This is a genomic window from Sulfuricurvum sp. (assembly GCF_028712165.1).
Taxonomy (GTDB): domain Bacteria; phylum Campylobacterota; class Campylobacteria; order Campylobacterales; family Sulfurimonadaceae; genus Sulfuricurvum.
On record NZ_JAQTQR010000014.1, the window covers coordinates 1 to 42,940 of the forward strand.

Annotated in this window: 62 protein-coding genes and 1 other RNA gene; 38 read left to right on the forward strand and 25 right to left on the reverse strand. The window is 42.3% G+C overall.

All coding sequences use genetic code 11. From position 1 onward, the window contains the following. From PHP90_RS03720 to fliD, 7 genes are all read right to left on the reverse strand, one after another. A partial coding sequence (locus PHP90_RS03720; protein WP_299925443.1) for an N-acetylneuraminate synthase family protein occupies positions 1–431 on the reverse strand: 431 nt, incomplete at its 3' end. Then, a complete protein-coding gene (gene pseH / locus PHP90_RS03725) occupies positions 418–891 on the reverse strand; it encodes a UDP-4-amino-4,6-dideoxy-N-acetyl-beta-L-altrosamine N-acetyltransferase (protein ID WP_299925446.1) in 474 nt (157 codons plus the stop codon). The genes pseH and PHP90_RS03720, both read right to left, overlap by 14 nt. Next, a complete protein-coding gene (gene pseG / locus PHP90_RS03730; protein WP_299925449.1) occupies positions 888–1,751 on the reverse strand; it encodes a UDP-2,4-diacetamido-2,4,6-trideoxy-beta-L-altropyranose hydrolase in 864 nt (287 codons plus the stop codon). Before pseG ends, pseH begins: the two co-directional genes overlap by 4 nt. Continuing rightward, a complete protein-coding gene (pseF, locus tag PHP90_RS03735) occupies positions 1,748–2,437 on the reverse strand; it encodes a pseudaminic acid cytidylyltransferase (RefSeq protein WP_299925452.1) in 690 nt (229 codons plus the stop codon). The genes pseG and pseF overlap by 4 nt, the downstream gene beginning before the upstream one ends. Positions 2,438–2,447: 10 nt before the next feature. Then, complete coding sequence (gene pseC, locus PHP90_RS03740) at positions 2,448–3,575, reverse strand: UDP-4-amino-4,6-dideoxy-N-acetyl-beta-L-altrosamine transaminase (RefSeq protein ID WP_299925455.1); 1,128 nt, start codon at positions 3,573–3,575, stop codon at positions 2,448–2,450. 2 nt (positions 3,576–3,577) lie between these two features. Beyond that, the gene (gene pseB / locus PHP90_RS03745) at positions 3,578–4,585 is read right to left on the reverse strand and encodes a UDP-N-acetylglucosamine 4,6-dehydratase (inverting) (protein ID WP_299925459.1); all 1,008 of its coding nucleotides are present in this window, start codon (positions 4,583–4,585) and stop codon (positions 3,578–3,580) included. A 61-nt stretch (positions 4,586–4,646) separates the two neighbouring features. Next, positions 4,647–6,044 carry a flagellar filament capping protein FliD gene (gene fliD / locus PHP90_RS03750; protein WP_299925462.1) on the reverse strand — a complete coding sequence of 466 codons (1,398 nt, stop codon included), beginning with the start codon at positions 6,042–6,044 and terminating at the stop codon, positions 4,647–4,649. A 142-nt stretch (positions 6,045–6,186) separates the two neighbouring features. On the opposite strand from fliD, the gene ffs reads away from it, so the two are divergent. Together ffs and PHP90_RS03760 are read left to right on the forward strand one after the other, a co-directional pair. After that, positions 6,187–6,284: signal recognition particle sRNA small type (gene ffs, locus PHP90_RS03755), an RNA gene on the forward strand. Positions 6,285–6,410: 126 nt separating this feature from the next. After that, positions 6,411–7,223: an HDOD domain-containing protein gene (locus PHP90_RS03760; RefSeq protein ID WP_299925465.1), complete on the forward strand. Its 813-nt coding sequence runs from the start codon at positions 6,411–6,413 to the stop codon at positions 7,221–7,223. A 3-nt stretch (positions 7,224–7,226) separates the two neighbouring features. On the opposite strand, the gene PHP90_RS03765 is transcribed toward PHP90_RS03760, so the two are convergent. Both PHP90_RS03765 and PHP90_RS03770 read right to left on the reverse strand, forming a co-directional pair. Continuing rightward, positions 7,227–7,454, reverse strand: coding sequence for a hypothetical protein (locus tag PHP90_RS03765; RefSeq protein WP_299925468.1), 228 nt, complete (start codon positions 7,452–7,454; stop codon positions 7,227–7,229). Between the two features lie 38 nt (positions 7,455–7,492). Continuing rightward, positions 7,493–8,041, reverse strand: coding sequence for a ribonuclease HII (locus tag PHP90_RS03770; RefSeq protein ID WP_299925471.1), 549 nt, complete (start codon positions 8,039–8,041; stop codon positions 7,493–7,495). A gap of 89 nt (positions 8,042–8,130) precedes the next feature. Between PHP90_RS03770 and PHP90_RS03775 the strand changes: the two genes are divergently transcribed. Next, positions 8,131–8,793 carry a TIGR04219 family outer membrane beta-barrel protein gene (locus PHP90_RS03775; RefSeq protein ID WP_299925474.1) on the forward strand — a complete coding sequence of 221 codons (663 nt, stop codon included), beginning with the start codon at positions 8,131–8,133 and terminating at the stop codon, positions 8,791–8,793. On the opposite strand, the gene PHP90_RS03780 is transcribed toward PHP90_RS03775, so the two are convergent. Then, positions 8,790–9,857 (reverse strand): ATP-binding protein, encoded by a 1,068-nt coding sequence (locus tag PHP90_RS03780; RefSeq protein ID WP_299925477.1) that lies wholly within the window; start codon positions 9,855–9,857, stop codon positions 8,790–8,792. The two genes, PHP90_RS03775 and PHP90_RS03780, sit on opposite strands and share 4 nt — an antisense overlap. Positions 9,858–10,030: 173 nt before the next feature. On the opposite strand from PHP90_RS03780, the gene rpsJ reads away from it, so the two are divergent. From rpsJ to PHP90_RS03905, 25 genes are all read left to right on the forward strand, one after another. Beyond that, positions 10,031–10,342, forward strand: a complete 312-nt coding sequence (rpsJ, locus tag PHP90_RS03785; protein WP_013459053.1) for a 30S ribosomal protein S10 — start codon at positions 10,031–10,033, stop codon at positions 10,340–10,342. A gap of 10 nt (positions 10,343–10,352) precedes the next feature. Beyond that, complete coding sequence (rplC, locus tag PHP90_RS03790) at positions 10,353–10,928, forward strand: 50S ribosomal protein L3 (RefSeq protein ID WP_299925480.1); 576 nt, start codon at positions 10,353–10,355, stop codon at positions 10,926–10,928. Then, positions 10,928–11,539: a 50S ribosomal protein L4 gene (gene rplD / locus PHP90_RS03795; protein WP_299925483.1), complete on the forward strand. Its 612-nt coding sequence runs from the start codon at positions 10,928–10,930 to the stop codon at positions 11,537–11,539. The genes rplC and rplD overlap by 1 nt, the downstream gene beginning before the upstream one ends. Before the next feature lies 1 nt (position 11,540). Next, complete coding sequence (locus PHP90_RS03800; protein WP_015652595.1) at positions 11,541–11,822, forward strand: 50S ribosomal protein L23; 282 nt, start codon at positions 11,541–11,543, stop codon at positions 11,820–11,822. Position 11,823: 1 nt separating this feature from the next. Beyond that, complete coding sequence (gene rplB, locus PHP90_RS03805) at positions 11,824–12,663, forward strand: 50S ribosomal protein L2 (protein ID WP_299925486.1); 840 nt, start codon at positions 11,824–11,826, stop codon at positions 12,661–12,663. 3 nt (positions 12,664–12,666) lie between these two features. Further along, entirely contained in the window at positions 12,667–12,948 is a 282-nt protein-coding gene (gene rpsS / locus PHP90_RS03810) for a 30S ribosomal protein S19 (protein WP_295062901.1), read from the forward strand. A 9-nt stretch (positions 12,949–12,957) separates the two neighbouring features. After that, the gene (gene rplV / locus PHP90_RS03815) at positions 12,958–13,275 is read left to right on the forward strand and encodes a 50S ribosomal protein L22 (RefSeq protein WP_299925490.1); all 318 of its coding nucleotides are present in this window, start codon (positions 12,958–12,960) and stop codon (positions 13,273–13,275) included. 2 nt (positions 13,276–13,277) lie between these two features. Beyond that, positions 13,278–13,988, forward strand: coding sequence for a 30S ribosomal protein S3 (rpsC, locus tag PHP90_RS03820; protein ID WP_015652599.1), 711 nt, complete (start codon positions 13,278–13,280; stop codon positions 13,986–13,988). A 2-nt stretch (positions 13,989–13,990) separates the two neighbouring features. After that, a complete protein-coding gene (gene rplP, locus PHP90_RS03825) occupies positions 13,991–14,416 on the forward strand; it encodes a 50S ribosomal protein L16 (protein ID WP_015652600.1) in 426 nt (141 codons plus the stop codon). Next, on the forward strand, positions 14,403–14,588 hold the full coding sequence (gene rpmC / locus PHP90_RS03830; protein WP_015652601.1) for a 50S ribosomal protein L29: 186 nt from the start codon (positions 14,403–14,405) through the stop codon (positions 14,586–14,588). Before rplP ends, rpmC begins: the two co-directional genes overlap by 14 nt. Positions 14,589–14,598: 10 nt before the next feature. Then, positions 14,599–14,850, forward strand: a complete 252-nt coding sequence (gene rpsQ / locus PHP90_RS03835; protein ID WP_299925497.1) for a 30S ribosomal protein S17 — start codon at positions 14,599–14,601, stop codon at positions 14,848–14,850. After that, a complete protein-coding gene (gene rplN / locus PHP90_RS03840) occupies positions 14,847–15,215 on the forward strand; it encodes a 50S ribosomal protein L14 (protein ID WP_299925500.1) in 369 nt (122 codons plus the stop codon). The genes rpsQ and rplN overlap by 4 nt, the downstream gene beginning before the upstream one ends. Continuing rightward, a complete protein-coding gene (gene rplX / locus PHP90_RS03845; protein ID WP_299925503.1) occupies positions 15,215–15,445 on the forward strand; it encodes a 50S ribosomal protein L24 in 231 nt (76 codons plus the stop codon). The genes rplN and rplX overlap by 1 nt, the downstream gene beginning before the upstream one ends. 2 nt (positions 15,446–15,447) lie before the next feature. Beyond that, positions 15,448–15,993 carry a 50S ribosomal protein L5 gene (gene rplE / locus PHP90_RS03850; RefSeq protein ID WP_299925506.1) on the forward strand — a complete coding sequence of 182 codons (546 nt, stop codon included), beginning with the start codon at positions 15,448–15,450 and terminating at the stop codon, positions 15,991–15,993. Then, positions 15,993–16,178, forward strand: a complete 186-nt coding sequence (locus PHP90_RS03855; protein ID WP_041666707.1) for a type Z 30S ribosomal protein S14 — start codon at positions 15,993–15,995, stop codon at positions 16,176–16,178. The genes rplE and PHP90_RS03855 overlap by 1 nt, the downstream gene beginning before the upstream one ends. A gap of 78 nt (positions 16,179–16,256) precedes the next feature. After that, positions 16,257–16,652, forward strand: coding sequence for a 30S ribosomal protein S8 (gene rpsH / locus PHP90_RS03860; RefSeq protein ID WP_299925516.1), 396 nt, complete (start codon positions 16,257–16,259; stop codon positions 16,650–16,652). Between the two features lie 9 nt (positions 16,653–16,661). Further along, the gene (gene rplF, locus PHP90_RS03865; RefSeq protein ID WP_299925518.1) at positions 16,662–17,198 is read left to right on the forward strand and encodes a 50S ribosomal protein L6; all 537 of its coding nucleotides are present in this window, start codon (positions 16,662–16,664) and stop codon (positions 17,196–17,198) included. An 11-nt stretch (positions 17,199–17,209) separates the two neighbouring features. After that, positions 17,210–17,566: a 50S ribosomal protein L18 gene (gene rplR, locus PHP90_RS03870; RefSeq protein WP_299925521.1), complete on the forward strand. Its 357-nt coding sequence runs from the start codon at positions 17,210–17,212 to the stop codon at positions 17,564–17,566. Positions 17,567–17,575: 9 nt separating this feature from the next. Further along, positions 17,576–18,019 (forward strand): 30S ribosomal protein S5, encoded by a 444-nt coding sequence (rpsE, locus tag PHP90_RS03875; RefSeq protein WP_013459071.1) that lies wholly within the window; start codon positions 17,576–17,578, stop codon positions 18,017–18,019. A 3-nt stretch (positions 18,020–18,022) separates the two neighbouring features. Continuing rightward, entirely contained in the window at positions 18,023–18,421 is a 399-nt protein-coding gene (rplO, locus tag PHP90_RS03880) for a 50S ribosomal protein L15 (protein WP_299925525.1), read from the forward strand. Next, positions 18,421–19,683 carry a preprotein translocase subunit SecY gene (gene secY / locus PHP90_RS03885; RefSeq protein WP_299925528.1) on the forward strand — a complete coding sequence of 421 codons (1,263 nt, stop codon included), beginning with the start codon at positions 18,421–18,423 and terminating at the stop codon, positions 19,681–19,683. Before rplO ends, secY begins: the two co-directional genes overlap by 1 nt. A 2-nt stretch (positions 19,684–19,685) precedes the next feature. Continuing rightward, positions 19,686–20,444 (forward strand): type I methionyl aminopeptidase, encoded by a 759-nt coding sequence (map, locus tag PHP90_RS03890; protein ID WP_299925531.1) that lies wholly within the window; start codon positions 19,686–19,688, stop codon positions 20,442–20,444. 10 nt (positions 20,445–20,454) lie between these two features. After that, complete coding sequence (gene infA, locus PHP90_RS03895; RefSeq protein ID WP_013459075.1) at positions 20,455–20,673, forward strand: translation initiation factor IF-1; 219 nt, start codon at positions 20,455–20,457, stop codon at positions 20,671–20,673. 66 nt (positions 20,674–20,739) lie between these two features. After that, entirely contained in the window at positions 20,740–21,360 is a 621-nt protein-coding gene (gene upp / locus PHP90_RS03900) for a uracil phosphoribosyltransferase (protein WP_299925534.1), read from the forward strand. A 13-nt stretch (positions 21,361–21,373) separates the two neighbouring features. Continuing rightward, entirely contained in the window at positions 21,374–22,006 is a 633-nt protein-coding gene (locus tag PHP90_RS03905; RefSeq protein ID WP_299925536.1) for a tetratricopeptide repeat protein, read from the forward strand. A gap of 9 nt (positions 22,007–22,015) precedes the next feature. On the opposite strand, the gene PHP90_RS03910 is transcribed toward PHP90_RS03905, so the two are convergent. From PHP90_RS03910 to PHP90_RS03920, 3 genes are read right to left on the reverse strand one after another with little or no spacing between them, the layout of a single operon-like run. Then, positions 22,016–22,330 (reverse strand): pyrimidine/purine nucleoside phosphorylase, encoded by a 315-nt coding sequence (locus PHP90_RS03910; RefSeq protein WP_299925539.1) that lies wholly within the window; start codon positions 22,328–22,330, stop codon positions 22,016–22,018. A 28-nt stretch (positions 22,331–22,358) separates the two neighbouring features. Next, positions 22,359–22,574: a hypothetical protein gene (locus PHP90_RS03915; RefSeq protein ID WP_299925542.1), complete on the reverse strand. Its 216-nt coding sequence runs from the start codon at positions 22,572–22,574 to the stop codon at positions 22,359–22,361. After that, entirely contained in the window at positions 22,564–23,403 is an 840-nt protein-coding gene (locus tag PHP90_RS03920; protein ID WP_299925545.1) for a S1-like domain-containing RNA-binding protein, read from the reverse strand. Before PHP90_RS03920 ends, PHP90_RS03915 begins: the two co-directional genes overlap by 11 nt. A gap of 41 nt (positions 23,404–23,444) precedes the next feature. Between PHP90_RS03920 and PHP90_RS03925 the strand changes: the two genes are divergently transcribed. The 8 genes from PHP90_RS03925 to PHP90_RS03960 all read left to right on the forward strand — a co-directional run bounded on the left by PHP90_RS03925 (position 23,445) and on the right by PHP90_RS03960 (position 31,366). Next, positions 23,445–24,197, forward strand: a complete 753-nt coding sequence (locus PHP90_RS03925; RefSeq protein WP_299925548.1) for an SDR family NAD(P)-dependent oxidoreductase — start codon at positions 23,445–23,447, stop codon at positions 24,195–24,197. Positions 24,198–24,221: 24 nt separating this feature from the next. Beyond that, complete coding sequence (locus tag PHP90_RS03930) at positions 24,222–26,297, forward strand: molybdopterin-dependent oxidoreductase (RefSeq protein ID WP_299925551.1); 2,076 nt, start codon at positions 24,222–24,224, stop codon at positions 26,295–26,297. Positions 26,298–26,299: 2 nt separating this feature from the next. Beyond that, positions 26,300–26,632 (forward strand): YraN family protein, encoded by a 333-nt coding sequence (locus tag PHP90_RS03935; protein WP_299925555.1) that lies wholly within the window; start codon positions 26,300–26,302, stop codon positions 26,630–26,632. Positions 26,633–26,734: 102 nt separating this feature from the next. Beyond that, complete coding sequence (gene trxA / locus PHP90_RS03940) at positions 26,735–27,052, forward strand: thioredoxin (RefSeq protein WP_299925558.1); 318 nt, start codon at positions 26,735–26,737, stop codon at positions 27,050–27,052. Positions 27,053–27,238: 186 nt separating this feature from the next. Further along, positions 27,239–28,177: an FAD-dependent oxidoreductase gene (locus tag PHP90_RS03945; protein ID WP_299925561.1), complete on the forward strand. Its 939-nt coding sequence runs from the start codon at positions 27,239–27,241 to the stop codon at positions 28,175–28,177. Positions 28,178–28,262: 85 nt separating this feature from the next. Continuing rightward, on the forward strand, positions 28,263–29,033 hold the full coding sequence (gene dapB / locus PHP90_RS03950) for a 4-hydroxy-tetrahydrodipicolinate reductase (RefSeq protein WP_299925565.1): 771 nt from the start codon (positions 28,263–28,265) through the stop codon (positions 29,031–29,033). Positions 29,034–29,044: 11 nt separating this feature from the next. Continuing rightward, entirely contained in the window at positions 29,045–30,394 is a 1,350-nt protein-coding gene (gene purF, locus PHP90_RS03955) for an amidophosphoribosyltransferase (RefSeq protein ID WP_299925567.1), read from the forward strand. A gap of 9 nt (positions 30,395–30,403) precedes the next feature. Continuing rightward, positions 30,404–31,366, forward strand: coding sequence for a TIGR01212 family radical SAM protein (locus PHP90_RS03960; RefSeq protein ID WP_299925570.1), 963 nt, complete (start codon positions 30,404–30,406; stop codon positions 31,364–31,366). Positions 31,367–31,375: 9 nt separating this feature from the next. Here PHP90_RS03960 and PHP90_RS03965 read toward each other — a convergent pair whose 3' ends face one another. From PHP90_RS03965 to PHP90_RS03990, 6 genes are all read right to left on the reverse strand, one after another. Beyond that, the gene (locus tag PHP90_RS03965) at positions 31,376–31,903 is read right to left on the reverse strand and encodes a DUF2393 family protein (RefSeq protein ID WP_299925572.1); all 528 of its coding nucleotides are present in this window, start codon (positions 31,901–31,903) and stop codon (positions 31,376–31,378) included. Further along, on the reverse strand, positions 31,900–32,415 hold the full coding sequence (locus PHP90_RS03970) for a DUF2393 family protein (protein WP_299925575.1): 516 nt from the start codon (positions 32,413–32,415) through the stop codon (positions 31,900–31,902). The genes PHP90_RS03965 and PHP90_RS03970 overlap by 4 nt, the downstream gene beginning before the upstream one ends. Then, entirely contained in the window at positions 32,412–33,086 is a 675-nt protein-coding gene (hisIE, locus tag PHP90_RS03975) for a bifunctional phosphoribosyl-AMP cyclohydrolase/phosphoribosyl-ATP diphosphatase HisIE (RefSeq protein WP_299925578.1), read from the reverse strand. Before hisIE ends, PHP90_RS03970 begins: the two co-directional genes overlap by 4 nt. Before the next feature lie 70 nt (positions 33,087–33,156). Then, the gene (locus PHP90_RS03980) at positions 33,157–34,194 is read right to left on the reverse strand and encodes a prohibitin family protein (protein ID WP_299925581.1); all 1,038 of its coding nucleotides are present in this window, start codon (positions 34,192–34,194) and stop codon (positions 33,157–33,159) included. A gap of 69 nt (positions 34,195–34,263) precedes the next feature. Further along, on the reverse strand, positions 34,264–35,184 hold the full coding sequence (locus PHP90_RS03985) for a branched-chain amino acid transaminase (protein ID WP_299925584.1): 921 nt from the start codon (positions 35,182–35,184) through the stop codon (positions 34,264–34,266). An 89-nt stretch (positions 35,185–35,273) separates the two neighbouring features. Beyond that, positions 35,274–35,720: a globin gene (locus PHP90_RS03990; protein WP_299925587.1), complete on the reverse strand. Its 447-nt coding sequence runs from the start codon at positions 35,718–35,720 to the stop codon at positions 35,274–35,276. A 135-nt stretch (positions 35,721–35,855) separates the two neighbouring features. Between PHP90_RS03990 and PHP90_RS03995 the strand changes: the two genes are divergently transcribed. Next, complete coding sequence (locus PHP90_RS03995; protein WP_299925589.1) at positions 35,856–37,271, forward strand: aldehyde dehydrogenase family protein; 1,416 nt, start codon at positions 35,856–35,858, stop codon at positions 37,269–37,271. 13 nt (positions 37,272–37,284) lie between these two features. After that, the gene (gene bcp / locus PHP90_RS04000; RefSeq protein ID WP_299925592.1) at positions 37,285–37,752 is read left to right on the forward strand and encodes a thioredoxin-dependent thiol peroxidase; all 468 of its coding nucleotides are present in this window, start codon (positions 37,285–37,287) and stop codon (positions 37,750–37,752) included. Between the two features lie 8 nt (positions 37,753–37,760). Here the strand turns inward: bcp and PHP90_RS04005 are convergent, their stop codons facing one another. The 6 genes from PHP90_RS04005 to PHP90_RS04030 form a co-directional block, all read right to left on the reverse strand. Then, on the reverse strand, positions 37,761–38,330 hold the full coding sequence (locus PHP90_RS04005; RefSeq protein ID WP_299925595.1) for a hypothetical protein: 570 nt from the start codon (positions 38,328–38,330) through the stop codon (positions 37,761–37,763). A gap of 35 nt (positions 38,331–38,365) precedes the next feature. Further along, on the reverse strand, positions 38,366–38,893 hold the full coding sequence (locus PHP90_RS04010) for a 3'-5' exonuclease (protein ID WP_299925598.1): 528 nt from the start codon (positions 38,891–38,893) through the stop codon (positions 38,366–38,368). Positions 38,894–38,902: 9 nt separating this feature from the next. After that, entirely contained in the window at positions 38,903–39,835 is a 933-nt protein-coding gene (locus tag PHP90_RS04015; RefSeq protein WP_299925601.1) for an HNH endonuclease, read from the reverse strand. A gap of 67 nt (positions 39,836–39,902) precedes the next feature. After that, positions 39,903–41,150 (reverse strand): PD-(D/E)XK nuclease family protein, encoded by a 1,248-nt coding sequence (locus PHP90_RS04020; protein ID WP_299925604.1) that lies wholly within the window; start codon positions 41,148–41,150, stop codon positions 39,903–39,905. Next, positions 41,147–42,079 carry a WYL domain-containing protein gene (locus PHP90_RS04025; RefSeq protein WP_299925607.1) on the reverse strand — a complete coding sequence of 311 codons (933 nt, stop codon included), beginning with the start codon at positions 42,077–42,079 and terminating at the stop codon, positions 41,147–41,149. The genes PHP90_RS04020 and PHP90_RS04025 overlap by 4 nt, the downstream gene beginning before the upstream one ends. 158 nt (positions 42,080–42,237) lie before the next feature. Beyond that, positions 42,238–42,940: DUF3373 family protein (locus PHP90_RS04030; RefSeq protein WP_299925610.1), on the reverse strand; the 703-nt coding region annotated here is incomplete at its 5' end.

Below are 42,940 nucleotides of genomic sequence, written 5' to 3' on the forward strand. Positions count from 1 at the left end.
TTAGCGGCGGTATATTCGATGAGAGGGATATCGGTGATCTCAAAACTGGCGATTTTATAGGCCGGAACATTGAGACTGGAGAGAAAGTCTACGGCACTCGGATCGAAAGGTGAAGAGAACGCTTCCATCCCCAGATTTTTTGCATGATCGAAAAGCTGTTTATGCCACTCCCATGGTGTCATTGCTTCTGCATAGAGGTCATGAAACTTTCGTTTATCCCACAAGGTCCCTTGTGAAATAGTAAACATATCATTGTCACAATCGAGGGTGATAGTATCGGGTGTATAGGTTTGGAGTTTGATGGCATCTGCACCGGATTCTTTCATCGCAGTGATCGTTTTTAGTGCAGTTTCCAACGAGCCGTTATGGTTGGCCGAAAGTTCGGCGATGATAAAAACTTTTTCATCAAGATTATGGCTACCGATTATCATTGTTGCGCTCCATGCAAATCATATCTCTCTCTTCGTGCGTAGTTCGATCAGTTTCTTTAAAATCGAATTTTTGATACAAACGTTTAGCTTTTTCATTATCGCTGAATACATTGGCAATTAGTTTGGTCAGTTTCAACGTGTTAAACGCATATTGGATCAAAGAATCCATTAACAACGCTCCGATACCTCGTTTATCAGGATTTGCGTAGATCCCTATCTCTGCTGAGGTGGTTGTAATATCGGTTAAATCGACCACACCGAGATAATCATTACCCTGTCGGACTAAAAAGTAGCGTTTATCAGACCGATTTTTGAGGGATTCTATAAAATGGAGATGTTCATTTAGAGAGATTTCATTTGAATTGAACATCCACATTCGGATTTCACGATGATTCCGCCATGCGAGGATCATCTCTTTTTCTGTATCGTTCAATTCGGTAAACGGGATGAGTCGAATCATCGTAATTTTTCCAATAGAGCATTAAATAGAGCCGATTTAAAATGCTCCATTACCGAAAGTCCTTCGCCCTTCATGTAGGTTACAAACTCACTTTGATTGTCGGCACTTTGGATGGCAATAAATGGGAGTTCCATAAACATCACCTCATGTGCGATTGAACTCGGTGTGATGATGGCAAAAGAGCACTCATGCATTAGTTCTGCAATATTCGAAACATTGATGTGCAAATGAATATTTGGATGTTCTTTGGCATAGTTCTGAAGTTCTTTGAGATGGGGATTTGAGGTCGTGGTGACAAGATTGACATGTTCATCTGATGGAAGTGCTTGTAGAATTTGTATCGAGAGATTCTTTGGGTCACTTCCCCCCATCGAAATAAATACAGCATCGGTCGAAGGCTTCGGGAGTTGTTTAGCGAGTCTAAATTCTTCCCGTATGAGTGGTTTGGCACAGTGAATCTCACAATATGCTGGTACAAGATCGGCATAGCGCTCACTTTTCGCATAGATGTTTGGATTATAGAGGATATCGCAGTGATGGTGCTGATAGGTATCATCCATACTTAGAATCGTTACGCTGGTTTCCTCTTTGACACGTTTTTCATACGCGGCATCGATACCGTAATGATCGAATACGACAACATCGATCTCGTGAGAGATTATGCACTCAATGAGTTCTTCAGGTGTATCGGAAGCGAGAACATGGACGGGATAGGGGATGGTATCGATGATATTTCCGTTTAAGTCCCGACAGGCGAAGGAGATGGTTGCATCAGGATATTGTTTCGCTAAAACGAGATCACGCATAATATGGCCTAACCCGATTTGACTGGAAGAGTCGGCACGGATCAGGAGATTCATGAGGGAAAAACAGCTTTAAACATCAATTCGGCTTGGAGCCAGTCTTCCGGGGTATCGATGTCTTGGACCAGATGGCGTGGCAATACTACCGTAGTTGCCGCTTTTGAAAAAATTGGTGTCCCGTTTAGCCATGCTTCGGGTTTACCCCAGTAAAATTGCCCTACATCATGATAAGCTTCAGGTAAATCCTGGCTTCTTGTAGCAAAATGCTCCGGCCAAAACATTTCAATATTGCCATCCTCATCACGTTTGACTCCCCGAAAAATCGGAAACGGAAATGTGGTTACGGGAAAGGCATACTCTTTATGATGCGTGATAAGTGCTTTATATGCATTTTGAATATCTTCACTTCGGACAAACGGTGCCGTTGCATAGATACAGCATGCGGCATCAATGCTATCACCTTGTTCTTGCAGGGCTCGAATCGCATGGGCAATGACAGGGATCGTTGCCGTATGATCGTCGCTGAGCTCTTTAGGGCGAATAAAAGGGATCTCCGCGCCGTAACTGCGGGCGACATCCGCAATTTCTTCATCATCAGTCGTGACAATAATACGATCAAAGAGTCCTGAATCCTGTGCTGCTTGGATACTGTAGGCGATGATCGGCTTGCCGCAAAAGGATTTGATGTTTTTACGCGGGATCCGTTTGCTGCCGCCGCGAGCCGGAATGATAGCAATATTCATAAAAATCCCTTTAAAAACTGCATCTGCGATAGGTATATTTCTCAATTACTTCAAGCACAATATCAGCGACTTGTTTTGCATCTTCCATCGTCATTTTTTGATGGCATGGGATAGATAGCTCACTTTTATAAAAGAGCTCGGTACTAGGCAATTTCATCTCTCCAAAACGTTCTTTATAAAAACTGTTTTGATAAATCGGTTTATAGTGAACTTGCACACCCAATCCGCGAGATTGCAGCTCGGCAAAAATATCCTCTTTGACGCAGTGAAGTTCGGGATTAAGTAATAGCGGATAGAGATGACGGGCACTTTGTTGATTGTCTGGGATTGTAATCGTCGAGAAAAGAGAATGATTCTCGAACCTTTCATCGTAATAGCGGGCAATATGCTCCCGTATGTTTATAAAACGATCGAGTTTATGCAGTTGTGAAAGCCCCAGCGCCGCGGCAAACTCAGTTAGACGGAAATTATGACCAAGACTCACCATATCGGAGTTCCACAACTGTTTTTTGACAATACCGTGAGAGCGAAAGAGGCGAAGCCGCTTGGCGAATTCTTCGTTATTGGTAACGACTGCGCCACCCTCACCGGTAGTGATGGGTTTGATCGCGTGAAAACTAAAAACAGTCATGTCGGCAAATGAGCCTATTTTTTGGTGGTTGATATCGCTCCCCAGCGCATGGGAAGCATCTTCGATAACGAGAAGATTGTGTTTGTTTGCGAGGGTTTTAATCATCTCTATAGCAACCGGTTTGCCGGCAAAATCGACGGGGATGATAGCGCGTGTCTGTGGTGTTATGAGTCGTTCGATCAGAGTTTCATCGATATTTCCATCCATTTTCACATCACAAAAGATCGGTTTTGCCCCCAGTGCGACTGCCATATTCGTGGTTGCAACAAAACTGATCGGTGTTGTGATGATTTCATCGTTTTCTTTGAGCTCTGCGACAGCATATGCTCCTAATAAAGCCGATGTTGCCGAGTTAAAAGTGACACAGAATCGTGCTCCGACATAATGGGCAATTGCTTCTTCAAATTCTTCGACTTTGGCACCCTGAGTAAGATGGGAACTTTTTAATATTTCTACAACGGCGGAAATATCATCCTCTTCGATGAGCTGGGTAGAGTAAGGAATCATTTTTATTTTTCCTCATCCTGTGTGAGTGCAATTTTTTCTATTAACTCTTCTGGGCTAAGCCATTGGGTATTTGTTTCGGAACTGTATTTGAAACCGTATTCCACAGGCGTTCCGATTTCTCCGCAATTATTTTTGGAAAAGTCGGCATTTTCAGTAAATTGAATAGAAGGTTTGATGACATAATGATCGTGAAACTCGAGAGTTAGATGTGAATCATCCCGTGGACACATTACTTCATGCATTTTTTCTCCCGGACGAATCCCCACATTTTTATGAGGGAGATGTGGAGCAATTGCCTGGGCAACATCCACTACTTTCATCGATGGGATTTTAGGAATAAAAATTTCGCCCCCATGCATCCGCTGAAAATTTTTGAGGACAAAATCAACCCCTTCTTGGAGGGTGATCCAAAACCGGGTCATTCGTTCATCGGTGATCGGGAGTTCAGTTGCACCCTCCGCAATCAATTTTTGAAAGAACGGGACGACGGAACCACGTGAGCCTAAAACATTGCCATAACGGACAACGGCAAAACGGATGTCTTTTCCCCCTCGGATATTGTTGGCTGCAACGAAGAGTTTATCACTGGCGAGTTTGGTTGCCCCGTAGAGGTTGATAGGGCTTGCGGCTTTATCGGTTGAGAGAGCTATTACTCTGCTAACACCGCAATGCAATGATGCTTCAATAACATTTTGTGCGCCATTGATATTGGTTTTGATGCATTCCATAGGGTTATACTCAGCGATAGGAACATGTTTGAGTGCAGCGGCATGGACGACATAATCGACTCCATTCATAGCACTTTGTAGCCTTGATAAGTCGCGAACATCTCCGATAAAATAGCGCATACATGGGTCATTGAAGCGTTGTGCCATCTCATATTGTTTGAGTTCGTCACGAGAGTAGATAATGATTTTGTTGGGTTTGTAGTGTTTTAAAATTGTTTTAACATACTGTTTGCCGAAGCTTCCGGTCCCGCCGGTAATGAGGATATTCTTTCCATTGAGCATTGCATGTCCTATCAACTCGAGTTGATAGAATTAAGCAAAATCAATACCAATTTTTTGAGGTTTAGTTTTTACCATTCGAATAGGCATTAATTTGTGTTAAGAGTGAAGAAAAACTATTGGTTAATTTGTTCATTATTGTATCATATTGAGTAAACCTAGCCGCCATTGCTTCGTAGCGCGCGTCTAACAATGCTTGTGATTTAGTCCTATTCGCATTGAGCGCTTTTAATTCAGTTGCAGATCCCGTTGTCAGGGTATTTATAATACCATTTGTATCTGTATAACGAGCCATTAGAGTATTCATGGATGTGAAAAGCCCATCGGTTGTGATCGTGTTGTTATAACTGTCTGTAGTGGTCGTTCCGGCAAAAAAGGCTTCCGAGGCAGATGGATCTTCTTTGAATTTAGCCAAAAAAGTAGTGGAATTAAAACTCATTGTCCCTGTTTCACTTAGATCAATACCAAATTGCGGAAGTGAGTAACCGCTGCTGCTGACAGATGTGACTAAGCGATTAATTTCACGTGTGATACTATTGATAGAGTTGTCACCGTTAAAAATACCGATAGTTCCGCCTTCTACATCCGTAGTTGTCATGCTGGTTAATTGAGAGGTTAATGTATTGTAACTGGAGACAAATGAACTCATTGCATCACTGATGGCCTGAGTGTCTTGCTCGATTGATATATTGGCACTTCCACTGTTTTCGAGTAAGTTGAGTGTCATACCCGGGACAATATCTGTAATAGTATTACTACTTCGCGTCATACTGATACCGTTATATTTAAAGGTTGCATCACGTGCCGCTTGTATCTCTTGCATCCCTGTCGGATTGGTTGTTGCATCATAAGCGAGTAATTTTGTATCGAGAGTTCCGCTTGCGGAGTCCGTAAGAGTAATGGTTTGATCCGCACCTGTTTTGACGGAATTTAGAACAAGACGATAATCATTAGCCCCTACCTGCAGCGTGGATGCTTTGACACTGCCCCCGGCAATACTATTGATAGAATCTTTTAAATCATCTAATGTAGTCGAAGCAGTATAATCTATGCTGTAAGCTACTCCTCCGACGGAGAGAGATAAAGTTCCTGATCCGGTTGCAACACTGTTTGTGGTTGCAGCAAAACTGCCAGACTCTTGGACATTATTTTGCGCCATTAACGTATCTGAAATTGAGAACGATTGTACAGCCACCCCTGAATTTGCCGTGACACTGACGGAAGAGGTATTTCCGCTTACACTGCGTTGTTGATAGAGAGAGGTATCTCCTAAACTGCTTACATTGGATTTAAAGGTTGTTAAAAGACTACTCAAAAGACTTAACGCACTGTCTTTTTGTTTCTGTAAAGTTATTTTGTTATCAATTGGAGTAATAATAGCTTTTGTGTCAGCCGCTTTAAGCTGATCAATAACAGTCTGTGTGAGTACTCCTGCTCCTGCTCCCAGTGAACTGACTGACATAGTAAATCCTTTTACTTTATATTACGTACAGACTATATCGACTGAAACAGTCTAAATGTTTAGTGAAACTACAAAAATATAAAAAGCAAAAAAGATGCCATCTTGCATTTAGTCCAACAGTTTGGTATAATTCCGCCTCTCTCCTCTAGACCTGTGCAAGGGTATGGGCGGACATCGTGTCAGGGTAGGAATACAGCAGCACACCCGTTCATGTTTTGTGCCGCAGGTATCTGGTGGGGAGTCCTTTTTACCCCTTTTCATCACAAAACTATCACAGCATATTTAAAACTACAAACTTAAAGAATAAATTTAACATACCTTGTCCTATAATCTTTTCAGATACACTAATTTTTTTTGGAGAGAGCAATGCGAGCTGAATTAATGGAACAAATCGAGCATGTCCCAATGTTACCTGAGACTGTCAAAAAAGTAGAAGCGGTTTTTAATGATCCTGACGGTGGTGTAGATGATATGGCAAATGCAATCAAAAACGATCCGATTATTACTGCATATATTTTGAAAACAGCCAATTCACCGATATATGGTCTCAGCCGAACCGTAACGGATGTTGCCCATGCGATTTCCCTTTTGGGTAAAGAAGCCGTACGTACTTTTACAATCGCGTCGGCAGCCAATTCGTGTATGGATATTGATCTTTCACCGTATGGTATGACGAAAGAGACCTATCTGGCACGTTCACAAATGCAAAATGCTTTGGTAAGCCGATGGATATCCAAAGTTGATCGTTCGTTATTAGGGCATCTTTCATTAGCGTCATTTTTATTGGAATTAGGCAAAGTTGTTATCAGCCGCTATTTGATTGAGTCAAACCAGACAGCATTATTGAGTGATAGTTTAAAAGAAGGTTCATCAATCAAAAAATCTGAAATCGCTGCATGCGGAAGCAAATCGGAAGATGTGACGGCAACTCTCTTTTTTCGATGGAATTTCGATCCCGATTTGGTCCATTTGATCCGTTTTGCCAACGAGCCTGAAGATGCATCTGACTCTGAAACACAGGAGATGGCAAAATTTCTCAAAGTGGCAAAAGAAGCTATCAATCTGGATGGAACAATCACGGATACAACCCTCAAACATGCACGTGAATTGATCGAAGAATACGGAATGAATCAAAACTTTTTTGATGAAGCGGTTGAGAAAATTCTCGCTGCCGCTTAAAAATCAATCTTCTCTATAACTTCCCGCTTTGCACCCGCTTGGGCTGCTAGGCGGATTGTCCCGTAAATAACACAAATCTTCATGTGCTTGTTTGAGTACTTTGCTTTCTCGTAATAGCGGCAACATCTTCTCATCTTTTTCATTGAGGGACAGCGATTGATTGTACAACAACGCTTTTACTTCGGCGTCAACGGCGGCGAGTGCTGCTTCGATATGAGTGAGGGAAACCATACTGTTCTCTTTTTTTATCCAATTATAGCAATGGGGTACTAAAACAACGACGGCTGTAACGCCTTTAATTTAAATGTTTTACGATGAATTTCACAATACCCATGTTGTCGGATTGCTTCAACATGGGTAGCGGTGCCGTATCCTTTGTGTCCTTCAAATCCGTATTGTGGGTAGAGGGTGCTTAGCTCCACCATCTCACGATCACGCGTCACTTTCGCCAAAATCGATGCGGCACTGACTTCAGGTACAGTTGCATCGGCTTTTACGAGTGTTGTGAGACCGCTGACGCCAAACGTCGAATTGCCATCATATAAATAATCAGCTTCTCCGATTGCCGACATGATTTCACGAAGCCCGGCTGCTAGGCATGCGGATATCCCCAGTTCATCGATTTGTGCCGCATCAAACCGTGCAATATGATAGGTAGAATTCTCCCGAATGAGTTCAAAGAGCGATTCGCGTTGTTTCTCGGTGAGCTTTTTAGAGTCATTAAGCCCTGATATCGGTTGATGTAAAATAACTCCCGCGATGGTAAGCGGTCCTGCCAATGGTCCTCGTCCTGCCTCATCTATGCCACAAAAATACATAATCCGTCCATCATTAAAGTTATTGATATTGTATCGCAAGCGTTCACATTAAATAAGGTATCATTCCTCAAAAAAAGGATTTTACAAAAATGAGATCAATAATTGTAGCTTTATGTTTAGCTTCAGTAACGGCATCTGCCGCTACTATCTTGGGTTTTGGTGCAGAGGTTGATTACTATACTCCTACCGCCAGTGGAGATTTTAATTACAAAACGACGCAGACCCATTTTGGAAGTGATCAGGAATCGGGGTATCAAGTAGGAATTTACTTTGAACATCCTGCCCCTTTGATACCGAATTTACGGGTTGATTTGACCCCTGAAATCTCCTATAGCGGTTTGGACGGAGCTGCAGTCAGTAAAGTTTCATTGGATCAAGTTGACATTACACCTTATTATGAGATTATGGATAATATAATCGATTTGGATATCGGTATGACATTTAAAGTTCTTGAAGGGAAAATCGAAGGGACGGATAATCAATCTTTCAAAGAGGTGATCCCGATGGGTTATTTGGGGATAGCTATTACCCCTCCGCTCTCACCGCTCTCACTGGAAGGGAGTGTGAAATACATTGAATACAGCGGTGACTCACTGACCGATGCTCGGATTAAGGCCTGTTGGAAAATTGCACAAGGATTTGGTGCTCAGGCAGGGTATCGATATGAATCTCTAAAAATCAGCGACCATTTTAATATAAATGCCGATACAACCTTTAAAGGGCCGTTTGTCGGATTGAATTATCGTTTCTAACTATCATCTCCCAGCGCCCACCGCTCAAACGGTATCATTTCTATACGTGAGATGGGGTGAGAGAGGGTGCTCTCCAGATTCATTGTCACTACGATAACTTCTCTAACTCGGTTGGAGACGATAAACCCTTCTAATGCTTCTACTTTTTTAAAAAGTGCATGTTCATTGGCAAAAGGTGATGCAATAATAATTTGGGCTCTTTGCGGGAGGTAGAAATCGATCCCCTCATCATAATAACACTCAACATGACGCTTATCAAGTTCAGAAAAAACAAGATTCTCAAAAATCCGCCCGAAATGTTTTTGGAGGACAAGGGCGTGTTTAATGGCAATATCGCATAAATAGAGTTTTTTAACGGCGCTGGGATGGTTGAACTTGCCCAGTGATTTGAGATAGCCGCGATCAAAAAGAGATTGTAAATGCAGGTACAGTTTGTCTTTAGAGATTTTTCGTTCCCCTTTGAGACGTTCGTAGAGGTTGAATGCAGAGACTTTTTGCGTCACCATTTTTGAAGCTTGAGAGAGAATGGAAAATTCAATCGGCTCCAGCGCACGGTTCAAAATACTTTGCAGATAGAGTACCCGATCTTCACTGGCAATTTTGTGCATTGCCGGAAATCCGCCCAATTGGAAAAAGTGGTTGAGAGCTGTACTGTCAAATTTACTTTCGAATGCTAAAAACTCCTCATAATCGAGTAACTCAAGATGGATAGTATGAAAAGGCAGTTCAAGTGTCTCTTCACTAGATAGGATAACTTGATCAATCTCAAAGAGCTCGATCGATTCAACATAATTGTCCAGAGCTAGGATCGAAATCTTATTGTCACGGCAAAAAGTTTTTAACGAGGAATTGAGCTCGTTGATATCGAGACGACTGTCACGGCAATCAAAATAAAGGTAGGTAGATTTTTTATGCGTAAGGAGATAACTTTTAATCAGGGACGTTTTTCCAGATTGTGCTATCCCATAGATAAGTGTGCTTTCTTCACCGATTGAATGTTTGCGTTCAATAAATCCGCTGTTATGTAAATCGTATCGATAATACTCATCAAGTAAGGTATTCATACCTAAAATGATACCCTAAAAAATAGTGCATCCTTATTAAAAGGAAGCAAATTTAGATCAATACACGTTTTTTACCCCTAAAATCCTTGACCCAGAGCAGATATGTCAGTATAATTTCGCCGCCTTATATAGTCAGCATTGACTGACGAGTTCTTTTATCTAAGGAAAACATTATGGAAAAAATTCGTTTGAAACTTAGAGCATACGATCATCGTGTACTTGATCGTTCAGTTGCCTCTATCGTTGAAGCTGTAAAGCGAACGGGTGCGGAAATCCGCGGACCGATCCCTTTGCCAACCAAGATTCGTAAATATACGGTTCTTAAATCTCCGCACGTCAATAAAGACTCTCGTGAGCAATTTGAGATTCGTATGCACGCACGTTTGATCGACATTGTGTCGGCTACGCCAGATACAGTTGATTCGTTGATGAAGCTTGACTTGGCTCCGGAAGTGGACGTAGAAGTTCGCTCTATGGACAAGTAAGGAGTAGGGTGTGGAATACATTGTAGAAAAAATCGGCATGAGCCGAACTATCAGCGTTCCGAGCAAAGTGGTTACTCTTTTAAAAGTAAAAGAGATCAAAGTTTGTGAAGTGAACGACGGCGTTGCGCTTGTAGCGTATAGCCAAGGCAAATCGATGAACAAACCGGTTGAAGGTCAACAAAAGAAATATAATCTTTCTGCTGAATTCAACAAATTCGCTACTTTAGAAGTCGCAAACACCGAAGCGGGTGATTTGGATATGGCTCCTTTGGCAGACGCTAAAACGGTTAAATCATCTTTCAAAACAAAAGGTCGTGGTTTTACCGGCGTTATGAAACGTTGGAATTTTGCCGGCGGTCCTGGTGCGCATGGTCACCGTTTTCACCGTACTGGTGGATCTATCGGTAACCGCGAATGGCCTGGTAAAGTCCAAAAAGGGCGTAAAATGTCAGGTCAATACGGTAACGAGCAAGTTACTGTTAAAAATGAAGTAATGTCATACGACGCAGAAAACGGTGTGTTGGTTGTTGTGGGTTCAATCCCAGGCGCTAACGGTGCACTAGGTCGAGTAAAGGTTGTTAAATAATGAGCGCGATTGTACTGAACGAAAAATTCGAAAAAGCCTCTGAATTGGCATTGCCTGAGAGCTTCAGCGGCATTAATACCCATAACCTCTACTTGTACGTTAAATCGTATCAAGCAAGTATCCGTTCTAATACAGCGTCTGTAAAAGGTCGTTCAACTATTAGCGGTGGTGGGAAAAAACCATGGGCTCAAAAAGGTAAAGGTGGCGCACGTGCTGGTTCACGTCGTTCACCGATCTTTGTTGGCGGTGCGATTGCACATGGTCCAAACACAGGTCGTAACTACGATCAAAAAATCAATAAAAAGCAAAAGAAACTAGCGCTTAAATGTGCGTTGGATGCTTTGGCTACAGCTGGAAAACTCTTCATCGTTGATTCGATTGAAGTTCCAACTGGTAAAACAAAAGACGCATTGGCGTTGTTCAATGCATTGAATGTTCGTGATGCGTTGTTGGTGAAAAAGATTCTCGATGAGAATACCTATCTTGCATTCCGTAACATTGCTTCTACATACGTTGTAGAAGAGAATGAACTCAACGCCTTTTTGGCTGCGACATACCGTTCGGTGGTTATCGAAAAAGCGGTATGGGAAAATCTGACTAAAGAGAGCTAAGATGGCAGATATTACTGATATCAAATCAATCCTGTATACAGAGAAGACTCTTGGTCTTCAAGAAGAGGGTGTAATCGTTGTTCAAACGTCTCCACGTATGACAAAGAACGCTCTTAAAGAGGTGTTTAGAGAGTATTTCGGAATCGTTCCGGCTCGTGTAAACTCATTAAACCAAAGCGGAAAAGTTAAACGTTTCCGTGGTCTTGCTGGCAAACAAAACGACTTTAAAAAGTTTTATGTGAAATTGCCAGAAGGCGCACAAATCGATAGTTTGGCGGTGTAATATGGCGATTAAAACGTATAAACCAACAACCCCGAGCCGACGTTTCTATACTAACGTTGATAACTCGGACATCACGGCAAAAGCGTCTGTTCGTTCATTGTTGATCAAACTTCCGGCTGCTGCTGGACGTAACAACAACGGTCGTATCACATCACGTCATAAAGAAGCGGGAGCTAAAAAGCTTTACCGTATTATCGATTTCAAACGCAATAAATTCGGTGTAAACGGAACTGTTGCAGCAATCGAATACGATCCGTACCGTAACTGTCGTATCGCTCTTATCAACTATGTTGATGGTGACAAACGTTACATCCTCCAACCTAAAGGTTTGGTAGTTGGTGATGTTATCTCTGCAGCAGAGAGCGGTTTGGACATTAAAGTCGGAAACGCAATGAAATTGATGAGCATCCCAGTCGGGACAACGGTTCACAATATCGAGCTTAAACCGGGCAAAGGTGGACAAATTGTCCGTTCAGCCGGAACATCTGCACAAATCATGGGTCGTGAGGGGAAATATGTTTCTCTTCGTCTTCCATCAAGTGAAATGCGTTATGTTTTGGGTGAATGTATGGCGACTGTCGGTACCGTAGGTAACGAAGAGTACATCAACATCGTTCTTGGTAAAGCTGGTCGTACACGTCATATGGGTATCCGTCCTCAGACTCGTGGTTCTGCGATGAACCCTATCGATCACCCGCATGGTGGTGGTGAAGGTAAAACAAACTCAGGACGTCACCCGGTTACTCCATGGGGTAAACCGACTAAAGGTGCTAAAACACGTAAGAAGAAAGCAAGTGATAAATTGATTATTACTCGCCGTAAATCCAATCCGAAGAGGTAGATAATGGCTAGATCAGTAAAAAAAGGACCATTTGTTGATGGACACCTTATGAAAAAAGTGATTGCTGCCAAAGAGACGAAAAGCAACAAACCTATCAAAACTTGGTCACGCCGTAGTGTGATCTTGCCAGATATGATCGGTTTGACGTTTACCGTCCATAATGGCCGTCAGTTTGTACCGGTTTTCGTAACGGAAAACCACATCGGTTACAAACTTGGTGAATTTGCACCAACACGTACGTTTAAGGGCCATAAAGGTTCTGTACAAAAGAAAATCGGGAAATAAGGAAGAGATATGGCAAGAGCACTATTAAAATTCGTTCGCGTATCTCCGACTAAATCTCGTTTGATCGCTCGCGAAGTTCAAGGAATGAATGCAGAGCAAGCTATGGCTGCGTTGGAATTTACTCCAAACAAAGCGGCTAAAATCATCGCTAAAGTGGTTGCGTCAGCAGTAGCTAACAGCGGTATCGATGCGGAAGATTGTATTATCAAATCATGCCGCGTTGATAACGGTCCGGTACTTAAACGTTTCACTCAACGTGCACGTGGTACCGCTTCTGGAATCCGCAAGCCGACAGCACACATTTTGGTAGAAGTAGAGGGTAAATAATTATGGGTCATAAAGTTAATCCTATCGGACTTCGTCTCGGTATCAACCGCAACTGGGAATCTCGCTGGTTTCCTAACTTTAAAACAGCTGCGGTTTCATTGGGCGAAGATCACAAAATCCGTACCTATTTGAAAAAAGAACTCTACTATGCAGGTGTGAGCAACATCGTAATCGAACGTACTGCGAAACGTCTTCGCGTTACAATCATTGCAGCTCGTCCTGGTATCATTATCGGTAAGAAAGGTTCTGACATTGAAAAAATCAAAGAATCTCTTCAAACCCTTATCGGTAAACCGGTAGCAGTTAACATTAAAGAAGAGAAAAAAGCACAGGCTTCTGCACAACTCGTTGCAGAAAACGTTGCAACTCAACTTGAAAAACGTGTAGCGTTCCGCCGCGCGATGAAAAAAGTTATGCAAAATGCACAACGTGCAGGCGCTAAAGGTATTAAAGTTTCAGTTGCCGGCCGTCTTGGCGGTGCTGAGATCGCTCGTACTGAGTGGTATCTTGAAGGTCGCGTACCGTTGCATACACTTCGTGCAAAAATCGATTACGGTTTTGCTGAAGCGCACACCACTTACGGTGTAATCGGTATCAAAGTTTGGATTTTCAAAGGTGAGGTTCTCACTAAAGGTATCCAACCAGAAGCAAAAGAATCTAAAGAAGAGCGTGGCGAAGATCAACAACGTCGTCCACGACGAAAGGCTAACTAATCATGTTGATGCCTAAACGTACGAAATATCGTAAAATGATGAAAGGGCGTAACCGTGGTTACGCTACAAATGCTAACAAACTTGATTTCGGTTCTATCGGATTCAAAGCAACGGAAGCGGGACGTATTAACTCTCGTCAAATCGAAGCGGCTCGTATTGCAGCAAACCGTCATATCAAACGTCAAGGTAAAATCTGGATCCGCGTGTTCCCGGCTAAACCATTGACTGCCAAACCACTTGAAGTGCGTATGGGTAAAGGTAAAGGTTCTGTTGACCAATGGGTAATGAACATCAAACCAGGCCGTATCATTTTTGAAATGGGTGGTGTTGAAGAGACTCTTGCACGTGAAGCATTAGCGCTTGCGATGCAAAAACTTCCGTTCAAAACCAAAATTGTAACTGCGGAGATGAGCAATGAAATATACTGATTTGAACGACAAAACAGCTGCTGAACTTCAAGGGATGCTCAAAGAGAAAAAAATTGAGCTTTTCACTTTGAAAATTAAGCAAAAAATGATGCAATTGACTAACACGAGCGAACTTCGCACGGCGAAAAAAGACATTGCACGCATTAACACTGCTATGAACGCAGTGAAGTAAGGGCAGAGCTATGACACATAAACGTGAAATTCAAGGTATCGTAGTTACAAAAGCAGGCGAAAAAACAGCAACTATCGTTGTTGAACGCCGTGTAATGCACCCACGTTACCACAAAACGGTAAAACGTTTCAAAAAGTACATGATTCATGACGAAAACAACCAACTAAACATTGGTGATGAAGTGATCGCGATCGAGTGTCGTCCACTTTCTAAAAGTAAATCGTTCCGCCTTAAAACTCTTGTTAAAGGAGTGAACGTATGATTCAAAGTTTTACTCGTTTAGCGGTAGCTGATAACACAGGTGCAAAAGAGATCATGTGTATTAAGGTTCTTGGCGGTTCAAAACGTCGTTATGCAACAGTTGGCGATGTAATCATCGCTTCTGTTAAAAAAGCGGCTCCAACCGGTAAGATCAAAAAAGGTCAAGTTGTAACAGCAGTAGTTGTTCGTACGAAAAAAGAAGTTCACCGTGAAAATGGTTCACTTATCCGTTTCGACGAAAATGCAGCAGTTATCCTTGATAAAAAACGTGAGCCAATCGGTACACGTATTTTCGGACCTGTAAGCCGTGAAGTTCGTTACGCAGGTTTCATGAAAATCGTATCACTTGCTCCAGAGGTTGTATGATGGCAAAATTTAATTTCAAAAAAGGCGACATTGTTGAAGTGATCGCCGGTGATGACAAAGGTACTAAAGCAGAATTGCTTCAAGTTATGCCTAAGAAAAACAAAGTAATCGTTAAAGGTGTTCGTATTGCTAAAAAAGCGATCAAACCTAGCGAGCAAAATCCACAAGGCGGATTCTTGAGTAAAGAAATGCCTGTAGATGCATCAAATGTCCGTAAAGTTGAGGCGTAATCATGGCACGACTAAAAGATAAATATTTAGCTCTTAAACCAGAGCTTCAAACAGCACTTGGGATTGCAAATGTAATGCAAGTTCCAGTTTTGGAAAAAGTGATCATCTCTGTCGGTTGTGGTTTTGCTATGAAAGACAACAAATTGATCCAAAGTATCCAAGATACTATCAGCAACATTGCAGGACAACGTGCATCCGTTGTTGTAGCTAAAAAATCGGTTGCAGGATTTAAAGTACGTGAAGGGATGCCGGTTGGTGTTAAAGTAACACTTCGCGGTGCTCAAATGTACGATTTCATGGACAAATTGATCTCTGTATCACTTCCTCGTGTTAAAGACTTCCGTGGTATTCCACGTAACGGTTTTGACGGTCGCGGTAATTACAACTTCGGTTTGACTGAGCAGTTGATTTTCCCGGAAGTTGATTACGATTCAATTATGCAAATCCACGGGATGAACATCACAGTGGTAACAAGCGCTACAGCAGATAAAGATGCATTCAAACTTCTTGAAATGCTCGGTATGCCGTTTGCTAAAGGGAGAGAATAATGGCTAAAAAGTCAATGATCGCTAAAGCGGCGCGTACACCTAAATTTGCGGTTCGTGCTTATACTCGTTGTCAGATTTGCGGTCGTCCGCACTCTGTTATCAGCGATTTCGGAATTTGTCGCGTTTGCTTCCGTAAAATGGCAAACGAAGGGTTAATCCCAGGCGTTAGAAAGTCTTCTTGGTAAAAACACGGAGAGGGTGTTTATAACTCCCTCGGCCTTTTACCTGGTAAGAAACTCCTAATGATTAGATAAGGAAAATAAATGATTAATGATTTGATCGCGGATTCGTTGACTCGTATCCGTAATGCTGCAATGCGCAGATTGGATGTAACAACTTTGGTTCACTCAAAAGTAGTAGAAGCAGTTGTTGCAATTTTGGCTGATAAAGGCTACATCGAAAGTTTTAATGTTGTTGAAGACGGCGTTAAAAAAACAATCAATGTAGTTCTAAAATACGACGACAAAGGTCGTACAGTTATTAATGAAGTAAAACGTGTCTCTAAACCGGGACGTCGTGTTTACAAAGGCAAAGATGAGCTAAAACGTTTCAAAAACGGTTATGGTACCATCATCGTCAGCAGTTCAAAAGGGGTTCTTCCTAACGATAAAGCATTCGAGCTTGGCGTTGGCGGTGAAGTCCTTTGTACAATTTGGTAAGGAGATAAGATGTCACGTATTGGAAAACTTCCTATTTCTGTCCCAACTGATGTAAAAGTAACTCTTGACGGAACTGTACTTACTTTCGTAAAAGGTACTACAACACAAACCTTGGATACTCTCGGTAACTGTGGTGTTGTTCTTGAAGATAATACATTGACGTTTAGCACAAACTCTGACCAACGTACGGATCGCGCTTTCTGGGGTACATATCGTGCACTAGCAGCAAATATCGTTACCGGTTTGACTGCAGGTTTTGAGAAAAAACTTGAGATCAACGGTGTTGGTTATCGTGCAGCGGTTGAAGGTGCTATTTTGAAACTTCAACTTGGATTTAGCCATGATATCAATTTCGATATCCCTGCAGGAATTACCATTGCTGTAGAGAAAAACGTTATCAGTATCAAAGGCGCTGACAAACAACAAGTTGGTCAAGTCGCTGCTGTAATCCGATCATTCCGTCCACCTGAGCCTTATAAAGGTAAAGGTGTTAAATATACCGATGAGACTATCCTGCGTAAAGCCGGTAAGACATCTAAGAAATAAGGAGCGATGATATGACAGGTAAAACACTTAAAATTAAAGCGGCTAAGCGTACACAACGTAAACGCCGTATTCGCTCTAAAATTTCTGGATGCGCGACATTGCCTCGTGTCTCTGTTTTCCGTTCAAACCGTTACATCAGCGCGCAAGCGATCAATGATGAAACGGCTGTAACGGTAGCGGCGGTACACTCAAAAACTTTGGGTCTTAAAGCAAACATCGAAGGTGCCGAAAAAGCCGGTGCTGTGTTTGCACAAACCCTCAAAGATGCCGGTATTAACGAAATCACGTTCGATCGTAACGGGTTTTTGTATCACGGTGTCGTTAAAGCGTTTGCCGAAGCACTTCGTGCAAATGAAATTAAGTTTTAAGGGCTGATGATGCAAGCGATTAACAGAGAAGAATTTTCAGAAGCGATTGTAAACATCGGTCGTGTAACCAAAGTTGTAAAGGGTGGTAGACGTTTTCGTTTTACCGCTCTAGTAGTTGTAGGAAATAAAAAAGGAACCGTAGGTTACGGAGTCGGTAAAGCCAAAGAGGTTCCCGATGCTATCCGTAAAGCGGTTGACGAAGCGTTCAAAAATTTGACTGAAGTGAAGATCAAAGGGACTACCATTGCTCATGATATCGAAGTTAAATACAACGCAAGTCGTATCTTGCTAAAACCTGCATCTGAAGGTACAGGGGTTATCGCCGGTGGCGCTACCCGTCCGGTACTTGAGCTTGCGGGAATCCAAGACATCTTAACGAAGTCTTTGGGTTCTAACAATCCAAACACCGTGGTACGTGCAACAATTGATGCACTATCACGTATCAAAGGATAAGTTATGGCATTAGAAAACCTTACTCCTGCTGAGGGTTCAACCCACAGTACAAAACGTCTTGGCCGCGGCCAAGGAAGTGGCCAAGGTAAAACTGCCGGTAAAGGTCACAAAGGACAAAAAGCGCGTAAAGGTTACAATGAAAAACGTAACTTTGAGGGTGGACAACAACCACTTGCACGCCGTTTGCCAAAAATCGGATTTACATCACGTGTTGTAAAACCGACAATTATCAATGTTGAAAAAGTAAAAGAGGTTGCAGCACTTTCGGAAATCACTATGGAGAGCATCCGTAGTGTACACCGATTGGCTAAATCGGTTACAAGTGTTAAACTTGTCGGCGCTAGCGCTAAAGATTTAGCATCTAAAATCAAAGATGAAAACGTTACAACAACTGGTAACTAATGAACCAACAAATTGTAAACAAGATCTTAATAACGATCGGTTTTCTATTTATATACCGACTACTGGCATACGTGCCGGTACCGGGTGTTGACACAGCCGTCCTTGCTTCTTTCTTTGACTCTCATCAAGCTGACGCGTTAGGTCTGTTTAATATGTTTAGCGGTAAAGCCGTCGAACGTCTCTCCATTATCTCTCTCGGTATCATGCCTTACATCACCGCTTCAATTATCATGGAACTTTTAGCTGCAACATTCCCAAATTTAGGGCAAATGAAAAAAGAACGTGACGGTATGGTTAAATACATGCAAATTATTCGTTATGCAACGATTGTCATCACTATTGTGCAAGCAATCGGTGTAAGTATCGGTTTGCAAAGTATGACCGGAAAAGACGGTGGAAGTGCTATATTAGTTGATCATTCAACGTTCATTCTTTTAGCAACGGTATCCATGTTGGCAGGAACAATGTTATTGATGTGGATCGGTGAACAGATAACCCAAAGCGGTATCGGAAACGGTGTCTCTTTGATTATTTTTGCAGGTATCGTTTCAGCAATTCCAAGTGGATTGTCACACGCCATTACAATGGTAAATACCGGAGCTATGAGTATTTTCTCGTTGTTAGCGATTATTGCTCTCGTCGTAGCTACCGTATTGGTCATCATTTATGTGGAACTGGGTGAACGCCGTATTCCGGTTACCTATGCTAAAAAGACGATGCTTCAAAATCAAAATAAACGGGTTATGAACTATATTCCGGTTAAAGTAAATCTCTCGGGTGTTATTCCGGTTATTTTTGCTTCAGCAATTTTGATGTTCCCAATGACAGTAATGTCCTCAAGTACAAATCCTTACGTTCAAGCAGTAGCGGATGTATTGAATCCGAGTCACTATTTCTTTAACATTTTACAATTTCTGTTTATTGTCTTCTTTGCATTCTTTTATGCGTCAATCGTATTTAATGCAAAAGACATATCAGACAATCTAAAACGCCAAGGTGGGTTTATTCCGGGTGTTCGTCCGGGCGAATCGACCAAAGAGTTTTTGAATGAAACGGCTGGACGTCTTACCGTTACCGGTGCAATCTATCTCGGTTTGATTGCAACATTGCCGTGGGTCATTGTAAAAGGGATGGGAGTACCGTTCTTTTTCGGAGGAACGGCAGTTCTGATCGTGGTTCAAGTTGCCCTCGATACGATGCGCCGCATCGAAGCACAGGTTTACATGAGTAAATATCAAACTCTTAGCGCGGTTGGCCTTTAACAATGGCGATTGCGCTACGCAAAAATGATGAAATAGCAAAACTTCGCGCCGCGAATCAAATCGTCGGCGCGACGTTGGAATTATTAGCCTCCCATACTAAACCGGGAATCACCCTGAAAGAGCTTGATGCCATAGGTGAGGAGTATATCCGAAGCCAAGGTGCCAGCCCATCTTTTAAAGGACTTTACGGTTTTCCAAGTGCTGTTTGTACCTCTGTCAATGAAGTCATTATTCATGGCATTCCGACCGATTATGCTCTGAAAGAGGGTGATATTGTCGGATTTGACGTAGGAACCAAAAAAGGGGGATACTTTGGAGATGCAGCGATATCGCTCGGAGTCGGTGCAATCAGTGCCGAAGATGAAGCGTTGATAGCATGTTCCAAAGATGCTCTTTATTTTGCAATCGACATTATCCGTGACGGAATGCGTTTTAAAGAGCTTTCGTACGAGATTGAGCAGTTTATTCTCGGACGGGGATTTGTACCCCTACGAGGATTCTGTGGGCACGGTATCGGGAAAAAACCGCATGAAGAACCTGAAATTCCGAATTATTTGGACGGATCCAATGCAAAAGCGGGTCCGAAAATTAAAAACGGAATGGTATTTTGTTTGGAGCCGATGATTTGTCACAAAGAAGGAACTTCCAAAATTTTGGCAAATGGTTGGGATGTGGTGAGTACGGATGGGCTGAGAGGCTCTCATTACGAGCATACGGTTGCAATTATCAACGGTAGAGCTGAAATATTATCAATCGCGTAAAGGAATATATATGGCAAAAGATGATGTCATTGAAGTAGACGGAAAGATTATTGAGGCACTACCAAACGCAACGTTTCGTGTTGAGTTGCCTAACGGTCATGTTATTTTGTGTCACATCGCAGGTAAAATGCGAATGCACTACATTAAAATCCTCCCTGGGGATACGGTGAAAATCGAACTTACCCCTTACAGCCTGGACAAAGGGCGAATTACCTATCGCTACAAATAAGTGTCACTGCTTAGGCAGTCGGCATACTTATATACTATAATAGTGCATCTTTTTGAAAGAGAAATTATGCACACTCATCCAGAACACCCCCTTCTACAATCGTTAGTGAATACACTGCGAGATATAACTATTTCCCCTTTAACCTTTCGTCACACGATCCATGAAATAACAAAAATATTGCTCTATGAAGCCATGAGAACCTTTCCTATGAAACCGTATACGGTGATGTCATGGCGAGGAGAACAAAATGTCCAGAGAATTGATGAATCTGAGATTATGGTTGTATCGGTATTGAGAGCGGCCTTACCGATGCATGACGCCGTTATTGACACACTGACTTATTCGGTATCAGGATTTTTAGGAATTAAACGAGATGAAATTACGCATAAAAGTCATCTCTACTATGACCGAGTTGGTGATTGCAGCGGGAAAACCGTCATTTTGGTTGATCCGATGATCGCAACAGGCGGATCATTGTGTGATGCGATTGAAATTTTGGAAAAAAAAGGGGCGGATAAAATTATTTCTCTTAATATTATCGCTTCGCCAGAGGGACTTGGTATTATCGAGGAAAGATATCCGAATATCGAAATTTTCATTGCTCAAATCGATGAGAGACTGGATGAAAATAAATTTATTATTCCGGGACTGGGTGATGCGGGTGATCGGGCATTTAATACCTTGTAATATGGAAAAAATAATGCGATGGATAATTTTGCTTCTGTGGGTTGGATACGCTAGTACTTTACTGGCAGATGAAGCAAAAAGCAAAGAAGCTCAAAAATCCTTTTGGGAAACCTATACATCAGCGCTGCGCGGCGATAAAGTATCGCAGTTCAATGTGGGGGTGATCTATGAACGGGGAATCGGTGTGGATCAGAATCAATCTATGGCCGCACAATGGTATCAAAAAGCAGCCGAACAGGGTCATGTGGATGCACAGTACAATCTAGCGATTATGTACGTCAGCGGACGGGGTGTGGATCAAAACACAACTGCCGGAATGATGTGGCTAGCTTCTGCTGCAAAGAGTGGAGATAAAGAGTCAAAAAAACTTTTACTGGAAGTAATCGACGGTAAGTATGACAAATTTGCCAAACCAAAACTGGATAAGGGCGTTTCGATTACCGCATTACGGATGAAAACGGTTAAAGATACTGTGATATGCGATAGCGCGGGAGAATGCAGTCCTATTAAAGCGCATACAACGGTAACGTCAAAGATAAAAAACGGCAAATACTATAAGGTAAGCGGAGTCGGCGGGAAAAACGGGTGGGAAGCGTATGAAAAAGAGGGTTGGATAGAGGAAAGCAGCGTTGAAATTCAACGCTGAATTAAACTGTTATTTGATGTAGCTGCAGCAGTAATCGCAGATTGTTTTGACTTTGAGATTAAATGAACTGTTAGCAGGAACTTCAAAACTTTCCGGTCCTTTGATTGTAATCCATTCCTCTGAGCCAGGAAGCTGAATATCCATCTCTCCGCTCATGATCTCCATGATCTCTTTATCGCCTGTACCGAAAGTGTATTCTCCAGGAGCCATTATTCCGAGGGTTTTGACACTTCCGTCGGCAAATTGGATTGTACGGCTGGAAACTTTTCCGTCAAAATAGAGATTGGCTTTTTTGATGATGGTGACATTTTCAAATTGAGACATAGTGGTCCTTTTTAAATTAATGGCGCAATTATAGCGGATTGAGTTCTTGCTTGATCTTTTTAGGCAAGTGGGCAAATGGGAAATCAGTTACGATTTTTGTCTCTTTCCCATCGTTAACATGAACTTCCAAAAGCATGGTGTCACGATTGAAACTGATGAGCGTATAGGTTCGATCATCTTCACTGTAAACGAGATTACGAGCTTTTAGGTGGCTAAAAGGGCTTTTGCGTGGTCTATATCCCATAAATTCCGTTCTCCTGAACTGTTATTTTTTTACTCTCTACGAGTTGTGTCAATGCACTTTTGAAATTCTTTTTACTGAGTCCAAACGTTTTTTGAATCAAATCCGGATCGCTTTTATAGTTGTACGGAAGCATTCCGCCGTTGGCTTTGATCATCGAGAGGATTTTATCCGCTGCTGTGGAGGCTTTTGCTTTTCCGATCATCTGAAGAGAGAGATCAAGTTTGCCGTCCGGACGCAGCACTTTTACAAACCCGTTTTTGATCTGTCCGACACGGACATCTTCAAAAATCTCATTCGCATAAATCATCCCCTCGTACTTGTGCTCTACAATCACTTTGTACCCCATAGGAGTTTTGGCGATGATCATAAAACTGACGGGGGTATTAGGATAAAAACTTTTAGGAGGGGTTTCTAACGCCCCGCTGATTTTTTCGGTTCCCACAAGTCGGTTAGTCTGTTCATCGAGGATGACGCGGACAAGTCGCTTTTCTCCAACGACAAACGGCCGTTTCTGAAGGGTTCGGGGAACAAAAAGGTCTTTCGGCAATCCCCAGTTAACAAATGCACCGATAGGGGTGGTATCAACTACTTCGACAAATGCAATTTCACCCAGCATCGCTTTAGGCATTACGGTTGTCGCAACAGGGCGGTCTTCACTGTCGGTATAGACAAACACATCGATCGTATCGCCGATATGCATAGTGTCTGTTACGTATTGATTCGGCAATAAAATATCGCTCTCATCCAACGCGCGTAAAAAAAGTCCGGGTGTCGTGTCCCGGTCGATAACGAGGATATTGATTTCCCCGATTTTTAGTGTTTCATTCATGGGTATAATTATATCGACTATTTGCTTGCGGGAGAAAAAGGGTGAGAATTGTAATAACAGGTGCAAGCAGCGGTTTAGGTGAAGCGTTGGCGCTTCATTATGCGTCGAAAGAGAATACATTGGTATTAATCGCACGCAGGGAAGATAGGTTGGCGGATGTGGCCGATCGATGCCGTGAGAGAGGTGCTGAAGTCGAAATACTTGTGGCAGACGTCAATAATTTTAAGCAAATGGGGGAAATTGGGGGAAGATTATGCGAAAAGACGATTGACCGTATCATTCTCAATGCCGGAATTTCGGTCGGGCATAGCGGCGGAGTAACACCGTTTGAGGATTTTCACCGCTTGTTTCAAACCAACTTTCTGAGTGTTCACGCATTATTAGAACCGATCATCCCGAAAGTGATCGCTCAAGGGCATGGAGAAATCGTCTTTATCTCATCGCTTGCTTCAATACTTACGATGCCGACCTCGATCGCATACAGCAGTTCCAAAAGGGCACTTAATGCGTATGCCGAAGGGTTACATCATCAGCTGAAACCTCATGGTATAAATGTAATGACGATTATGCCGGGATTTATCGATTCGGAAATGACACAGAAGAATCGTTTTAAGATGCCGTTTTTAATGAAAACGGAAGAAGGCATAGCGCGGATCACCCATGCGATTGAACGGAAAAAAATACGGTACGCTTTCCCTTTTAGGTTTTACTTAATGATTCGAATTGTCTCACTATTTCCGCAGTCCTTAAGAGACAAAATTGTACACTTCACTAATTTTAAAAAGGGTGCATAACCCGTACTATCAAGGAAATATCCGATGGTTATCGACAGCGTATGTACCTATTGCGGCGTAGGATGTGATATTTCCGCTGAGGTGGAGGACAATAAGATCCAAAAAATCTTTGCCAAAGAAGAGGGCGTTGTCTCTCAAGGGCGGTTATGTATTAAAGGAAAGCAGGGCTGGGATTTCGTTACTCATGCTAAACGGCTTCGTAATGCACGGGTTCGAAAATCTTTTTTAGCCAAAAATGCCGCATTGTTTGCCGATCTGGATATGGATTATCTGGAACCTGTCGATCATGATTTTTACGAGATCAGTTACGAGAGTGCGTATGAACTCGTCGCCCGCAAACTCAGATCCATCACCGATGAGTTTGGTTCACACAGTTTTGCCGCTATCGGCGGTGCGCGCACCAGCTGTGAGGGCTCTTATCTATTCCAGCACTTTACCCGCCACGTCGTCGGTTCACCGCACGTTGACAACTGCGCTCGCGTTTGTCACTCACCATCCCTTAAGGGGATGCGTACGACGATCGGAGAGGGGGCGATGACCAATCCATTCGATGATATTTATGAAGCTGAGTATATGGTAGTCATGGGTTCCAATACCACCGAAGGACACCCGATCGTCGCCAATCGTATGCTTGATGTTATCAAACAAAAAAATATTGAGTTGGCTGTCTTGGATGTGCGCCGTATCCAGCTTTCAAAATCAGCAACGAATCATTTGAGTATCCCCTATGAAGCCAATCTGATGATTCTCAATATGTTGGCGTATGTCATCATAAGCGAGAATCTCGTCAATACCGAATTTGTGAATAGCCGCACCAAGGGGTATGAGGAGTATAAACACTCTATTTTAAACGATCCGTTTGCTAATCCAGAGTATCTTCTCCAAATCCCGGGATATGAATCGCTTGCGGAAGAGATTCGTATTGTCGCTCGTAAATACGCCACCCGTAAAAGTCTTTTTTTCTGGGGTCTTGGGATTACCGAACATCTGGACGGTTCGTACGCCGTTATGGCAATTACCCATTTGGCGATGCTGACCGGAAATATCGGCAAGCGCGGAGCAGGATTGATGCCGCTTCGGGGACAGAACAACGTGCAGGGAACATGTGATGTCGGGATGCTGCCATATTATGCTCCGGATTACCAACCGCCTAAAGAGGTGGGGATGATGACTCCTGATCTGATCGATGCAATGGTCGATGGAAAGATCAAGGCACTTTATAACATCAGCGAAGACATCGCCCATATCCATCCGAACCAAAATAAAATTCACGCTGCTTTGGGAAATCTCGATCTTTTGGTTGTGAATGAACTTTTTGATAACGAAATTACCAAATTCGCCGACATCATCTTCGGAGTAAAAAGTGCGTATGAGAAAACGGGTGTCTATGTGAATGCCGAACGCCGTCTGCATCTCTCTCAGCCTCTTATCCATGTCATGATGCCGGATGATTGGGAAGTAATCGCCGAAATATCCAAACGTTACGGGACCGATTTGGGCGTTAAAACTTCTCGTGATGTTTGGGAAAAAGTAAGGGTCGATGCCCCTATGCGCTTTGGCGGGGCAAGTTACGAAAAACTCGAAGCCAATCGCTTGCGCGGGTTACAATGGCCGGTGCAGGAAGAGGATATGCCGGTATTGCATATCGGAGAGTTCCGAACCAAAGACGGATTCGGAACATTTCGTTATAAACAATATGAGCCTAGAGGTCAGGTCGCTGAACTCTTAAAGGCTTCAACACATGAAGGATATTACCTTACAACCGGGCGTGTACTCGTCCATTACAACAACAGTGCACAAACTAATGCGTGTGATAAACTAAGCCGTTCCCACAGTGAAGATACATTACTCGTAAGTGTAGAAGATGAAGATTTCTTCGAGTATAAAGACTTTGTGGTCCTCAAAAGCGAATACGGGCAAACTGCCCCTTTGAGGGTAAAAGTGAGTTCAACGGTCAAAAAAGGGACCCTTTTTACCACATTCCACCACGCTAAGAGCAATATTAACTTTCTGTTTGGAGATGAAGCGGACGAATTGATTAAAACGGCACGATTCAAATCAATCAAAGTCGAGGTAATCAAACCCGACTATCTGGAGTAGTTGTGCACACACGCGCTCGTGGCAATATTGCAGAAGAGCGCGGGTGTGAGTATTTACGAAACAAAGGGCTTCGTATCATCGATCGTAACGTCTACAACCGTTTTGGGGAGATCGATATTATTGCTATGCACAATAATGTGCTCCACTTTGTCGAAGTGAAAAGTGCAATGAGTTATGAGCAGGCTGTGAACAATATCACCCCTGCAAAACTGCAAAAATTAAACCGGACGATTCAAACCTATCTTCAGCAAAAACGGCTCAATCTTGATTATTGTATCGATGCACTCATTATCACAGATGACGAGATAGAGTGGATTGAAAACATTACCCTTTAACTCCTTTTCCCTGAGAAAAAATGTGAGAGTATTGTAATAAGTCATTTTAAAGATTGTGGCGTTATAATGACCCCATATAAACATTGAACTCAAGGAAGTCACATGGCTAAATACACAGAATTGACAGTATCTAATTTTGACGAAGTAACCAAAGAAGGTGTTTCATTGGTAGATTTTTGGGCTCCATGGTGTGGACCTTGCCGTATGATCGCTCCGGTTATCGAAGAGTTGGCAGGCGAATTTGAAGGGAAAGCAAAAATCTGTAAAGTAAATACAGATGAAGAACAAGATATCGCTGTAAAATACGGTATTCGTTCTATCCCTACAATTCTTTTCTTCAAAAACGGTGAAGTTGTTGAACAAATGGTTGGTGCCGCATCAAAACAAGCGTTTGCGGATAAACTAAACGCTTTACTGTAATCTTTCTTTTTTAGAAGAATGGGAATAATATCCCTCTTCTGAACCCTCTGTGAATTATTTAATACATTTATTTTAATTATAAATGAAATCTTAACTTTTTACCCCTTCCTCCCTCAAAAGTACCTCTTTATTTATTACACTGTATCATATACTTATATGAACGTTTTCAAAAACAGGAGATTACGGATGTTGGATTGTGCGATTATCGGAGGAGGGCCTGCGGGATTGACTGCAGGCTTGTATACGACACGCGGTGGCTTGGAAAACGTTACGATGTTTGAAAAAGGGATGCCGGGCGGCCAGATTACGATGAGTTCTGAAATCGAAAACTATCCGGGTGTGACAGGTCATATTACCGGAATGGATTTGATGATTCCGTGGCCTGAGCAGTGCCAACGTTTCGGACTTAAACATGAGATGTCGGAAGTGAGTCGTGTTTCACGTCGCGAAGACGGTATTTTTTTGGTTCAAAAATCCGATGGCAGCGTTGATGAAGCTACGAGTGTTATCGTTTGTACCGGTTCAACCCCGAAACGGGCAGGATTTGCAGGTGAGGATACTTTTTTTGGACGGGGTGTCAGTACCTGCGCAACCTGTGACGGTTTTTTCTACAAAGGAAAAGAAGTCGCGGTGATCGGCGGAGGGGATACCGCTCTCGAAGAAGCACTCTATCTGGCAAAAATTTGTTCTAAAGTGTATTTGATTCATCGTCGTGATACGTTCCGCTCTGCACCGAATACGATAGCGAGAGTCAAAGAAACGGCCAATATCGAGTTGGTGTTAAATGCAACACCGCAAGAGGTTGTCGGTGACAAAATGGGTGTTAATGGAATCCATGTGAAGTTACAAGACGGGACTGTGCGTCAAATTGATGTTCCCGGTATCTTTGTTTTCGTCGGAAATAATGTAAATAATCAAGTATTGATTCAAGAAGACGGCAGCTTTTTGTGTGAAATGACCCCATGGGGAGAAGTGAAAGTCGATTTGAGTATGAAAACGTCTGTTCCAGGCCTTTATGCAGCCGGAGATATGCGTGCCGAAGCGCCTAAACAAGTGGTATGTGCCGCAGGTGACGGTGCAGTAGCTGCATTGCAGGCAATTGCATATGTAGACGGACACCATTAACATTTTTTAATGAGGCCGTTTACGCCCTTTTTAAAGACGAAGAGGGTAAAATATCTTTATTAATGTTTGAATAGGGATGATACATATGATTAGAGCAGGTGTATTTGGCGCTGGCGGGCGTGTGGGGAAACTATTGATTGAAGATTTACGCCATGAAAGTGAGATTTCATTAGGGGCAGTATATGTCCGTAATGAACTCAATTTTTCAATCGATCCTTCTGTTATGGTAACGAATGATATGGCGACATTGCTCAAAGGGTGCGATGTAGTTATCGATTTTTCTTTGCCGGAAGCAACACAGGTTTTGCTTGAAAAGGCGATTGAGTATCCAAAACCTTTGGTAATCGGAACAACGGGATTGGATACTCATCAGATGAACCTGCTTAAAACAGCGAGTGAATCGATGCCTATCTTGTATGCGACGAATATGTCTTTAGGGGTAGCATTACTCAATCAACTTGTTCATATAGCTTCTAAAACACTTGATGGTTTTGATATTGAGATTGTTGAGCAGCATCACCGCCATAAAAAAGATGCCCCAAGCGGTACAGCCCTGACATTGGCTCATTCTGCAGCAGCAGGACGAAATCTTGATTTAGATGCGGTACGTGTCAGCGGACGTAACGGAAATATCGGTGAGCGTTCCAAAGACGAGATTGCAGTGATGGCATTGCGCGGCGGAGATATTGTCGGGCGCCATACGGTAGGTTTTTACAATGACGGCGAATTCATTGAGCTTCACCACACCGCAACTACCCGTAACACCTTTTCAAAGGGTGCTATTCGTGCCGCAAAATGGCTAGCCGGAAAACCAAACGGTTTATACAGTATTCAAGACTGTTTAGAACTTGCATAAGGAAACACACAGTGCGTAGTTTAAATGAAAAATGTGCAGTAGTCGGAATTTTTGACCATCCAGAGGCGTCCAAACTGGCGTATTTCTCTCTCCATGCTCTCCAACATCGCGGTCAAGAAGCTGCCGGAATCAGTACCAGTAACGGTGAAAAGCTTTATACGATCAAAGATCGCGGGTTGGTAACACAAGTGTTCGATACCCAAAAACTCAATACCCTTAAAGGGCATATGGCGATCGGTCATACCCGCTATTCAACCGCGGGGGATGATTCGATTTTGGATGCTCAGCCGGTATTTGCCCGATACGATTTGGGAGAAATGTCGATCGTTCACAACGGAAATCTGACCAATGCCAAAGAGGTACGTGATGCGCTCATCAAAAAAGGGGCGATTTTCCAAACCTTCATGGATACCGAAAACCTGATCCATTTGATCGCGAAAAGTGATCAGCATCATTTGACGGATCGTATTATTGATGCGGTCAAAAAGATCGAAGGGGCCTATTCTCTTGTCTTCCTGAGCCGTTCTAAAATGTTTGCGATGCGTGATCCTCACGGATTCCGACCTCTGAGTCTCGGACGTGTAGGGGATGGATACGTTGTCGCGTCGGAAACGTGTGCCTTTGACCTGATCGGTGCCGAATATATCCGGGACGTTGAACCGGGTGAACTGCTGATTTTCGAAAAAGGGAAGGCTCCAAAATCGATCAAAGTATTCGAGCCGACTCCGAAACACTGTATTTTCGAATATGTCTATTTTGCCCGTCCGGATTCGAACGTCTATACCCAAAACGTTTATGAAATGCGTAAAGCAATGGGGAAAGCATTGGCGCGTGAGCAGCCGGTTGTTGCTGATATGGTTGTTCCTGTTCCTGACGGAGGTGTTCCTGCCGCAATCGGTTATGCCCAAGAGAGCGGTATTCCGTTTGAAATGGCAATCATGCGTAACCACTACATCGGACGTACGTTTATCGAGCCGACTCAAGAGATGCGTGATTTGAAAGTTAAAATGAAACTCTCTCCGATCGAGCGTTTGATAAGAGGGAAACGCATTATTGTGATCGATGATTCGATCGTTCGCGGTACAACCAGCCGACAGATCGTCCGTATGCTCAAAGCCGCAGGAGCGGCAGAAGTTCATATGCGTATTTCCAGCCCTCCGACAACCGATCCTTGCTACTATGGCGTTGATACACCGGATAAAGAAAAACTGATCGCAGCCAATATGGCGAATGAAGAGATTTGTGCATTTATTGAGGCGGATTCTCTTGGATACTTGAGCAATGAAGCGCTTTTAGAAAGTGTCAACGGTAAAGAAGAAAATTATTGTACTGCCTGTTTTACCGGCAAATATATAATCTAAGCGTCTTTTATGCGGGAACAGATTTTTACGTTTGGCCAATATTTGCATCGTAAATTTGGAGCGAAAGTCTCCAAAGTTCCTGTATCAATCTCTGGGTTTACCTGCCCGAATATTGACGGTACGGTTGCGAAGGGTGGCTGTACCTTTTGTGAAAATGATTCATTCAGCCCCAGTCTGGATCGTGCCCGCGAACTGAAGGGCTTTTTTCTTAATCTCCATTCAACGACTAACCCCCATTTAGAAAAACAGCTTCAGCAGATGCAATGGCAGTTTGAAGCACTCTCAAAACGTTTACACAATGAGAACGATACTGAAAAGTATATGGTCTACTTTCAGAGTTTTACCAACACCTATGCCCCTTTTGAAACACTCCAAGCCCTCTATGAAAAAGCCTTATCGTATGAAAATGTTATAGGTCTGAGTATCGGAACCCGTTCGGACAGTATCAGTGATCAGACATTTGAATATCTCGCAGAACTTTCCAAAAAAACCGAAATCTGGGTTGAGTTTGGAATTCAGTCGATTTATGATGAGACGCTGGTGAGAATAAACCGCGGACACGACAGTGCCAATGTCAAAGAGGCGATTTTAAAAGCCAAATCGTATGGTTTGAACGTATGCGGACATCTGATATTCGGACTTCCGGGAGAGACAAAAGAGATGATGTTGGAGACAGCAAAAGAAGCCTATGCATTAGGAATCGATTCGGTCAAATATCATCCTCTGTATGTCGTAAAACGGACTGCCTTGGCAAATGAGTATGCCAGAGGAGAGTTTACTCCGATTTCGCAAGAACTTTATCTGGAAGTTCTTACCGAAGCACTCCTTTTAAAACCCTCCTGTGTCAGCGTGCAGCGAATTACTGCGGGGATAAACGATGATTCGTTGATCGCACCGCAATGGTGCAGAGATAAAAATGAGCAATTTCGCGCCGTTAACGAGGCTCTTGCAGCAGTAGGATTAAAGTATTAAAATTGCTCTTTAATGAGCAACGGCTTTAGTGCGGTACGAAGTATCATTAAAATACGGCGGATAGTCGATCATAATCGTAAATGCTTTGGAATAGCCCGGCGGCAGATCGGTTGCAACTGTATAGTAGTAGTTGATCGTTTGTGGTTGATATTTTGTATCAAAGGCTTCATTAAAGGCGTGAGGTGCCCCTCCGAATATACCGGACTGCTGTTTCTGAGTATTTTGAAGAGTAAGTTCCAATTGTACTCTTGCAAGGGGATATTCTCCCATATTTTTAACGACTCCGGTAAAAACGATTTGCTCACTTTGGAGTAAACGGTCATGCTTGAGGTTAAAAATTTTGGCTTTTTTAGTATAACTTTCCAGCCCTGCCAGCACAATAAAAGCACCGGCGATGATCACGATGAATGAGGCAAAAAGGATTGCGAGCTGTTGTATTAGACGTTTTGCCTGCAAGGCTGAAAATATTGAGAGTATGATTAATAGCAGCGCTATCCCAAGTACTAAATAATGCCAGACTGTTAAATAGATATTCATCGGCACTCCGCATTGTACGTAAGATTATAATCTTTATCATACCGGAACGGCTCAATAAACATCTTAAACGGAGCGGATTTTCCGGGTGCTATCGTTTTTGTAATGGTAATTGAGCTTTTCTTAAACGGTATATAGGGATATATTTTATCGATATATTTATAATGAGTTACTTTGTAGACGCCGGCATGAATCGTACACTCGCTAAAGGGACGTTTCGAGGTATTATTGATATCCCCTTTGATGAGGATCGCTTCCGTAAATTCGAGCGCTTTGACTTCGTGAATAATGAGAGAGTGTTTGAAAAGGTATTGATGGAGTGAAATATATCCGGCAACCGGACCTACGGTCAATACTCCGAATGCGGTAAAGACCAAAAATATGGCGATACCCATTCTATTTCGTAAAACGATTGCCAAAATGAGCAGTAAAAGAAAAAGGATAAAAATACCTCCGAACAGAAGGTAATCGTAAATCAAAAGATGATGAATAAAATCGATGATTCGGTTTTTCATTTGTTCCTAGAATTTTTCTCCGCGATACCGCTCATTCCAAATCGCCGTGCAAGCTCTTGTTTAATGCGGTCGGGAGAGATATTTTTGTGTCCCAATGCAACGAGTACGTGATACACTAAATCGGCACATTCGTAAATAATTTCATCTTCGTTTCCGTCTTTGATCGCAAAACTAAACTCTCCGGCCTCTTCAACCACTTTTTTGAGAATAGAGTTGTCTCCGCTGCTGAGCAGTTTAGCCGTCCATGAGGTAGCGGGATCGGCGTTTTTACGCGAAAGAATCGTGTGATAGAGTTCATCGATAATCCCGTATGCCGCCGCAGTATCGATTTGAGGTTCACTGATACTCTCTCCGGATTCAATATCGGTGAAGAAACAGGATTTACGTCCGGTGTGACACGCAACCCCTTCTTGGCGAACGATCAGCAACAGGGTGTCATTATCGCAGTCGAGTAAAAACCGTTCGATATGCTGTAAATGTCCGCTGGATTCCCCTTTTTTCCAGAGCCGCTGTTTGGAGCGGGAATAGTAATGGGCTATCTTTGTCGACAGAGACAATTCCAATGCTTCGCGGTTCATATAGGCCATCATTAACACTTCGAGTGTGGTAGAGTCTTGGACGATGACCGGTAGGAGTTCGGATTTTTGCCAATCAATGTGATCGAGATTCATAAGCGGCCTTTTAAGTGTTTATTCCGAATCCACGAATGGATACGGAATAAACTCTCCAAAAGGAGAGGGTTTATTTGGTTGAAGTGACGGTTTTCGCTTCAGGTGTTTTGGTGTCGAGCCAGATGTTTGGGGTGGAACCGCCCGGTGTGAGGAAAATCTTAGCATCTTTGTTCTCTTTGAGTGCTTCATTAAATTTGCCCTGAACGTGGATTTGTTCCATTTTCAACAATCCCGGAGTAATAGAGGCGCCGATGAGGTGATTCGCTTTGGCTTGAGCTTCGGCTTGGATGGTAATCGCGTTAGCGGTACCTTGTGCTTCCGTCTCTTTTTTGAATGCCTCTTGTTTTGCGCGCTCGACATCTTGTTGGGCACGTTCTACTTCTTGTTTCGCAACTTGAACGCGCTCGATCTGATCTTTTACTTTTTGAGGAAGAACAATTTCACGCAGTTGGATGGACTCGAGTTCCGCAGGGGTATTTTTTTGTCCTCCGACGCTTGAACGTATACCCTCTTCAATTTTTTGAGCGATGGCATTTCTCATAATCGGCAACGATTCTGCCTCATATTGACCGACAACGTTACGGACGATGTCACGAGCTACCGGATCAATGATTTTATCTTCCCAGCTAAATCCCCAGTTAGAGATGGTTTGTGCCGCTAATTGCGGATTTAAACGATACTGTACGGTCAATTCGATCGAAACAGGAAGCCCCCGCTTATCGAGAACGGTAATCGCCGGTTTAAGCAAGATACCGTCTCCTGCGGTAGAGGCGCGATCCACTTTGTCGGCATAGTTGATAATGCGGACTTTGGTATCGACGAGATAGACTTTTTGGATAAACGGGATTAGGAAATGAAGCCCCGGCATCAAAGCGCGTTCTTCATATTTTCCGTTGGTTGAGAGAATTCCGCGCTCACCTTCTGTGATAATGACAAACGGTTTCGCGAGAACAAGCAGTAAAATAAATCCGCCGATAATCCATAACATCCCTATTTTCTGAGAGTTCATATTGAAATCAAATTTCGGCGGTTTAGGGGATTGAAATCCGCCCCCTTTTTGCTCTTCTTTTTTCTTCTTGTTGAAATAGTCGTTCATATCACTGGCCATAGAGTAAATCCTTTTATGATTCAAATAAACGGGCTAATGCTAATTTTGCATCAGCTGAAAGCCCGTTTTTTAATTAATGTACGTTAAGTAGTGATCGTAATCGGGGTTACGTCCACAAACAATGTCAAAATAGGCGGTTTGAATTTTTTCGGTAAGCGGTCCGCGTCCGCCTGCACCCAATACACGTGCATCGACTTCGCGGATAGGGGTGATTTCGGCAGCAGTTCCGGTAAGGAACGCTTCATCGGCAACGTAAATCTCTTCACGTGTGATTTTTCTGCGCGTTACTTTGACTCCCATGTTTTCTGCCATTTCAATGACGGTTTTTTGGGTGATTGAAACAAGCGAGTTGTCATTTGGAGGGGTGATGAGCTCGCCGTCTTTGATGAGGAAAAACGATGCACCGCTCGCCTCAGCAACGTATCCCTCATCATCGAGGAGTAACGCTTCGTCATATCCTGCTTCAACCGCTTCAAATTTTGCCATTTGAGAGTTGAGGTAGTTGCCGACAGCTTTGGCTTTACCCATATTTGATTTGTTGTTCGGGCGGCTGAATGATGAGATTTTGAGACGGATTCCCCGTTTCATCCCTTCTTCGCCGAGGTAAGCGCCCCATTCCCATGCGGCGACCGATACTTCAACCGGCGCTTCTTTATGATAAACACCCATAACACCGTAACCCAGATAGACAATCGGACGGAGATAGACATTTTCGCCGGTAAATTCGTTAGCTTTCAAAAGCTCGATTTGCGCTTTATTAAGCTCTTCTACGGTGTAAGGGACAGTAATGAGCGTCATTTTTGCCGATTCGATCAGACGCTTTGTATGGTCATTCAAGCGAAAAATTGCATACCCTTTTGGGGTTTTATACGCTTTAGTCCCTTCGATAGCACCGTTACCGTAGTGCAATGTGTGGGAAAGGACGTGAATTTTTGCTTCACTCCACGGGAGCAGTTTGCCATTCATCCAAATATATTTGGCTTCATTCATAGGGAAGATCTCCAAAAGAAAAATTGGGAGATTTTAGCGCAGTTGCGATTTAAGGTTTATTAAGAGAATCTTCCCGCGATGCGGGAAGATTAATGTGAAGGTGTATTGATCATCCAAATTGAAAAAATATCGATGTAGTTCCAAAACGATTGAATGTATTCAGGATTGATTCCCTCTGCTTCGAGCGGAGGGAGGAGTTCAGCATAAAATTCCAACCAACGGCGGCGAGCACCCTCGTCAATACGGAACGGGGCATGTCGTCCAACCATACGCGGCTCACCTCGTGTTTGGGCAAAATAGTCCGGCCCTCCGCAGATTTGGATAAAAAAGTCGGCGGCATGCTTTTTGGCAGCACTGAAATCATCTTCGTCATTTACAGGGAATAGAAAAGCGATGTCACTGTTGCGGATCATCTCATAATGATCGTCCACTAATTTTCGAAAACGTTCTTCTCCTACTTGAAAGAAAAATCCGGGATGCGGTTTGGTAACGGGAGGTCTGACTCCGAGAACTCCATCGGTGATCGTAAAATTCATAAGTATATCCTCTGCGTATTTTTGAGACACATTCTAAAAGGAAGATGAAAAGAAACTCCTTAAAATATCCTCTTCCCCCACTTTTTAGGTGATGATTTGTATAATTGAAACATAATTTACTACGGAGCCGATTGTATGGATGCACACATTTGGATGGGATCACGACAAGTTGTTGCAAAAAAGTACGGCGAACGTCTCAGCCCGTATGATGGAAGGGTTGTTTCTCGTGCAGCAGAGTGCAGTGCCGAGGATGTGAAACAAGTTCTTATAATTGCTCAAAATGCATCTAAAATCGCGAAAAAAATTCCATTGCATCAGCGGTGTGCATGGTTATTGGATGTGGCTTCAAAACTCAAAGAACAGCGTGAAGAGTTCGCAAAAGTCTTATGTGAAGAAGTGGGGAAACCGATCACCTATGCACGTATTGAAGTGGATCGATGTGTTGAGACAATTTCCCTTTCTGCCGAGACAATGCGTACAATGCACGGGGAGACAATCAACACCGATGCGATGAGCAGCGGGCGCAAAGCTCATGCGTACTGGCGACGTGAAGCGGTGGGGGTCGTAGTTGCGATTACCCCGTTTAATTTTCCGCTCAATTTGGTTGCCCATAAACTCGCCCCCGCACTCGTAGCCGGAAATGCGGTTGTTCTGAAACCGACCCCCGAGGCGCCGCTTTGTGCCTATAAACTGGCACAGCTTTTTATCGAAAGCCCTTACGCCACTCCGGATGCATTGAGTGTGGTTTATGGCGATGCGGAAGTGGGAAGCGCGTTGGTCGGCAGTGATATCCCTAGAGTGATCAGCTTTACCGGATCGGTAGGAGTCGGAAATATCATTACTAAAAGTGCGGGGATTAAAAAGATCTCTTTGGAACTCGGCGGTAATGCGGCGACGTACATCGATACAAGTGCCGATTTGGATTATGCTGCCGGGCGATGCGCCATCGGTGCATTTGTCAACTCCGGACAAGTGTGTATTTCGCTTCAGCGTATTTATGTGGAGAGTTCCATATACGACGAATTTGCCGCAAAAATGGCAGAAGCAACGTCTAAACTCGTTGTTGGTTCGCCGTATGACGAGGCGACTTTTTTAGGACCGCTCATCAATGATGAAGCCGCAGAACGGGCAATGAATTGGGTCGAAAGTGCGATAGAAGAGGGTGCCCGTGCACTTACACCTCCGCATCGTGAAGGGCGAATTTTTTTTCCGTGTGTTATGGCGGACGTTACTGAGTCGATGAAAATCGTCTGTGAAGAAGTTTTTGCTCCGATCGTGAGTCTGGTGCGTGTCAATGGAATCGATGATGCAATAGAACGGATGAATGATTCGCCGTACGGATTGCAGTTTTCGATTTTTACCAACAATCTCGCTCATGCGACCAAAGCGATCGATGAACTTGAAGCGGGCGGTATCGTGATTAACGATATGCCGACGCTCCGTTTCGATATTCAGCCATACGGCGGTGTCAAACTCAGCGGTGTCGGTCGTGAAGGTCCGCGATTTGCGATCGAAGAGATGACGGAAATAAAGTCTATAGTAATTTTATAAAAAGGTATTGATAATGTTAGAAGTAGGAACTACAGCCCCCGATTTTTGTCTAAGCAACCAAGATGACGTAGAGATCTGTTCACGCGATTTACGCGGAAAATGGATTGTTTTGTATTTTTACCCGAAAGATTCTACCCCGGGATGCACGACCGAAGCGTGTGAATTCAGTGATGCTATGGATGAATACGATGATATGGGTGCGATTATCCTCGGCGTGAGTGCCGACAGTACCAAATCACATCGTAATTTCATCGAGAAAAAATCACTCGGTATTACACTTCTTAGTGATCCAAGCACACAGATGATGCAGGATTACAGCGTATGGGCGATGAAGAAGAATTACGGCAAAGAGTATATGGGAATCGTCCGTACAACTTATATTATCGATCCGAAAGGGATCGTAAAAGCGGCATGGTCGAATGTAAAAGTAAAAGACCATGTGGCAAAAGTAAAAGAAGAACTCGCGAAGTTGGTGGGATAGTTTTTGTGTCATCCATCCGTTCGCCCTGAGCCTGTCGAAGGGTAAACGATCTCAAATACTTTTGCTTCTTCCCCGAATGAGTGGTAGAGATAAAGCTTGCGAGGCTTTGTCTCCCATTTTTTAAATCGCTGGGACGGCTTTTTAAGATACTCTTCGATAATTTTGACTTGTTCCTCTACACCTAATCCCAATAAGCGACATTCGAGCGGTTGTATTGTCCCTGTACGTATATCTTTTACATCCAAATCATATTTGATGCAGGGTTCAAAAATCAGCCTCTTTTCCTCTTCATCAGAGATAATTTTTAATTCTGATGAGAGTCTATGTACTTGTTTGTCTATCGATACATAAATCCGAAAGTAGATGCATTTGAGTGCAAAATACCCATTAGTGTCATAGAGGGAACTTTTAGTCTTGATCGTTTCAATCACATCATCAATAGTGTGGGATTGTCCGACAAACGGGGCGATATTATCGCGGTCTTTTTTCAATCGGATAGAGGTTCCTCGCATGTCCGTAACGGTTCCGCTATTACCGCATTTGTGCATAAGTTTGAAATCATAGTGTATCGTTGTCATAGGTTACTCCTTGAAAGAAGTATAAAACAAGTGAATTACAAAGTTATGTTACTCATCTTATTCAAAATTTCCAGCGTCTTGGTAACGTCGTAAATTGCGCTGTGATAGTGTGCCTCGTCAAACTCGATTTTATAGAATTTGCACGTTTCGATAAGCTTGGGATTTTTAGTATTTCCCCGCGCGTCCAACGCTTTGACGTTGTGCTTATTCTCTTTCATGGTACAAAAATGGCGATCAAAACGCACCAGTTTAGCAATATGCCGAAGCTCGAAAGTGACGTTATGCGCCACTAACGTTTTTGCCCCTTTACAAAATTCGATAAACTCATAGTCATCGATAAAATACTCAGGATAATCCGCATTTGAGCGCAGTTTTTCGATCCGCTCGGGAGAGAGCTGATGGACGGCTAAGGCATGAGGGTTTACCTCGTATTCGGAGAAGTAGTAACGGTGAAACGTATCCGCGATCACATATGACCCGCCGACGTTTTTCACACGAAATGCGGCGACTTCGATCACATCATGAATGTTGGCGGAGTTGGTTTCGAAGTCTAGGATAATCAATTGGCTCTCTTATTTATTAAGCATTTTTTTCATTTCATTGATTGTGTATGCAGGCTTTTGTTTATGAAGCATTGCATGACAATTCGGGCAAACGGGTATCAAATCTTTTTCAGGATCAACTTCATAATTTTCTGCAATACTCGATATTTCTCTTAGGTGGTGTACATGAATAAAATTCTTTCCAATCTCTCCATACGATTTTTCAAAATCAAATTTACATATAGCACAGATATATCCATGTTTTTTTACACATTCTTGTCTTGCTTTTGGATTTCTTTCATAAGCATTGACTGTTATCTGTTTTTTTGCACCTTCAATTAATGTTTCTGCATCATTTTGATTGATCTCTTCAGGTATAAATTCTTCATACCCATTATTCATGATTAAATCATATAATTTTTGCGGATATTCACTCTCTAAAAATTTGTAAACTTTTCCATTGATTCCTAACGCATTGATCTTTTTTTCAAGTTCTGAAAATTCGGTTTGTCCTAAAACAAAGGGGTTGTCTTTTAAATTCTTAATGACTTTTAGCTTTATGTCTCCGTTATGATCTGCTTTTGAGATAATTTTACAGACCAAGTAAATTCCAACGGTCGGATACTTCGTAGTGGTATGAGTTGCTCCGTTATAATAAAAGACAACATCATCAATGTTGTCTTTCAATCCATGATGTACTTTTTCTTGCTTAAACTCATTACCATCATTTGTATGATTAATAAATTCGTCCGTACCGTCGTTTTCCCATACACTCATAGACGCTTTGACTTGCCAAAAATTTATAGGTTTAGGAGTTTTTTTGCTCTTGTACAATTCTAGTTCATTGTCGATTTGTGCAAAGATCTCGGGGTGATTTTTACTTTTAATATCATCATAATTTTTTCCATCATCAATCCTTTTTTTACACATATTCAAGATTGCGTTCAAATCGCTTTGGTTCATAGTTTAACCTTTTATTTTTTTAATTATATTGCAAGTGAATTACATATATAGGTAATTCACTACTAAATTATTTATTTAATATATTCGTTATATTTTCATAATGAGATTCCAAATGTTCAGTAAAACTAATGATTTCTTTTGATAATCCAGTTGTTAATATATCAAATTCTTTTTCATCAAATAGTTCATAAGTCAATTGTCTTTCTTGAAGTGTATAAAATCTAACTTTCGAAGAAATACTCATTTTCATTTCTTCTTGTATTTTTCTAATTTGATCATTTGTTCTTTGCTTTTCAGTGTTTATATTTAGGATAATAAAATCAATTACAATTTTATGTTTCTTTTGATCATAAACTACTTCTATTTCAACAATATAATTTTTAATATTTAATGGTCTTCGAATATAAAAACCAAATGGCACTCTAGCTTTACTATATCCTATACGAGCATTACTCAAATGGAAGGGGCATAAAGATTTATCTTCTTTCATAAATTCTTCTTTATATACAATAGAGTATTCATTTTTATTCATTGCTTTTAATAATTTATTTTTTACCGTTTGCCAAAAATCAATTTCTTTTTTAGCCCATAAAAGTGGATAACTTTTTGCTATAGAATCTATAGCCTTTATATCATTAACGCTATTGACCATCTTGTGTAAAGAATCTTCCATTTTTTTATTCCTTTTGTCTGTTATTTTGTGAATTAAATTTTTATATTGAACAAGCCCTTCTCTCAAAGTTTGCTGATTACTTACTGTTTGAATACACTGATCAATCCATTCATCTATATCATCGCGAAAAGATAATGTGTAGTAATCTGTACCTGCTATCAAATTCTTTTTACTATCATCTGAAGCATAATCTCCAAATTTTGTTAAATAAAACAGTTTGCTATCTTGAGCATGATTTTTTCGTTTTTTCAGCTCTTCGTTGTAATCTGATAATTGTTTATATTGATCTCCTGCATCAATCTTCATTTCTACACCAATAATAAATTTTTTAGTTTCAATAACAAAATCTATACGTCTATTTGCAGTAGTAGGGTCTTCCCTACTTACTCGAATGATTTCGCCATAGTCAGTAAGTTTTAAAACATTTTCAATAAATAGTTTTAAGAATAAATCTTTTTTTCTATGACTTCCATGTGGACTCAATAGCTCATAAATAAATGTTGAATGTGTTTCAACCTCTTTTTTTTCAATTTGGAGAATCGAAAAAATATTAAAATGTGAACCATGTACAGCTTCTTCTTGCTCCGTTACAAGAACATTCTTTTTTATTTCATTGATTATTTCCGATATTTTTGCAGTCATTTAAGCCTTTCAATATACTCATTCAGATTTTTATATACTATCTCTCCTAACGTATCAGGTCGAATTACTCTAACATACGGAACATACCGTTGAATCGTCGGAATGATCTCCATAAAATCAGTGATATAAAGCTCAATGTCGCAAGAGCCGTCATGGTACGTTTTTAGAATACGCTGAGTTTTAGAGATCGCTTTACGTTTGAAATACTTGGCAACTTTTGCATCCAAAAACAGCTCAATCGAAAACGGTTCGACATGCGGTTCATAAAAAGCATTGATCGCGTTATCAAATCCCTCTATAATCGACTCATCAAACGTAAACTCGGTATCCAGTAGCGTAATGTCAGAAATGGTGTTGAGGTGATAGCGTCTGATCTCAGAGTATGCTACATCGTAGTTGATTAGATACCAAAACCCTTCAAGGTTTAAAATCTTCAAAGGATAAAGATTTCTCGACTTATTGTTGTAGGTACACGCTATCTCCCTATGGTGGGTAATCGCATTTTTGATTTGTATGATTTCAGTTTTGAAATCATCGATTTTTTCGATCATAGTCTCTTGATAAAAGCTGTTAGATAAGCTCTCTTCGAATTTTTGAAACAGCGCGTCGGTTTGTGTCGCAAACCCTTCATCACTGAACTTATCTTTGCTTTTGGCTTTGAGCAATGCGATTACTGCGAGTTCGTCACTGTTCAGTAGAGTGCTTGCCAAAAAGTTGCTTTTGGCACAATAACATTTGAGGCTGTAGTCATAGTAGATCATTCCATCATTGAACAAGGGGATGAGATACTCTTTAAAATCGAGTTGAATGATTCTTTTGGTGAGGTTTAGCTGTTCAGCTAATTCGGGGGTTGAAAGTTTGGCTCCGGAGGAGAGGAGGGTTAATAGGTACGATAGTCTTTTACTTCTGTTAGTTTTTAAACTATCCACCCTTAACAAACCTACCTACTAATATTCTGTAGTATATTCTAACATTTATTTATGATTTTAAAAGTCAAAGTGTAAGCCCGTTAACCCTTCGACAAGCTCAGGGCGAACGAGCTCTCGCGTCATGGTTCGACATGCTCACCACGAACGAAACGGGAAGTTTAAAATTTATATCGCAAATACGCCCGAATATCTTGGGCTTTATCGACTACCGCACTGGCTAAATCGGTATTGGCCGGAATATCACTGATTTTCATCGGAGTTCCGCTTTGACTTCCGAAGAAACCATTGCTTCCGCTGTAGTCATAATTGATGTAGGTATATCGGAGCTGAAAACTGAGTCCCGTGGTAAGCGGCTCGGTGAAATAAAGCTCGTATGCATCTCCGCGAGCGGCAATTTTTGAGCCGATAGCGGTGTCTTCCCCATAGGTAAAGGATCTCCAGTATTGACTGCCGTGATTGAATTCCACTCCCCATTTCCCTTTTTCACTTATGAGTGAGGGCATTTGGGTACCGATCCAATAGCTGTAGCCGGTTTCACTCTCAGGTGAGCCTAACATCGCTTTGCCGCTATCCGGATCGGTTTTGGACATGGCGCCGCTTGCAAATATCGTCGTTTGACCCAAATAATCGCCATAGCCCTGTATTCCGTGTAATGCTACGAATGCCGAAGCAAGATGGAGCGAACCGACACTTTGCAAAGACGGATCGTAATTTGCGGGGTTAAAGTTTCCGAATTGATCGAATCCCGCATTGGTAATATCGATCAGATTATCGGCATGGGTATATTGAAGTTCCGTTTCGATGTTTTTGCTGTGATAGGGGACGATATTTACAGCATACATGCGGATGTTTCCGGTATCG

Coding starts and splice junctions, on each gene's coding strand:
- PHP90_RS03945 (WP_299925561.1), top strand. CDS start 27,239: ATGTTGGATTGTGCGATTATCGGAGGAGGGCCTGCGGGATTGACTGCA.
- dapB (WP_299925565.1), top strand. CDS start 28,263: ATGATTAGAGCAGGTGTATTTGGCGCTGGCGGGCGTGTGGGGAAACTA.
- rplB (WP_299925486.1), top strand. CDS start 11,824: ATGGCGATTAAAACGTATAAACCAACAACCCCGAGCCGACGTTTCTAT.
- pseB (WP_299925459.1), bottom strand. CDS start 4,585: ATGCTCAATGGAAAGAATATCCTCATTACCGGCGGGACCGGAAGCTTC.
- rpsC (WP_015652599.1), top strand. CDS start 13,278: ATGGGTCATAAAGTTAATCCTATCGGACTTCGTCTCGGTATCAACCGC.
- secY (WP_299925528.1), top strand. CDS start 18,421: ATGAACCAACAAATTGTAAACAAGATCTTAATAACGATCGGTTTTCTA.
- pseG (WP_299925449.1), bottom strand. CDS start 1,751: ATGAATCTCCTGATCCGTGCCGACTCTTCCAGTCAAATCGGGTTAGGC.
- rpsQ (WP_299925497.1), top strand. CDS start 14,599: ATGACACATAAACGTGAAATTCAAGGTATCGTAGTTACAAAAGCAGGC.
- hisIE (WP_299925578.1), bottom strand. CDS start 33,086: ATGAATCTCGATCACATTGATTGGCAAAAATCCGAACTCCTACCGGTC.
- rpsE (WP_013459071.1), top strand. CDS start 17,576: ATGCAAGCGATTAACAGAGAAGAATTTTCAGAAGCGATTGTAAACATC.
- rplF (WP_299925518.1), top strand. CDS start 16,662: ATGTCACGTATTGGAAAACTTCCTATTTCTGTCCCAACTGATGTAAAA.
- PHP90_RS03995 (WP_299925589.1), top strand. CDS start 35,856: ATGGATGCACACATTTGGATGGGATCACGACAAGTTGTTGCAAAAAAG.
- bcp (WP_299925592.1), top strand. CDS start 37,285: ATGTTAGAAGTAGGAACTACAGCCCCCGATTTTTGTCTAAGCAACCAA.
- PHP90_RS04015 (WP_299925601.1), bottom strand. CDS start 39,835: ATGAACCAAAGCGATTTGAACGCAATCTTGAATATGTGTAAAAAAAGG.
- PHP90_RS04020 (WP_299925604.1), bottom strand. CDS start 41,150: ATGACTGCAAAAATATCGGAAATAATCAATGAAATAAAAAAGAATGTT.
- rpsH (WP_299925516.1), top strand. CDS start 16,257: ATGATTAATGATTTGATCGCGGATTCGTTGACTCGTATCCGTAATGCT.
- PHP90_RS03800 (WP_015652595.1), top strand. CDS start 11,541: ATGGCAGATATTACTGATATCAAATCAATCCTGTATACAGAGAAGACT.
- PHP90_RS03915 (WP_299925542.1), bottom strand. CDS start 22,574: ATGGGATATAGACCACGCAAAAGCCCTTTTAGCCACCTAAAAGCTCGT.
- PHP90_RS03760 (WP_299925465.1), top strand. CDS start 6,411: ATGCGAGCTGAATTAATGGAACAAATCGAGCATGTCCCAATGTTACCT.
- rplD (WP_299925483.1), top strand. CDS start 10,928: ATGAGCGCGATTGTACTGAACGAAAAATTCGAAAAAGCCTCTGAATTG.
- pseF (WP_299925452.1), bottom strand. CDS start 2,437: ATGAATATTGCTATCATTCCGGCTCGCGGCGGCAGCAAACGGATCCCG.
- fliD (WP_299925462.1), bottom strand. CDS start 6,044: ATGTCAGTCAGTTCACTGGGAGCAGGAGCAGGAGTACTCACACAGACT.
- infA (WP_013459075.1), top strand. CDS start 20,455: ATGGCAAAAGATGATGTCATTGAAGTAGACGGAAAGATTATTGAGGCA.
- PHP90_RS03960 (WP_299925570.1), top strand. CDS start 30,404: ATGCGGGAACAGATTTTTACGTTTGGCCAATATTTGCATCGTAAATTT.
- rpsJ (WP_013459053.1), top strand. CDS start 10,031: ATGGAAAAAATTCGTTTGAAACTTAGAGCATACGATCATCGTGTACTT.
- PHP90_RS03920 (WP_299925545.1), bottom strand. CDS start 23,403: ATGAATGAAACACTAAAAATCGGGGAAATCAATATCCTCGTTATCGAC.
- rplN (WP_299925500.1), top strand. CDS start 14,847: ATGATTCAAAGTTTTACTCGTTTAGCGGTAGCTGATAACACAGGTGCA.
- PHP90_RS03765 (WP_299925468.1), bottom strand. CDS start 7,454: ATGGTTTCCCTCACTCATATCGAAGCAGCACTCGCCGCCGTTGACGCC.
- rplO (WP_299925525.1), top strand. CDS start 18,023: ATGGCATTAGAAAACCTTACTCCTGCTGAGGGTTCAACCCACAGTACA.
- rplR (WP_299925521.1), top strand. CDS start 17,210: ATGACAGGTAAAACACTTAAAATTAAAGCGGCTAAGCGTACACAACGT.
- PHP90_RS03855 (WP_041666707.1), top strand. CDS start 15,993: ATGGCTAAAAAGTCAATGATCGCTAAAGCGGCGCGTACACCTAAATTT.
- rplX (WP_299925503.1), top strand. CDS start 15,215: ATGGCAAAATTTAATTTCAAAAAAGGCGACATTGTTGAAGTGATCGCC.
- PHP90_RS03965 (WP_299925572.1), bottom strand. CDS start 31,903: ATGAATATCTATTTAACAGTCTGGCATTATTTAGTACTTGGGATAGCG.
- map (WP_299925531.1), top strand. CDS start 19,686: ATGGCGATTGCGCTACGCAAAAATGATGAAATAGCAAAACTTCGCGCC.
- rpsS (WP_295062901.1), top strand. CDS start 12,667: ATGGCTAGATCAGTAAAAAAAGGACCATTTGTTGATGGACACCTTATG.
- PHP90_RS03775 (WP_299925474.1), top strand. CDS start 8,131: ATGAGATCAATAATTGTAGCTTTATGTTTAGCTTCAGTAACGGCATCT.
- PHP90_RS03930 (WP_299925551.1), top strand. CDS start 24,222: ATGGTTATCGACAGCGTATGTACCTATTGCGGCGTAGGATGTGATATT.
- PHP90_RS03905 (WP_299925536.1), top strand. CDS start 21,374: ATGCGATGGATAATTTTGCTTCTGTGGGTTGGATACGCTAGTACTTTA.
- PHP90_RS03780 (WP_299925477.1), bottom strand. CDS start 9,857: ATGAATACCTTACTTGATGAGTATTATCGATACGATTTACATAACAGC.
- PHP90_RS04005 (WP_299925595.1), bottom strand. CDS start 38,330: ATGACAACGATACACTATGATTTCAAACTTATGCACAAATGCGGTAAT.
- PHP90_RS03980 (WP_299925581.1), bottom strand. CDS start 34,194: ATGGCCAGTGATATGAACGACTATTTCAACAAGAAGAAAAAAGAAGAG.
- trxA (WP_299925558.1), top strand. CDS start 26,735: ATGGCTAAATACACAGAATTGACAGTATCTAATTTTGACGAAGTAACC.
- rplV (WP_299925490.1), top strand. CDS start 12,958: ATGGCAAGAGCACTATTAAAATTCGTTCGCGTATCTCCGACTAAATCT.
- rpmC (WP_015652601.1), top strand. CDS start 14,403: ATGAAATATACTGATTTGAACGACAAAACAGCTGCTGAACTTCAAGGG.
- rplP (WP_015652600.1), top strand. CDS start 13,991: ATGTTGATGCCTAAACGTACGAAATATCGTAAAATGATGAAAGGGCGT.
- PHP90_RS03990 (WP_299925587.1), bottom strand. CDS start 35,720: ATGAATTTTACGATCACCGATGGAGTTCTCGGAGTCAGACCTCCCGTT.
- PHP90_RS03910 (WP_299925539.1), bottom strand. CDS start 22,330: ATGTCTCAATTTGAAAATGTCACCATCATCAAAAAAGCCAATCTCTAT.
- PHP90_RS03970 (WP_299925575.1), bottom strand. CDS start 32,415: ATGAAAAACCGAATCATCGATTTTATTCATCATCTTTTGATTTACGAT.
- pseH (WP_299925446.1), bottom strand. CDS start 891: ATGATTCGACTCATCCCGTTTACCGAATTGAACGATACAGAAAAAGAG.
- PHP90_RS03770 (WP_299925471.1), bottom strand. CDS start 8,041: ATGTATTTTTGTGGCATAGATGAGGCAGGACGAGGACCATTGGCAGGA.
- PHP90_RS03985 (WP_299925584.1), bottom strand. CDS start 35,184: ATGAATGAAGCCAAATATATTTGGATGAATGGCAAACTGCTCCCGTGG.
- upp (WP_299925534.1), top strand. CDS start 20,740: ATGCACACTCATCCAGAACACCCCCTTCTACAATCGTTAGTGAATACA.
- pseC (WP_299925455.1), bottom strand. CDS start 3,575: ATGATTCCTTACTCTACCCAGCTCATCGAAGAGGATGATATTTCCGCC.
- rplE (WP_299925506.1), top strand. CDS start 15,448: ATGGCACGACTAAAAGATAAATATTTAGCTCTTAAACCAGAGCTTCAA.